Below are 57,671 nucleotides of genomic sequence, written 5' to 3' on the forward strand. Positions count from 1 at the left end.
TGTCGTGATGTGTTTTTGGGTGTTTTATATCCATTTTCCAGCAACCCTCTGGGAATGTTTAATTTTGAGCCATCTATAGCAAACAGTCGATGTCCTTTCCATGTTTCGGGATGGGTATTATCTTCCCATACAGAAACGATATTTTTGTTTATGGTTTTTATTGCATCATCAGGTAATTTCATTCTGGCTTCGCACATTGATGAAGCCGAGACGGGCTTATGCTGAGGTAACGGTATTTTTTCACGAATGCACTCAGCCCATATTTCATTAATAATATAATAGTATCCGTGGTTATTTTTCCCTGATATGATTTTTATGAGAAATAGAACAATCAATTCATTGACTACTGATCCGACACAGGTAGATACATTGTTCGATGCTGGCGGCCATCAGAAAAAACTACTACCGGGACAAGATCTGAGCTGGAACGCACGGGGGGAACTGCAACAGGTAACACCGGTAAGCCGTGAAAATGCCAGTGACCGGGAATGGTATCGCTACGGCAATGACGGAATGCGACAGTTAAAGGTCAATGAACAGCAGACCGGTAACAGCACACAGCAACAACGAGTGACTTATCTTCCCGGATTAGAACTGCGTACAACACAAAATGGCAAAACTACATCAGAAGATTTGCATGTTATTACAGTAGGTGCAGCCGGTCACGCACAGGTACGGGTGCTGCATTGGGAAACTACACCACCAGCCGGTATCAGTAATAATCAACTCCGTTACAGCTATGATAATTTGATTGGTTCCAGTCAGCTCGAACTAGATAGCGAAGGGCAAGTTATCAGTCAGGAAGAATATTATCCATTTGGCGGTACAGCGCTGTGGGTGGCGAGAAACCAAACAGAAGCCAGCTATAAAACCCTTCGTTACTCAGGCAAAGAGCGGGATGCTACCGGGCTCTACTACTACGGCTATCGCTATTACCAGCCATGGGTAGGCAGGTGGTTAAGCGCCGATCCGGCGGGAACCGTGGATGGTTTGAATCTGTACCGGATGGTAAGAAATAATCCAATTACTTTATATGATAATGATGGTTTGGCGCCTCCACGAGTGAGATCCCGTCATCCTGATTCAGAGGGGGAATCAGAAAGCGAAGATAGTAGCATTGGTTATCGTGCATTAAGATCTGATGAGCAACCCTCTATACATGGCCTTCGTTCTCCAACAGGAGCAAATCCAAAGATTTCTGCTTATGCTCATGTCAGAGCAGGGACAAAAGCAAAAGTCAAATCCAGTTGGATTTCCTATAGCCGCTCTTTAAAAGTTGCAGCAAGCTGGGCAGCCGTAAGTGGTAGCGGTAGAGTTGTTAAGTTCCGAATAAAGAAAAGTAACCGATCTTTTGATCTAACAAATAAAAGCTTTTGAGTCTGAACATAATCCCGTTCAATTATTCTCATCTCACTAATGGTGACCGTCCAAACGGTCACCAAACTCGATAACAAATAGATGCACCTTAGCCACAAAAACATCGCCTGGATCACACTTTAACCACAAATCACCATTTCCCAACGAAAAGTACCAGCGAACCTTCCAAAAATCTATTCAAGAAAAACCGTTCTGAAGCTTCAATTAAGAAACACAAAACAAACATTAAATTAACATTTCCGTGCCAATATTGATTATATTTATATCAAGACCGGCGCTTTTTATTCAGACTGTGAGGTAGACATGAAACCAGAAGATTTCCGCGCCGATAAAAAACGCCCGTTTACCGGTGAAGAGTACCTGAAAAGCCTTCAGGATGGCCGCGAAATTTATATTTATGGTGATCGCGTAAAAGATGTCACCACACATCCCGCGTTCCGCAATTCTGCTGCCTCAGTCGGTCAATTGTACGATGCCCTGCACGCGCCTGAAACCCATGATGCTTTATGCTGGAATACCGATACCGGCAATGGCGGGTATACTCACAAATTCTTCCGCTTTGCCACTTGCGCTGACGATCTGCGCCAACAGCGTGACGCTATTGCCGAGTGGTCACGTCAGACCTATGGCTGGATGGGCCGTTCACCTGACTATAAAGCGGCATTCGGCAGTGTGTTAGGCGCATTCCCTGAATATTATGGTCAATTCGCTGATAACGCCCGTCATTGGTATAAAAAGATTCAGGAAACGGGGGTTTATTTTAACCATGCAATCGTTAATCCCCCCATCGATCGCCATAAACCCGCCGATCAAACCCGTGATGTTTTTATCCAACTGGAAAAAGAGACAGATGCAGGTATTATCGTCAGCGGTGCAAAAGTGGTTGCGACCAACTCGGCTCTGACTCACTATAACTTTATCGGTTTTGGTTCCGCGCAAGTCATGGGAGATAACCCTGATTTCGCCCTGATGTTTGTCGCCCCAATGGATGCCGATGGGGTAAAACTGATTTCCCGCGCGTCTTATGAACTGGTAGCCGGTGCGACGGGTTCCCCGTTCGATTATCCTTTATCCAGCCGCTTTGATGAAAACGATGCGATTCTGGTGATGGATAAGGTCCTTATCCCTTGGGAAAATGTGCTGATTTACCGTGATTTTGACCGCGCACGTCACTGGGCGGTTAAGGGCGGTTTCGCCAGTCTGTTCCCATTACAGGCTTGTGTGCGTCTGGCAGTGAAACTGGATTTTATTACCGCCCTGCTGCAAAAGAGCCTGGAGTGTACCGGCGTGATAGAATTCCGCGGTGTTCAGGCGGATCTGGGTGAAGTGGTTGCCTGGCGTAACCTGTTCTGGTCGCTGAGTGATGCTATGTGGGCAGAAGCCAAGCCGTGGCAAGGCGGTGCTTATATGCCGGATACTCAGGCAATACAAACTTACCGCGTGATGGCCCCAACCGCTTATACGAAAATTAAAAATATTATTGAAAAAAACGTCACCAGTGGCCTGATTTATCTGCCATCCAGTGTCCGTGATATGCATAACCCAGAAATTAATAAATATCTGGAGCGATATGTTCGTGGTTCCAACGGTATAGATCACGTTGAACGAATCAAAGTGTTAAAACTGATGTGGGATGCCATTGGCAGTGAATTCGGTGGTCGCCATGAGTTGTACGAAATCAACTACGCCGGCAGCCAGGATGAAATTCGTCTGCAATGTCTGCGCCATGCCCACGGTTCCGGCAATATGAAGAAAATGATGGATATGGTTGATCGCTGTCTTTCTGATTATGATCAGAACGGTTGGCTCAGACCACACTTATACAATAATAACGATATTAACCAGTTAGATACGCTGCTGAAATAATCGGTAGCAGGAGGCCAATTATGTCTGTAGAAAATGAACATCGCCTGCGTTTCAGAGATGCGATGGCAAGCCTGTCAGCAGCGGTGAATATCGTCACCACCGATGGTCCTGCCGGATGCTGTGGTATTACTGCCACTGCGGTATGCTCGATCACCGATACGCCACCCACTCTGATGGTGTGTCTTAACCGCAATAGTGCTATGAACGTGGTTTTTCAGGAAAATGGCCGCCTGTGTGTCAACATCTTAAACCATGAGCAAGAATTGATGGCACGCCACTTTGCTGGTATGACCGGAGTCAGTATGGAAGAACGCTTTCGCTGGAATATCTGGCAAAAAGGTCCGCTGGGCCAACCTGTGTTGACCGGCACCCTCGCCAGCCTTGAAGGTGAAATTGAGCAGGTTCAGGAAGTCGGTTCTCATAATGTGTATCTGGTTCACATTAGGCATATTACAGTGAGCGAACAAGGCCACGGTCTGATCTATTTCAAGCGTAATTTCCGTCCGGTTATGCTGGAAACTGTTGCTGCCGCGGTTTAACAACCTACTGATTAGGTTCTAAGCTGCTCCTCCACTATTCAGGCCGAAACGGCCTGAATAGTCTTCTTTGCTTGCTTTATTCAGTTGACAATTCAACTAGATCCTCTTCCTAACCATTTTTGATATTCACTTGATGAATATGCTGTTAAATTCTATACGTAATCTTTATGTTCGTGTGATCAAACATTGAGAACCAATTTTAACCATATAATAACCTACCTCGTTCAATGCTCACCTAAATAAAGTGCATAAAAACATAATCTTAGCGATACATCATTTCATAGAGATGTTAACTAACCTGCATTTCTTGGTGTATTCCAAGATAAATAATGACTAATCAGAGGTAATCAACTATGAATAAACCCGCTTCGCTCGGTTTATTACAGCAACCCAAGCCGTTTTTCATGATCTTCTTCGTCGAGCTTTGGGAACGATTCGGCTACTACGGCGTACAGGGCATTCTTGCAGTTTATTTTGTACAAAAATTGGGATTTTCTCAGGAACAGGCGTTTACCACTTTCGGGGCATTCGCAGCGTTGGTTTATGGCCTGATCTCTATTGGCGGCTATGTCGGTGACCACTTACTCGGAACTAAACGAACCATTGTGTTAGGTGCTATCGTCCTGGCAGTGGGTTATTTTATGACTGGCCTATCCATCCTGAAACCTGATTTAATTTTCTACGCATTAGGAACGATTGCCGTTGGTAACGGCCTGTTCAAAGCAAATCCAGCCAGCCTGCTGTCTAAATGCTACCCACCGAAAGATCCTCGTCTGGACGGGGCTTTTACTTTGTTCTACATGTCAATCAACATCGGCTCGCTGTTCTCACTCGCTATCGCGCCGGTTATTGCTGAAAAATTCGGCTATGCCGTTACCTATAATATTTGTGGCATCGGTCTGATTATTGCTTTATTGGTCTATATCTGCTGTCGCAATACGGTTCGTAATATTGGCTCTGAACCAGACCATCAACGAATCAACTACAAAAAGCTGGTATTGGTTTTGGCGGGAACTGTTGCGACGGTTTTCGCCTGTGCATGGCTGATGCACAATGTGAAAATTACTAATATTGTTCTGATTAGCTTGTCTGTGATCGTAGTGTTTATCTTCTTCCGTGAAGCATTCAAGCAGGATAAAGTTAGCCGTAATAAAATGTTTGTCGCTTTCATTTTGATGCTTCAGGCCATTGTGTTCTTCATCCTGTATGCTCAGATGCCAACTTCTCTAAACTTCTTCGCAATCCATAACGTTCATCATCAGCTACTTGGTTTTAATATCAATCCGGTCAGTTTCCAGGCACTTAACCCATTCTGGATCGTGGTTGCCAGCCCAATACTAGCGGCTCTGTACACTCGCTGGGGTGCTAAAGGTAAAGACCTGACCATGCCGGCTAAGTTTACCGTCGGTATGTTCCTGTGCTCTTTAGGTTTCCTGACTGCCGCTGCTGCCGGTTTGTGGTTTGCCGATGAGCAAGGTTTGACTTCACCCTGGTTTATCGTTCTGGTTTATCTGTTCCAAAGCCTGGGTGAATTGATGATCAGTGCATTGGGTCTGGCAATGGTTGCTGCACTGGTTCCTCAGTATCTGATGGGCTTCATTCTGGGGATGTGGTACTTAACTCAAGCAACCTCATTCTTACTCGGCGGCTATGTGGCAGCCTTTACTGCGGCACCGAAAGGCATTACTGATCCACTGCAAACATTACCTGTCTATACCAGCGTATTCGGCAAAATTGGTATTGCTACCTTTATCGTTGCGATTATCATGGCAATCACGGTGCCGTTGCTGAACCGTATGATGAATGAGAAACAAAAAGTATGATTTGTTTTAAATAAAACCTCACCAACGAAGGTTACACCGCTCGTTTAAACATTTTTATTCGGGCGGGGTATTTTCTTTTTTAATACATCTCTCCATTTACAACAGAATATCTAATCACTTTATTCCTTATAATAAACTTTTATTAAATAATTTCTAATCATTTTATTTCATTATTATTACAATTTTTATTATTAGAAATACAGTTACAAATTTTATTATTGCATTATCTCTGCCATTTAAAAAAATAATAGTGCTGTAATCTTCTGAAACAATTTGGTGAGATATTATTATTTTTCAGTTAGTTATGAGTATCAACCAGCAATCGGAAGTTATATTTGTTACCTCTTTTTTAAGGATGTTTCATTTACCGCTCATTTAAAAGGAACAAGCATGAATTCACCAATGACCGAACTCCCAGAAGTGTTGAGAAGTCAGTGTGGTTTTAACTGCCTGACAGATATTTGCCACTACTCTTTTAACGAATTCCGTCAGGAAGTCAGTGATCATCTCTCTTGGTCAGAGACTCACAACTTATATCGTGATGCACAACAGGCACAAAAGGATAACCGCCTGTATGAAGCGCGTATTCTCAAACGCGCGAATCCTCAGTTACAAAATGCGATGTATCTTGCCATCACAACCCCTCACGATGAGTTGCGAAGCTATAATGATGAATTTGGTGGCCGCGCCAGCCAATATGTAACCCCTGGCTCGGTTTCCTCCATGTTTTCCCCCGCCGCTTATCTGACTGAGCTTTATCGTGAAGCGCGCAATTTACATGCGGAAAGCTCCGTTTATCATCTGAATAAACGCCGCCTGGACCTCAAATCAATGATACTCAGTCAACAAAGTATGGATACAGAACTTTCCACGCTTTCTCTATCCAATGAGCTGTTACTAGAAGGAATTAAAACTGAGTCTAAGTTTGACAGCTATACTAAAGTGATGGAAATGTTATCCGCTTTCCGTTCTTCAGGCGCTACGCCTTATCACGACGCTTATGAAAACGTGCGTAAAGTTATCCAGCTACAAGATCCCGGGCTTGAACAACTCAACGCATCACCAGCAATCGCCGGACTAATGCATCAAGCCTCTTTATTAGGGATTAATGCCTCTATCTCGCCTGAATTGTTTAATATTCTGACAGAGGAGATTACCGAAGATAAGGCACAGGATCTCTATAAGAAGAATTTTGGCGATATCGAACCGGCTTTATTAGCAATGCCGGAATATCTTAAAAGTTATTACAATTTAAGTAATGAAGAACTTAACCAATTTATCGGTAAAGCAAGCAATTTTGGTCAACAAGAATATAGTAACAATCAGCTTATTGCTCCGATAATCAACAGTGATGGCTCAGTTAAAGTTTATCGAATTACCCGACAATACACTATTAATACTGATCAAATAAATAAGGTTGGTTTATTTCCTCTTGGCGGTGAGAATTATCAGTTAAGTTATAATTTCAAAAACTTTTATAATGCTACCTATTTATCTATCAAGTTAAACAATGACAAAGAACTTGCACGAGTCAATGAAGCCTCCCAAGTAAATACTGAATATACAGCGAATATTACTCTAAGTCAGTCTGATATTAGCCAACCTTTTCAGATTTATTTAAAGCGCGTACTTGCTAATGGCAATTTCGCCCATACTGCGGCAAAATTTACTGTTGAAGAGTATAACCAATACTCTTTCCTGCTAAAACTGAATAAAGCAATTCGTTTATCCCGGGCTACGGAATTGTCACCAACAATCCTGGAAAGCATTGTCCTTAGTGTTAATCAACAACTGGACATCAACGCCGCAGTATTAGGTAAAGTCTTTCTGGTTAAATACTATATGCAACGTTATGGTATTAATGCTGAAACTGCTTTGATACTGTGCAATTCCTCCATTTCACAACGTTCATATGATAACCAATCCAGCCAATTTGATCGTCTGTTTAATACTCCGCCACTAAATGGTCAGTATTTTTCCGCCGAAGATGAAGAACTTGATTTAAATCCAGGAAGTGCTGATGATTGGCGCAAAGCGGTACTTAAACGCGCATTTAATGCTGATGATATCTCACTCTACCGCCTCCTCCAGATCACCGACCATAATGATAAAGATGGGAAGATTAAAAATAACCTGGAGAATCTTTCCGACTTATATATAGGGAAATTACTGGCAGAAATCCATCAATTAACCATTGATGAATTGGATTTATTGCTGGCCGCTATGGGAGAAAAAGTCACTAATTTATATAAAATCAATGATCACAAGCTGGCGATTTTAATCAACAAACTCTATACCATTACTGGCTGGTTACGCACACGGAAGTGGAGTGTATATCAGCTGTTCGTCATGACCACGACAAGCTATGACAAAACCCTGATACCGGAAATCCAGACTCTTCTGGATACCGTCTACCATGGTTTGCAAAGCTTTGACAAGGAGCAAACAGATCTGCTGGATGCTATGTCGCCTTATATCGCCGCTACCTTGCAATTACCTTCTGAGCACGTCGCGCATTCAGTACTCCTTTGGGCAGATAAGCTAAAACCTGGCGACGGTTCCATAACAACTGAACAATTTTGGAGCTGGTTACAGGTACAACATAAATCAGATCAATCAGAGCACCAAATCACACAGGAACACGTTGTTCAATATTGCCATGCACTGGCGCAATTGGGCCTGATTTACCATTCTACCGGCCTCAACGAAAACGCCTTCCGTCTGTTTGTAACGAAACCAGAAATCTTTAGCATCCCAACCGGGGCTGCACCGGCTCATGATTCTTTATCATTGATCATGCTGACAAGTTTCGCTGACTGGGTTAATGCATTGGGTGAAAAAGCTTCCTCCGTGCTAACTGCCTTTGAAAACAAAGTATTGACGGCAGAGCAATTAGCCAACGCGATGAGTCTTGACGCTAATTTATTATCACAAGCCAGTATTCAGGCACAAAACCATCAACAAGTTACTCAAGAAAATGCCTTTTCTTATTGGACATCTATCGACATTATCCTGCAATGGGTTGGTGTTTCGCATAAATTGAATGTCTCCCCCCAAGGTGTTTCAGCTCTGGTCGCGTTGGATTACATTCAATCGGCTCAAAAAACACCGACCTATGCCCAGTGGGAAAACGCCGCAGGGGTATTAACCGCCGGATTGAACTCACAACAGGCCAATACTTTGCACGCCTTTCTGGATGAGTTTCGCAGTGCTGCGTTAAGCACCTACTATATCCGTAAGGTTGCCAGTAAAGATGCCGTGATTAAAAGCCGTGATGACCTGTATCAGTATTTATTGATTGATAATCAGGTTTCCGCTGCCATTAAGACCACCCGGATCGCCGAAGCCATTGCCAGTATTCAACTGTACGTCAACCGGGCACTGGAAAATGTGGAAGAAAATGCCGATTCAAGTGTTATCAGTCGCCAGTTCTTTATCGATTGGGACAAATACAACAAGCGTTACAGCACCTGGGCCGGCGTCTCTCAGTTAGTTTACTATCCGGAAAATTACATCGATCCGACCATGCGTATCGGACAAACAAAGATGATGGGTGCACTGCTGCAATCCGTCAGCCAGAGTCAATTGAAGAGTGATACCGTCGAAGACGCTTTTATGTCCTACCTGACTTCGTTTGAACAGGTGGCAAATTTGGAAGTTATCAGCGCGTATCATGACAACATCAATAATGACCAAGGGCTGACCTATTTTATCGGACGCAGTGAAACTGATGCCGGTGAATATTATTGGCGCAGTGTCGATCACAGTAAATTCAGTGATGGTAAGTTCGCGGCTAACGCCTGGAGCGAATGGAGTAAAATTGATTGTCCAATTAACCCTTATAAAAATACTATCCGTCCAGTGATATATAAATCCCGTCTATACCTAATCTGGTTGGAACAGAAGGAAATCACTAAACAGACAGGAAACAGCAAAGATGGTTATCAAACAGAGACAGATTATCGTTATGAACTGAAATTGGCGCATATCCGTTATGATGGCACCTGGAATACGCCAATCACCTTTGATGTAAATGAAAAAATATCTGCTTTAAAACTAGAAAATAAAGCACCTGGACTCTATTGTGCCGGTTATCAGGGTGAAGACACTTTACTAGTCATATTTTATAATAAACAGGATACGCTGGATAGTTATAAAAAAGCCTCAATGCAAGGATTATATATCTTCTCCGATATGGCATCCAAAAATATGACCCCAGAACAGAGTAATGTTTATCGGGATAACAGTTATAAACAGTTTGATACCAACAGCATCAGAAGAGTTAATAACCGCTACGCGGAAGATTATGAGATCCCCTCATCAGTAAATAGCCGCAAGGATTATTACTGGGGAGATTATTACCTTAGCATGGTATATAACGGCAATATTCCGGTTATCAGTTATAAAGCCGCATCAAGTGATTTAAAAATCCAAATCTCACCGAAATTAAGAATCATTCATAATGGACTTGAAGGCCGACAACGTAATCAGTGCAACCTGATGAAAAAATATGGCAATTTGGGTGATAAATTTATTATCTATACAAATCTGAAAGTTAATACGCATTGGACGCAAGACGAAAGAATTATCTACCCTGTTTATCAATATAGTGGAAACGTCACCAATAATAGTAAAGGTAGGTTACTGTTTTATCGGGATAATACAATTAACCAAGTTAGTGTCTTTCTTCCTACTTGGGGGAAAAGCCTATATTCAGAGACTAACAATAGTAGCGATGGCTATATTATCGATACATCTAATGACAAATCTTTATTTAAGAAATATCTCTATATGGAGAATCGATATAATAATAACTGTATTGCTACTGATGTCGATGGGCCAATAGATATCAACACGGCAATTTCCCCGGCAAAAGTTCAGGTAACCGTGAAAGCGGGTAGCAAGGAGAAAACTTTTACAGCAGATAAAGATGTCTCCACTCAACCGTCACCCAGTTTCGAAGAGATGTATTATCAATTTAATGCCCTCGAAATAGATGGTTCAGGACTGAATTTTATTAATAATTCAGCCAGTATTGATATCACCTTTACCGCATTTGCAGAAGATGGCCGCAAATTGGGCTGGGAAAGTTTCAGTATCCCGGTCACCCGTAAGGTGAGTACCGATAATGCCCTGACTCTTCACCATAACGAAAATGGCGCGCAATATATGCAATGGGGAGTCTATCGTACTCGCCTGAATACCCTGTTTGCCCGTCAATTAGTTAACCGTGCTACCACTGGAATCGATACTATTTTGAGTATGGAAACTCAAAATATTCAGGAGCCACAATTAGGAGAAGGGTTCTTTGCTAATTTCGCGCTTCCTAAATACGATCAAGACACACACGGCAATGAACGCTGGTTTAAAATTCATATAGGTAATGTTGATGGTAGCAATTCAATACAGCTATATTACCAAGGAACATTGACTGATACCGAAACCAATATCACTCTTTTTATTCCCTATGCTAAAGGATCTTATACCAACGAAGGCGTCAGATTGGGAGTTGAATATAAGAAAGTATTTTATCAAGGCTCCTGGGAACCCGCTTTCTTCTACTTCAATGAAACTCAGCAGAGGTTTGTACTGATCAATGATGCTGATCATGACTCAGCGATGACGCAAGCAGGAGAGAAAAAAGACGTCAAAAAATATAAAGGCTTTTTTGATGTTTTTATTCTGGCTGATCATATGGAACCTATGGATTTCAGCGGTTCTAACAGTCTCTACTTCTGGGAACTGTTCTACTATACCCCGATGCTGGTTGCTCAACGTTTGCTGCATGAACAAAACTTTGATGAAGCTAACCGCTGGCTGAAATATGTCTGGAGCCCATCAGGTTATATTATTCACGGTCAAATTCAGAATTATCGCTGGAATGTACGTCCGCTGCTGGAAGATTCCGGTTGGAACAACGATCCTCTCGATTCTGTCGATCCTGACGCGGTGGCACAGCATGATCCAATGCACTACAAAGTCTCAACCTTTATGCGTACTCTTGATCTGCTAATGGCTCGTGGGGATTATGCCTATCGCCAGCTGGAACGGGATACGCTCAACGAAGCCAAAATGTGGTATATGCAGGTACTACACTTGTTAGGTGATAAACCCTATCTGCCACTCAACCCAACGTGGGGCGATCCACGTTTGGATAAAGCCGCTGACATTACCACGCAAAAAGCCTACTCCCGCTCAATGGTGACCCTGCGACAAGGCACACCGACACCATTATCATTGCGCACAGCTAACAGTCTGACTGATCTTTTCCTGCCACAGGTCAATGAAGTGATGATGAACTACTGGCAAACACTGGCGCAACGACTGTACAACCTGCGTCATAATCTCTCCATTGACGGTCAACCATTGAATCTGCCTATCTATGCGACACCGGCAGATCCGAAAGCGTTACTCAGTGCGGCAGTTGCCAATTCTCAGGGTAGCGGCAACCTTCCACAAATATCTACATCACTATGGCGTTTCCCTCACATGTTGGAAAACGCCCGCAGCATGGTCAGTCAGCTCACTCAGTTTGGCTCCACGCTACAAAATATTATCGAACGCCAAGATGCTGAGGCATTAAACGCCCTGCTGCAAAATCAAGCCGCAGAGCTGATATTGACCAACCTGAGTATTCAGGACAAAACCATCGAAGAGCTGGACGCCGAAAAAGTTGTACTGGACAAGACCCGCGCCGGGGCACAGTCACGTTTTGACAACTACAGCAAGTTGTACGATGAAAACATCAATGCCGGTGAAGATCGTGCTATGTCGCTACGTGCCAGCGCAGCCGGGCTCACCACGGCGGTTCAGGCGTCACGTCTGGCAGGGGCAGCAGCTGATTTGGTGCCAAACATCTTCGGCTTCGCTGGTGGTGGCAGCCGCTGGGGGGCAATTGCTGAGGCTACAGGCTATGTGATGGAGTTCTCCGCTAATGTCATGAACACCGAAGCGGATAAAATCACCCAATCTGAAACTTATCGCCGCCGCCGTCAGGAGTGGGAAATTCAGCGTAATAATGCCGAAGCAGAGATAAAACAAATTGATGCTCAGCTTAAATCGCTGGCAGTGCGCCGTGAAGCTGCTGTATTGCAGAAAACCAGTCTGAGAACCCAACAAGAGCAGACTCAGGCGCAATTGGCCTTCCTGCAACGTAAATTTAGCAATCAGGCGCTGTATAACTGGCTGCGCGGTCGATTGGCTGCCATTTACTTCCAGTTCTACGATCTGGCGGTCGCCCGTTGTTTAATGGCTGAACTGGCCTATCGTTGGGAAACTAATGATACCGCTGCACGCTTCATTAAGCCTGGAGCCTGGCAGGGAACTTATGCCGGCTTGCTCGCCGGTGAAACTTTGATGCTGAGCCTGGCACAAATGGAAGATACCCACCTGAAACAGGAGCAACGCGCACTGGAAGTGGAACGTACCGTTTCTCTGGCTGAAGTTTATGCTGGATTATCCAGCGATAAATTCAATCTTTCGGAGAAAATCTCAGAATTAGTGGGTAAAGGCTCAGGCAGTGCCGGTAACAGCAGTAATAAACTTGCATTTGGTACCGGTACGGATACTAAAACCTCACTGCAAACGTCCATTTCATTGGCTGACCTGAACATTCGCAACGATTATCCAGCCTCTATTGGTAAAACCCGTCGAATCAAACAGATTAGTGTCTCCCTGCCGGCGCTGCTTGGACCATATCAGGATGTACAAGCGGTTCTGTCTTATGGTGGAGACACCACCGGATTAGCCAAAGGCTGTAAGGCACTGGCGGTTTCTCATGGAGTGAATGATAGTGGTCAGTTCCAGCTTGATTTCAATGATGGTAAGTTCTTACCGTTTGAAGGGATTGCTGTTGATGATAAGGGCACACTGACATTAAGTTTCCCAAATGCCACCAGCAAGCAAAAAGCCATGTTGCAGACGCTAAACGATATCATTCTGCATATTCGTTACACTATTCTTGAATAATCACTCAACATCACACTAAAACAGGCCCCAAAAACGGGGCCTGCAAACAATCAAAATAATGCCTTTTCTGATTGTTCTCTTTGCTCTCAATAAGAATTTAAGCGGGATAATTCCGCAGTTTTGTTAAATTACCTTCGAAACTAGTCATGTGGAATCCCTCACCGGCATTTTTGTAACAAGCAAGGCATTCCATCAGTCAGATATGGAGCATCTAAAATTTAGTAGCTTTGAACATAACGAAAGGTGGGTAATATCGTAGACCTTCAGTATCCTTTGGAACATCAGCGTCACTATGTTCAAAAAGTTCAACAGTTTTGAACCCGGCCTCGTTCAAGATTTTGTAATATGTATCTTTATGCCAATGCGTATCTGAAATCTTAAAAACACTTCCATTTGGCAGATCTAAATACACTGGCTTGATTTCTCCATCACTGTATTTTTTATTTAGATCACCGCTCATAAAAGAACTGAACTTAATCCCAACGGAATCCGGATTGGTATCCAATACGTAAAAAATGCCACCAGGTTTTAATGTCCTGTGAATTTCCTTAGCGATTTTCAAAAGATTAGACTTTTCACTGTTAGTAATGAACACGTAACAGCATATAGCTGCGTCGAAAGTATTATCATTGAAGTTAAGGACATCAGTTGTGATTTGATGATAAGAACTATTGCCACGATTGATGTTGCTGGAAGCTTTGTCTACCATGGTTTGTGAGATATCTACTCCCGTTACCGTCTTTATGCCTCCAGCAATTAGCCGACGTGACGCTTTCCCACCACCACAACCGTAATCAAGAACTGATATGTTTGGCCCCAAGCTTTCCTTAAGGTTCTCAATCAACGGTGTGTACCCAAGTCTATCTTCCAAATAATCATCATATTGATCGAATAAGTTTGCAGCCTCTTCATTCATCCAGTCAGTATTCATTTGTTATCTCATATTCATTTATGTGTAGTAATAACTCAAAAAGGAGTAGATTTGCCTATTTCAGCCCGTTCAATAAAAAAGATCTGTGATTCAGAGCGACGAATTTTCTTCTCGTACTCCAGAACCTGGGATACCACTGAAAAATCCGATTCAGGTATTACAGGCGGTAAACATATTGGCTCAAATGTTTCAAATGGACGATCCCGTATGGATTGGACTTTCTCTTAAATTGAGAGGGTATTTTCGTGGCACATCATAATATCCTTAAAGTTCCAATTTCGGAAAATAAGCACTCTTTCGAATTTAGTTTTTAAGAGTTTTTAAGAAAAAACATAACCTAGTTAAATAAACAGGTTTAACAGAACCTAAAATAATAGCTTGGCTTTTGTCAACACCTACATCATATTTAGCAATGTTGTTTTTTCTTTAAATTGAACACATTTCTCCAGAACCCCATTGTGAAAAAATTCAATATCAAAATGACACAAATACAACCATATGTATATAGCTATTATCTATATATTGAGTTCAGTCACAATATTCATTTTTTTACAGGAGGTTTCTTGTATATATACCTAATTAATTTGAATCCTGCATCTTCAAATTAATTAGGTATATTACCATTCTAAAAATAGTTTTAAAAAAATAATCACTATATTCATTGAAAATCATTACTTACCACAGAATGATATATGGTCGAGATAATAACTATGTTCTCTTCGCTCATCACAAAATATTAATCATTTTACTTTTCATAAAACACCATTCAAAACAATGGCAATTATTTCATAAGTTTATCATTAATAAATGTAATTATTATTAATGTTATTATAAATTTTGTTATTGCATTACCACAGTCATTTAGAGAAACAATAGATAATAACGCTATGAAATAGTTAATGTCCAAAGATACCGTTTTATCTACCCGTTATTTCAACCTATTTCAGCCCGTTATCAGACGTCATATTTGCTGCCTTATTTTAATGAATATCAATAACTTCTTTATTGTATCCATGATACGCAGGGCGGCATAAGTGTTTTATTTTTAACATCTAAAAGGAATAAACATGAACACTCTCACTTCCGAACGCTCTGAAATGATATCGCAGGCACAAAAAGCTAACCGACTGCATGAAGCGAGTATTCTCAAACGCGCCAATCCTCAATTACAAAATGCGGTACATTTTGCCATTACAGCGCCTCATGCTGATCAGCAAGGCTATAACAGTAAATTTGGTGGCCGTGCCAGCCAGTATGTAGCCCCCGGTGCAGTTGCTTCCATGTTCTCTCCCGCTGCTTATCTGACTGAGCTTTATCGCCAGGCACGTGATTTACATGCAGATAGTTCCGATTATCATCTGGATAAACGCCGCCCGGATTTACAATCCTTGGCTCTCAGCCAAAAAAATATGGATTCAGAGATTTCCACGCTTTCTCTGTCCAATAAGGTGTTGCTGGAGGGTATTAAGAATAAACTGCTGGAGCATATTAAAACTCTGTCCAAGGACAAGCTGCTGAAAGATATTGCACCTCTGTTCAAGGACAAGCTGCCGGAGAATATTGAAACTCTGTTCAATCTGGACAGCCACACTAAAGTAATGGAAGCGTTACCCAATTTCCGCGTTTCTGGCATGATGCCATATCACGATGCTTATGAAAGAGTACGTAAGATTATTCAATTACAGGCTCCGGTGTTTGAACAAGTCAGTACATCATCGGAAACAACTATCGCCAATCTGATGTATCAAGCTTCCCTATTGGGAATTAATGCTTCTGTCTCGCCTGAATTATTTAATACTCTAACGGAAGAGATCACCGAAGCTAATGCAAATGAGAAGTTTAAGAAAAACTTTGGGGATATAAAGCTAGCAGAACTTCTCACTCTGGATGCCTTGAAATACTATTACAATTTAACCAATGAAGAATTAGAACAATTTTTAAAATATGTATTAATAGAAAGTAATTCTACTTATACAAATAATCAGCTTATTAATATAAGCATTGATACGTCAGGTAAAATACAATTGAGTCGTATAACACGAACACCTGGCTCAAATTATAACAACCTCAATTACATGAATTTATACCCTATTCAAAATAAGCATTTTTATGTTGATATTAGCTATAAGAAAAAAGCTGGGCAAGTTAGTATTAGACTCAACTATCCTCAGTCTAAATATCTTACAGGTATATATAACAACACGACCCTAGAAAACATGAATTATTCTTCCCCAAGGTTTCAATTAGCCAAAGAAGACATTCAAAAAGAATTTATTCTTTTAAGTTATCGTTATAAAGAAAATAGCCATTCAGATATATCTGACTCATCTTATGCCAAGTTCCAAATTCAGAATTATTCACCTGCAATTTTTCTGTTAAAACTTAATAAAACCATTCTCTTGTCCCATGCAACAAAACTTCTTCCAGCAGTACTGGAAAAAATTGTCTTCGGTATCAATCAGGAACTAGATATCAACGCAGAAGTATTAAAGAAAGTCTTTCGCGTTAAATATTATATGCAACGTTACGGTATTGATGCCGAGACTGCACTAATACTGTGCAAAGCACCAATTTCAAAAAATACCCATGACGACCACTCCAGCCAGTTTGATCGTTTGTTTAATACTCCAAAACTAAATGGTCAGGTTTTTTCCGACAAGAGTGAGGAGATGATTGATTTAAATCCAAGTGGTACCAGCGACTGGAAAAACACTGTGCTTAAACGTGCTTTTAATGTCGATGATACCTCATTCTATCGCCTGTTAAAGATTGCCAACCGTGACAATTCTGATGGGAGGATAATCAACAATATAGAGAATCTTTCTCATCTTTATCTGGCGAAATTACTGGCGGACATCCATCAGTTAACTATCGATGAATTGAGTTTACTGCTGAAAACCATAGGTGAAGAAAAAACTAATTTATCTACAATCAGTCATACTGCTCTGGAGACTCTGATTGATAAACTCTATGCCGTCATCAGTTGGCTGCGTACACAAAAGTGGAGTGTGTATCAGTTGTTTATGATGACTACCACTAAATATGACATAACCCTGACTCCGGAAATCCAGAACCTGCTAGATACTGTCTACAATGGCTTGCAGGGCTTTAACAGTGAAAATGAGGCAAATCTGCTGTTGAAAATGTCTCCTTATATCGCCGCCGCTCTGCAATTGCCGTCTGAAAATGTTGCTCACTATGTACTCACCTGGGCAGATCAGCTAAAACCTAGCGCAGGAAAAGTAACAGCAGGAAAATTCTTAGGATGGTTGCAGGCTCTACGCGATCCAAAACAACCAAAATCCGCTGTAACACAAGAGCAGGCTGTTCAATACTGCCAATGCCTGGCACAACTGACGTTGATTTACCGTTCCACCGACCTTAGCGAAAGCACTTTACGTCTGTTTGTCACAAAACCGCAGCTCTTTGGCATTAAAGCGGGAACAGCACCAACGCATACCACCTTGATAACGCTGACACGTTTTGCTGACTGGGTTAATTCTCTGGGTGAAAATGCCTCTTCTGTACTAACCGAATTTGAAAAGGAAACATTAACAGCAGAGCAACTGGCTAAGGCAATGAATCTTGATGAAAATCTGCTATTGCAAGCCAGTACCCAAGCACAGAAGGATTTCTCCCTCTGGACATCTCTCGATACCATCCTGCAATGGGTTAATATTGCGCGTCAATTGAATATTTCCCCATCAGGCGTTTCAGCGCTGATGAAATTACAGGCTGAAAAATCCACTTATGATCAGTGGGAAAATGTAGCTACGATATTAACCGCCGGATTGAACACCCAACAGGCCAACACCTTGCACGCTTTTGTGGATGAGTCTCGCAGCGCCGCATTGAGTGAGTACTATATCGGTAAAGTCTCCAGTCAAAACCCAGCGATTAAAAATCGTGATGACCTGTACCAGTACTTATTGATCGATAACCAAGTTTCTGCTGCCATCAAAACCACGCCGATTGCTGAAGCTATCGCCAGCATCCAGCTATATATAAACCGGGCATTGAAAAATATGGAGGGAAATGCAGTTTCACAGGTTGTCAACCGACCATTCTTTACTGATTGGGATAAATACAACAAACGCTACAGCACCTGGGCCAGCATTGCTAAGCTCGTTTATTACCCAGAAAATTACATTGATCCGACCATGCGCATCGGACAGACAAAAATGATGGATGCGCTGCTGCAATCCATCAGCCAGAGTCAACTGAATACCGATACGGTAGAAAACGCCTTTATGTCTTATCTGACAGTGTTCGAACAGGTAGCTAATCTGGAAGTCGTCAGCGCCTATCATGACAGTACCAATAGTGATCGAGGACTAACCTATTTTATCGGACACAGTAAAACAGAAGTTAACCAATATTACTGGCGTAGCGTGGATCACAATAAATTCAACGACGGTAAATTCCCTGCTAACGCCTGGAGTGAGTGGTACAAAATTGACTGTCCAATAAATCCCTATCAGAGCACTATTCGCCCGGTAATCTTCCAATCCCGCCTGTATTTAATTTGGCTGGAGCAGAAAAAGATTTCTAAGCAAACAGAAAGTAATCACCAAACCATTGAGGACTACCATTATGAACTGAAACTGGCACATATCCGTTATGACGGTACCTGGAGCACACCAATAACCGTTGGTGAAAAAGTATCTGTTATTTTGAAAACACTAAAATTATCAGAACAATCAGCAGAGCAACAACTGGGACTCTATTGTTCAAATAGCCAAGATGAAGATAAATTGCTGGTAATATTTTATCTCAAACAAGATGAACTAAATGCGTATGAGAGAAAAGTAATAGAGGTAGAAGCAGCAGAAACAAAGGTAAAAGCAGAAGAAGAAAGGGAAGAATCAGATGTAATTTCAGTAGAAGAACATCAAGCAAAACGTAAAGAAGAAGAAGAAGCAAAAACAAAATCAGAAGCATTAATGCAAGGGCTGTATATTTCCTCTGATATGTCATTTAAAAATGTGGAGCCTGGACGACTCAAAAATAACATTTATAAAAGCACTTATAGCCAATTTGATACCAATAAAATTATAAGAGTAAATAATCTATATGAAGAAAAATATAAACTGCCCTCATCGATAGACTACAATAGTTCCTATTCTTGGGAATCAAGCTATTTTAGTCTAGTGTATGGTGGAAACATTCAAGCTATCAGTCACAAAGTCACATCATCTGGTTTAAAAATCCAGATATCACCAAAGCTAAAGATTATTCATAATTGGAATGATAATCAACTGAGTAATCAATATGTGGATGAACTTGATGATATAGATAAAACCCGACTGCGTAATCAATACAAACTGATAAAGAAATATGGTAAACTAGGTGATAAGTTCATTATTTATAAAAAATTAGGTTCCAACCCAGATCACTCGTCAAGTCAGCTGATGTTTTACCCTGTCTATCAGTATAGTGGAAATACCAGCAACCTTGAGCAAGGAAGATTGCTGTTTTATCGAGATACAGATTACTCATCTAAAGTAGAAGCATGGATACCAACTATCTTTCGCACATTTACCAAAGACAATGCTGTCATTGGTGATGATTACATTACAGATTCCCTGAATCGGCCAGATAATTTTAAGGGATACATCTATATGACTGACAACAAGGGAATTGCTACTGATGTATCAGAATCAATAGATATCAACACAGCAATTTCTCCTGAAAAAGTTAAGGTAACAGTGACTACGGGTAATAAAACACAAACTTTTACAGCAGATAAATATGTTTCAACTCAACCATCACCCAGTTTAGAAGAAATGTATTATCAGTTTAACACCCTCGAAATAGATATTCCTGAACAGGCATTCAACGATAATATAGCGGATATTAATGTTACTTTTACCGTATTCGCTGCGGTATTTGAAGACGGAGTTGAAACTAAACTAGGTGAGGAACATTTCAGTATCCCGATTACCCGCAAGATTAAAGACGATACTGTTCTGACCCTTCACCATGAGACAAACGGGGCACAATATATGCAGTGGGGAGCCTATCGTACTCGCCTTAATACACTGTTTGCCAATCAATTAGTTAGCCGCGCTACGGCTGGAATCAATACTATTTTGAATATGGAGACCCAGAATATTCAAGAACCTATGATGGGAATTGGAGCTTATGTGGAGTTAGTTATGGACAAATATAATCCAGAAATCCACGGAATTAATAAATCCTTTACATTGATAAGTTCTGATATTTTTAGACATGGCGATCAGTTCACTATTTACCAAGGGACATTAAGCGACAGTACCCAAACGATAGTAAGATTATTCTTACCTCGTTTTGATAATGCTTATGGAAACAAAAACCGCCTTTATATCCGCGCTGTTTATCAAAAACAGAAAACAAACGATATTTTTTTCATTAAAGAGAATAATAATGAATACGCTACATTTGATACCACTCATAATCAAGGCACTTTCCCAGGTCTTGCATCAACCAGAGTAGTACCAACTTTCACAGAACCCATGGATTTCAGTGGCTCCAACAGCCTCTATTTCTGGGAACTGTTCTACTATGTCCCAATGTTGATTGCCCAGCGTTTACTGCACGAACAAAACTTCGATGAAGCTAACCGTTGGCTGAAATATGTCTGGAACCCGTCCGGTTATATTGAGAACGGTCAGATTCAGCATTACAACTGGAACGTTCGCCCATTGCTGGAAGATACCCGTTGGAACGATGATCCATTAAATTCGGTCGATCCTGATGCTGTAGCACAATATGATCCAATGCATTACAAAGTCGCTACTTTTATGCGCACTCTTGATCTATTGCTGGACCGTGGAGATTACGCCTATCGTCAGTTAGAACGAGATACGCTCAATGAAGCCAAAATGTGGTATATGCAGGCACTGCATCTGCTAGGCGATAAACCCCATCTACCGCTCAACTCAACATGGAATAATGAAAAAAGCCTGAGTGATGCCGCTAATCCTGAGAGGCAAAAGGCACATTCTCATGCAATAGCAGCCTTACGACAGGGTGAGTCTACACAGGTGAGTAGCCAGACAGATCTTTTCCTGCCCCAGGTCAATGAAGTCATGCTGAGCTATTGGCAGAAACTGGAACAACGGCTGTACAACCTGCGCCATAACCTCTCCATTGACGGTCAGCTTCTACATCTGCCTATTTACGCTACACCGGCAGATCCGAAAGCATTGCTCAGCGCCGCTGTCGCCAACTCCCAGGGCGGGGCAGCTCTCTCACAACCATTTATGTCACTGTGGCGTTTCCCACACATGCTGGAAAACGCACGCGGTATGGTGAGTCAGCTCACTCAATTTGGCTCCACGTTACAAAATATTATCGAACGTCAGGATGCTGAAGCCTTAAATGTCCTGCTACAAAATCAGGCAAAAGAGCTGATATTGACCAATATAAGCATACAGAACAAAACCATCGAAGAGCTGGATGCTGAAAAAACCGTGCTGGAAAAATCCAAAACCGGGGCACAATCACGCTTTAACAGCTACGGCAAGCTATACGATGAAAATATTAATGCGGGTGAACATCAAGCACTGGATATGAAAGTAGCTTCCCACAGCATTACAAGCGGATTGAAAAGTCTGCATATGGCTGCCGCCGCACTGGATATGGTACCGAATATCTACGGCCTGGCTGTCGGGGGATCACACTATGGCGCTATCGCCAATGCGATTGCTATTGGTGGTGGCATTGCCGCAGACGGTTTATTGATTGAGGCCGATAAAGTCTTGCAATCTGAAATATGGCGCCGCCGCCGTCAAGAATGGGAAATCCAGCGTAATAATGCACAAACCGAGCTGAACCAAATCGACGCTCAACTTGGTTCACTGGCAGTGCGCCGTGAAGCCGCAGTATTGCAGAAAACCAGCCTGAAAACCCAGCAGGAACAAACCCATGCACACCTGACCTTCCTGCAACGTAAGTTCAATAATCAAGCCCTGTTCAACTGGTTACGTGGCCGACTAGCCGCCATTTACTTCCAGTTCTACGATTTGGCGGTATCGCGTTGTCTGATGGCCGAAATGGCCTATCGTTGGGAGACGAATGAAACCACGACAAGCTTCATTAAGCCTGGTTCCTGGCAGGGAACCCATGCTGGCCTGCTCGCAGGTGAAACCTTGATGCTGAATCTGGCACAAATGGAAGATGCCCATTTGAGGTGGGATAAACGCGCTCTGGAAGTGGAACGTACTGTTTCATTAGCAGACGTTTATACGGAGCCTGGTCAGGATAGAATTGATTTAGCAACCGAAATCACAGATTTACTCGAAAAAAGGAAAGATAACTTGGGCAATGACAATAATGGCATCCGTCTCAATGACAATAAATTGATAGCCACAGTCAATCTTGCCAATTTGAACATTCGGGAAGATTACCCGGCATCTGTTGGCAAAACCCGACGCATCAAGCAGATCAGTGTCACCTTGCCAGCCCTATTAGGGCCATACCAGGATGTACAAGCCATTCTGTCCTACGGAAGAAGTGAAACCAGATTGGCCGAAAGCTGCAAATCACTGGCAGTTTCCCATGGAATGAGTGACAGCGGACAGTTCCAGCTCGATTTCAACAATGGTAAATTCCTGCCGTTTGAAGGGATTGCCGTTGATGATAAGGGAACATTGATATTGAGCTTCCCAAACGCAACTGACAAACAGCAAGCCATGTTACAGACTTTAAGTGATATTATTCTTCATATTCGCTATACCATTCGCTAATTAACTATCTCAACCAGAGACTAAAACAGGCCTCTAAACGGGGCCTGAATCTTTCCTAATAGGTCCCTTTGTTCACCACAAAATATTAATCATCTTATTTTTCATAATACACCATACGCAACAAATGCAATTATTTCATTTTGTTATTGTCACTAAAATATATTACTTTGGATGCAATTATAAATTTTGTTATTGCATTACCACTGCCATTCAAAGAAATAATAGATAATAACGTTATGAAATAGTTAATTTCCGAATGATACCGTTTTATCTACCCGTTATTTTCAACTTATTTCAGCCCGTTATCAGACGCCATATTTGCTACCTTATTTTAATGAATATCAATAACTTCTTTATTGATACGCAGGGCAGCATAAGTGTTTTATTTTTAACAGCTAAAAGGAATAAACATGAGCACACTCACGCCCGAACTCCTGGAAATCACACCGCAGGAACAAAAAGCTAACCGACTGCATGAAGCGAGTATTCTCAAACGCGCCAATCCTCAATTACAAAATGCGGTACATCTTGCCATTACAGAGCCTCATGCCGATCAGCAAGGTTATAACAGTAAATTTGGTGGCCGTGCCAGCCAATATGTAGCCCCCGGCGCAATTGCTTCCATGTTCTCTCCCGCCGCTTACCTGACTGAGCTTTATCGTCAGGCACGTGATTTACATGCGGAAAGTTCCATTTATCATCTGGATAAACGCCGCCCTGATTTAAAATCACTGACACTCAACCAGCAAAATATGGATGATGAAGTTTCTACACTTTCTCTATCTAATAAAGTATTGCTAGAAGGAATTAAGACGCTGACCGGGTTGGAAGGCCATACTAACGTGATGAAAACGCTATCAACCTTCCGCCCTTCTGGCATGATGCCGTATCACGATGCTTATGAAAATGTGCGTAAAATTATCCAATTGCAAGCTCCAGTATTTGAACAATTCAGTGAATCACCGGAAATCACCAAACTAATGTATCAAACCTCCCTATTGGGAATTAATGCTTCTGTCTCGCCTAAGTTGTTTAATATTTTGGTGGAGAAGATTACCGATGACGCAGATGAAATTAAGAGACTCTATAGGGAGAATTTTGGTGATATTGAACCTTCTCTGATGGCAACGCCGGAAAAGCTGAAAAGTTATTATAATCTGACGGATGAAGAACTTAATCAGTTTATTGACCAGCAAAAAATTAGACGAATACATGAGGAAATGAATTCCGAATACCCCAGCCAACAACCAGCTCAATATTATCTGCTGATGCTCAATAAGATTATTCGTCTGTCCCAGACAACAGGGCTGACACCAACAATCCTTAAAAGTATTATCGCTAGTAGCACCTATCAGGAGGTATCTAAATATCCAGAGGTAACCCTTGAAGCTGTAATCACCGTATATAATGAACTTAGTGATGGACCGGATATTGACGCAAAGATATTAAAGAAAATCTTTCGCGTTAAATACTATATGCAACGTTACGGTATTGATGCTGAAACCGCACTGATACTGTGCAATGTCCCCATTTCAGGAAACATCTATAGCGGTTCCCCCAGTCAATTGTTTAATCGCTTGTTTAATACCCCACCATTGGATGGTCAGAATTTTTCCGCGTCAGATGAGGAAGAGATTAATTTAAATCTGGATAGCGCCAATGACCGGCGTAAAGCGGTGCTTAAACGAGCTTTTAATGTTGATGATGACTCATTAAAGCGACTGCTCAAGATTACCAATCGCAGAAACACTAATAAGATAATCCATAGCGTAGCGAATCTTTCTTATCTCTATCTGGCTAAGTTGTTGGCAGACATCCATCAATTGACGGTTGATGAGCTGGATTTACTATTGGTTGCCATAGATGAAGGAACAACCCATTTATCTGGGATCAATGATGAAAATCTGGCTGCTCTGATTGACAAACTCTATGCCGTTACCAGTTGGCTACGTACACGGAAGTGGAGTATGTCTCAGTTGCTTGTAATAACTACTACCAACTATGACAAAACCCTTCTTCCTGAAATCCAGAACTTACTGGATACCATCTACAATGGTTTGCAGAGCTTCCATAAAGACGAAAATAAATCAGATCTGTTATTGAAAACCCTGTCTCCTTATATCGCCGCTGCTCTGCAATTGCCATCTGAAAATGCCGCTTACTACGTACTTATTTGGGCAGATCAGCTAAAACCTGGCGACGGTATAATGACGGCAAAAAAATTCTGGGGATGGTTGCGGGCTAAACACGACTCAAAACAACCAAAATCTTCTGTAACACCAGAACAGATTGCCCAATATTGCCAATGCCTAGCACAACTGGCACTAATTTACCGTTCCACCAGCCTTAGCGAAAACACTTTACGTCTGTTTGTCACAAAACCACAGCGCTTTGGCCTTACCGAAGTAACAGCATCAACACACAATGCATTATCACTGATAAGGCTGACACGTTTTACTGACTGGGTTAACTCTCTGGGTGAAAACGCCTCTACTGTCCTGACCGAATTTGAAAAGGAAACGTTAAAGGCAAAACAATTGGCTAACGCAATGAATCTTGATGAAAATCTGCTATTGCAAGCCGGTACCCAAGTGCCGAATGATTTCTCCCACTGGACATCTATCGACACTATCCTGCAATGGGTTAATATCGCGCGTCAATTAAACGTTTCTCCGCAGAACGTTTCAGAACTGGTGGAATTATTAACCGCAACCCTCCCTCTTTCCTATGACAAGTGGGAAAATATAGCTACAGTATTAACCGCCGGATTAGACACCCAAAAAGCGAATACCTTGCACGCTTTTCTGGATGAGTCTCGCAGCGCCGCATTGAGTGAGTACTATATCGGTAAAGTTGCCAGTCAAAACCCAGCGATTAAAAACCGTGATGACCTGTACCAGTACTTATTGATCGATAACCAAGTTTCTGCTGCCATCAAAACCACGCCGATTGCTGAAGCTATCGCCAGCATTCAACTGTATGTTAACCGGGCATTGAAAAAGATGGAGGGTGATACAGTCACAAATGCCATCTGCCACCCATTCTTTACCAACTGGGATAAATACAACAAACACTACAGCACTTGGGCTGGCGTCTCTAAGCTCGTTTACTACCCAGAAAATTACATCGATCCGACCATGCGCATCGGACAGACAAAAATGATGGATGCGCTGCTGCAATCCATCAGCCAAAGTCAACTGAATACCGATACCGTAGAAGACGCCTTTATGTCTTATCTGACATCGTTCGAACAGGTAGCTAATCTGGAAGTTGTCAGCGCTTATCATGACAATGCCAATAGTGATCAAGGACTAACCTATTTTATCGGGCACAGTAAAACAGAAGTTAACCAATATTACTGGCGTAGCGTGGATCACAATAAATTCAACGACGGTAAATTCCCTGCTAACGCCTGGAGTGAGTGGTACAAAATTGATTGCCCGATGAATCCCTATAAAAGCATTATCCGTCCGGTAATCTTCCAATCCCGCCTGCATTTAATTTGGCTGGAGCAGAAGAAGGTTGTTAAGCAGGCAGAAAATAATAATCAAACCGTCGAAGAATACTATCATTATGAACTAAAACTGGCTCATATCCGTTATGATGGTACTTGGAACACACCAATCAGCTTTGATGTGAATGACAAAATACCTTATGTTTTGAAAATGTCTAAGTCGGAGTTATTAGAGATATCGAAACTATTAGAGCAATTGAAAAAATACCAGGAACAATTAGAGAAAAAACTGAAAGAAGAGCAAGAGAATCAGGAATGGCTGGAGTTACAGGGGATGACGCCACTGAATCCACTACTGACTCCACCGGAGCCACAGGAACCACTAGAAAAATCGGAATTGGAGGAATTACGAAGACAATGGCAGGAGGAATTAGTACTATGGAGTCAGGAATTGGAACAACTACCAACTCAGATAGATATATACAATCACCTGAAGGAACTGAATCAACAAGAGATACAAAAACAACAAAATTTACTGGAACAGCAACTAGGGTTCTATTGTACAAATCATCAAGACAATAAATTGCTAGTAATGTTTTATCAAAAACAGGATACCTGGGATAAATATACAACAGAAGCACCAATAAAAGGGCTACATATTTTCTCAAATATGTTATTTGAAGCTATAAATCCTGAAGATTATATAACTCACATTTGTAAACAATTTGATATTAATACTGAAGCCAATTACATCATAAAGGTTAATAATCAATATGAAATCTCTTCATTAGCAGAAACGGATGACGATAATATCCTGACTATTAACCATGATGCAAATGGGGCACAATATATGCAATGGGAAATCCATCGCATTCGCCTTAATACGCTGTTTGCCCATAAATTAGTCAGTCGCGCCACCGTTGGAATTGATACTATTCTGAATATAGAGACCCAGAATATTCAAGAGCCTACTTTATGGAATAATAGTTTTACTGCAAAATTACCAATATATAGATCAGATCTTCACGGTGACAGCAGAAATATCACAATAATGTTAGGGAATGATATAGAAATACCTGACGAAAAAAATATCATTTATCAAGGTGAATTAAATGATGACATTCAATTAATTGATCTCTCTGAAACTTATATATCCGTAATAAATGGTAGTAATAGTACTAAGCCAAGAAATGAGCAGAAGGGTGGCTATTATTGGATTTATTTATTTGTAAAATATTCTGACCAACCAATAAACATTGGAGGGTTTTGGTTTATTAATGAAACTGATTTTAAATGTTATTATCCGATATATGATATGGAAAATATTTATCCTATTTTTACAGAAAATAAATTGGAAACCGAACCCATGGATTTCAGCGGTGCCAATAGTCTCTATTTCTGGGAACTGTTCTACTATGTCCCAATGTTGATTGCCCAGCGTTTACTGCACGAACAAAACTTCGATGAAGCTAACCGTTGGCTGAAATATGTCTGGAACCCGTCCGGTTATATTGAGAACGGTCAGATTCAGCATTACAACTGGAACGTTCGCCCATTGCTGGAAGATACCCGTTGGAACGATGATCCATTAAATTCGGTCGATCCTGATGCTGTAGCACAATATGATCCAATGCATTACAAAGTCGCTACTTTTATGCGCACTCTTGATCTATTGCTGGACCGTGGAGATTACGCCTATCGTCAGTTAGAACGAGACACGCTCAATGAAGCCAAAATGTGGTATATGCAGGCACTACACCTGCTAGGCGATAAACCTCATCTACCGCTCAACTCAACATGGAATGATGAAAAAAGCCTGAGTGATGCCGCTAATCCTGAGAGGCAAAAGGCACATTCCCATGCAATAGCAGCCTTACGACAGGGTGAATCTACACAGGTGAGTAACCAGACAGATCTTTTCCTGCCCCAGGTCAATGAAGTCATGCTGAGCTATTGGCAGAAACTGGAACAACGGCTGTACAACCTGCGCCATAACCTCTCCATTGACGGTCAGCTTCTACATCTGCCTATTTACGCTACACCGGCGGACCCGAAAGCATTGCTCAGCGCCGCTGTCGCCAACTCCCAGGGCGGGGCAGCTCTCTCACAACCATTTATGTCACTGTGGCGTTTCCCACACATGCTGGAAAACGCACGCGGTATGGTGAGTCAGCTCACTCAATTCGGCTCTACATTACAAAATATTATCGAACGTCAGGATGCTGAAGCCTTAAATGTCCTGCTACAAAATCAGGCAAAAGAGCTGATATTGACCAATATAAGCATACAGAACAAAACCATCGAAGAGCTGGATGCTGAAAAAACCGTGCTGGAAAAAACACGCCAGGGAGCACAATCACGCTTTAACAGCTACAGCAAGCTATACGATGAAAATATTAATGCGGGTGAACATCAAGCACTGGATATGAAAGTGGCTTCTCACAGTATTACAAGCGGATTGAAAAGTCTGCATATGGCTGCTGCTGCACTGGATATGGTACCGAATATCTACGGCCTGGCTGTTGGGGGATCACACTATGGTGCTATCGCCAATGCGATTGCTATTGGTGGTGGCATTGCCGCAGACGGTTTATTGATTGAGGCCGATAAAGTCTCGCAATCTGAAATATGGCGCCGCCGCCGTCAAGAATGGGAAATCCAGCGTAATAATGCACAAACCGAGCTGAACCAAATCGACGCTCAACTTGGTTCACTGGCAGTGCGCCGTGAAGCCGCAGTATTGCAGAAAACCAGCCTGAAAACCCAGCAGGAACAGACTCAGGCACAATTGACCTTCCTGCAACGTAAGTTCAGTAATCAAGCCCTGTTCAACTGGTTACGTGGCCGACTAGCCGCCATTTACTTCCAGTTCTACGATTTGGCGGTATCGCGTTGTCTGATGGCCGAAATGGCCTATCGTTGGGAGACGAATGAAACCACGACAAGCTTCATTAAGCCTGGTGCCTGGCAGGGAACCCATGCTGGCCTGCTCGCAGGTGAAACCTTGATGCTGAATCTGGCACAAATGGAAGATGCCCATTTGAGGTGGGATAAACGCGCTCTGGAAGTGGAACGTACTGTTTCATTAGCAGACGTTTATACGGAGCCTGGTCAGGATAGAATTGATTTAGCAACCGAAATCACAGATTTACTCGAAAAAAGGAAAGATAACTTGGGCAATGACAATAATGGCATCCGTCTCAATGACAATAAATTGATAGCCACAGTCAATCTTGCCAATTTGAACATTCGGGAAGATTACCCGGCATCTGTTGGCAAAACCCGACGCATCAAGCAGATCAGTGTCACCTTGCCAGCCCTATTAGGACCATACCAGGATGTACAAGCCATTCTGTCCTACGGAAGAAGTGAAACCAGATTGGCCGAAAGCTGCAAATCACTGGCAGTTTCCCATGGAATGAGTGACAGCGGACAGTTCCAACTGGATTTCAATAATGGCAAATTCCTGCCATTTGAAGGAATTACCGTTGATGATAGGGGAACATTGATATTGAGCTTCCCAAACGCGACTGACAAACAGCAAGCCATGTTACAGACTTTGAGTGATATTATTCTTCATATTCGCTATACCATTCGCTAATTAACTATCTCAACCAGATACTAAAACAGGCCTCTAAACGGGGCCTGAATCTTTCCTAATTAGTTCCTTCACTCACCACAAAATAAATAACTTTTCAAAATAATAGATCACTTGGAGGGAACTCAGTCCGATTTTTGCGATCTGATCAATTGCGAAAAATCCCAAACCCCAACACGGACTGAGTGATGCCTATCATAGCACCTATACCTCAAGATGAATGCCAGAAAATGAGAAAACTTATCCATAAAACCCGTGATAAGAACTATTCCCGTCGATTAACGGCGTTATTGATGCTCAATGAAGGATTGACAGTGACTTATGTCGCCAAGACCCTTCATGCCGCACGCTCTTCCGTCAATCGTTGGGTTCAGTGGTTTACATTATATGGGCTGGAAGGACTCGAAAGTTTACCCGTTGGCCGACCTGTTGTCTGGGATCTCTCCCCACTCTATAACCTCTTACTTTTCTTATTACAGCAATCCCCCCAAAAGTTAGGCTATCTCCGCTCTCGCTGGAGCCTTGAACTCATGACTCATACCCTCAATGAATTACTCAACCTCTCTCTGACGCAAAATGTCCTTTATCGTTACTTTGCTCAGGTGGGGATTGTCTGGCGTAGAGCGGCACCCACAGTGAAACAACCTGATCCCGAATACGATGAGAAAATGGCAAAGATCGCGGAAGCCAAAGCGAACATTTCAGAAAAACATCCCGTTTTTTATGAAGATGAGGTGGATATTGATTTAAACCCGAAAATCGGCGCGGACTGGTGCTTCAAAGGACAACAAAAACGGGTTATCACCCCGGGAAAAAACGAAAAACATTACCTTGCGGGCTGCCTTAATGCCCAAACAGAGCAAATCACCTATGTTAAAGGAATAAAAAAGAATTCTGATTTATTTATCAAAATGTTAGATGAACTGAATCATCAATATCCCCATGCGGAAACCCTCACATTAATCTTAGATAACTACTGTATTCATAAAAGTCAGAAGGTAAAGGACTGGCTGGCACGACATCCAAAATTTACCCTGTTGTTTTTACCGGTCTATTCACCGTGGCTAAATAAAATAGAACGGTTATGGCAATCGCTCCATGAGACAATAACGCGAAATCATTGTTGTCAATTTATGTGGCAGTTACTGAATTATGTTGATGCCTTTTTGGCATCGTTTTCATCACAGCAAAAGCCAGGAAGACAAAAAATGGGTGTAGCACAATTATGAAATCTTATTTATAGCAGAGGATGAATAAGATGGCAAAGCAGAAACTTATTCAGCTTATTCACATTGCACATAGTAATCTAAAACTAGTACTACAGCCGTACTTACTTTTTTCAACAGAAAAGACACTCATAGAAAAGCTTAATTCATGCGGTTTCTCAGAGTGGTGACCATCAAGGAAAATGCAACTTTCTGGTATCTACGGCTGTAGTACTAGTACTACAGCCGTACTTATCCTGAGGGTGGGCTCCCCCCTCTGCGACGGTAGTGACACTGCTGAGCACGGTACTGGTGCCTCCGCCTCCAGAGAGACCAATGCAGAATGTGTTCAACGACATCTTGGGTTTTCCACATCAGTCGTGATAGTAGCCTGCGCAACTCCGGGACGCTCAACGCAATCAGCCCCGGCACCGTTTTTTTTCTCCTGCACCCGCAAGGCTACCAGCACCGCGTGGGCTAACAAGGACAGCGTGATGTGGCGATACCAGCCCTGCCAGCGCCGCACTTCGTATTGCGCCAGACCGCACTCCCCCTTGGTGGCTTCGAAACCCGTCTCTATCTCCCAACGCCGGCCCGCCACCTGCGCCAGCGTCTTGAGCTTCGCCTTCTTTCGTGGGGCATACACCACGTAGTAGGCTAATTCCTGTTTCTCATCACGACTGCGACGCACGAGCAGGTAGTGACCGAAACGCCGTTCTTCCCGCGTTAATTGCAGGCGCCACAGCGGGGTAAACGCCCAGTCGTATCGACGTTCGCCTTTGGCGCCGGTTCCCGCAGACCGGCACTTCCAGGCTCGGGGCGTCAGCGATTTGGCGATGGCCTGCGCACTCATGAACACCGGTCCCTTCCACCACAGCGGCTCATTCCGGGCGACGCCCAGTACAAAGGGCTGTTGGCGCGACTCCAGCCAGACCCGCAGGCGGCGGTCACCGCCATAGACACTGTCGCCCGCGACCCAGCCACAGGGGACGCCGGCATCCAGTGCCCGCTCAAGCATCCGGCGGGCCAGCTGGGGTTTCGTGGCAAACTTCACTTCCGTGGGGATACCCGCCGCCTCACGCCGTGGCGGGTCATCAACCCACTGACGGGGCAGATATAACTCCCGGTCAATGAAGGCACTGCCCCCACCGCCGGCATAGCACAGGAAGACGCCAATCTGGCTGTTCTCCACCCGTCCGGCGGTGCCGCTGTACTGGCGCTGTACGCCGGCGGAGTACTGCCCTTTCTTGATGAATCCGGTCTCATCGACAATCAGCACGCTGTTGTCATCCCTCAGGTGGCCGACAACGTAGTCACACAAGATATCGCGGGCCGCGTCGGCATCCCACAAGGCACGTTCAAGCAGATGCTGTACCCCGTCAGGCGTGGCTTCGCCCATCCACTCAGCCAGTTGCCAGCCGTTCTTGCGTTCGACGTTGCTGAGGAGTCCCTTAAGGTAGGCCAGACTGCGCTGTCGGGGTTCGGAGCGTTTGAACAGGGGAGCTAAACGGGCGTGTAATGTATCCAGCTCCTGTGTCCACAGGGTCAACGGTGTTTGCATCGAATCTTTCGCTATGTTGGCATGAGAACTTGGCGCATTATGACACAATATCTATCTACGGCTGTAGTACTAGATGAGGATACGTATCGTCAGATGCTACTGTCAGAAACCATAAGAGCCTCTACGCGGGAGATGGATATCCCGCAATTAACTTGCGTTTTGGAAGTTATGAAAAAGCGCGGTTTTAAGATTAAATCCCCTAATAAATCCAAAACATCACGTCCATTAGATTGCCATCCCCAATCAAAGAAGATACGTGCATTGTGGGTGGAAATGGCATCTATAGGTATTGTTCATAATAATTCTGAACAAGCCTTAGCTCACTGGGTTAAGCGTGAAACGGATATTGATGGTTTACAGTGGTTGGATTCAGACCAAGCCAGCAGCATTATTGAAAAACTTAATAAGTGGCAGAACCGCGTCACGAGGAAAAAGTATGAATGATATGAATAACTTTCGTAGCAAAGGTCCTGAGTTGCTGGTTGAACTGGCACAGCATACAGCCTGCACGGTCAGTGAAATAATCCATGTTGAGCCTGCGTTAGCCGAGCAAATTGGTGAAGCTGTTGCGAACCATATGATGCAGGTTTGGGGCGGTCAGAATGTCTATTTTCCTATGGGCATGGTTTGGAAAGTCAGCCTCCGTGATCGTGAGATTTTCAACGAATTTAACGGTAAAAATCATCATGATCTGGCTCGTAAGTTTGGTGTTTCTATTCAATGGATTTACAGCGTAGTGAAACGTATTCGAAAGGAGGAACTGGATCGCCTGCAAGGTAAGTTATTCGATAACGAGTCTGAATAGGCAGGTCAAACTAATTGAGCTTAGTAAAATCAGATGGCAGACTAAGCATGATTCTCGTTCGGTCTGCCTTTCAAATACTGAAAAGGATTTACAATTGAATCTCCATAACTTCCCACTTAGTCCAAGTTTTTCCCATAATTATCTTTCGGTTTCTTTTCAAATATCTTACTTATGATCACTAAATCGATGCTTTTCATTGATTCATGCAGCCTTTCATTCCTCAATCCAGTAATACGGGGGTGATCAAAATAACCAACGTGCTGCGCTGATTCTCTCCGGACTGTCCTCCCCCAAGCAGGAAATTACCTGGTGTAAAGGTTCCCGTCTTAGTCACCCGAGTATCAGCCTGTTCAAATCCGGTGAGTACCAGCGCCTGCCCGGCACGCAGATTCACTTTCTGACTCAGTGAACGTAACCGGGTATACGGCATCTCGATATAAGAATTACCTTCTTTAGATGTGAATGAACGGATAGTCGGCGGATCAGACAGGTTAAAAGCCACTTGTAACTGAACATCCCCATTACGCTGTATCAACGGCAACAAAGTCATATTAAACCCGGTAGTAATCATCCCGGGCGTCAGAGCTGTGGTGGCTCCCACATCCGTAGCCGTCGTTGTACTGCTTTGAGCCACATACACCGTCTGATCAGCCATCTGTATCGGAATGGGGGTCAAATTAGTGGTCGCACTTCCTTGAGAGGTCACCACACTGACATTACCTTGCTCGCTCAACGCCTTTATCAGCAGGCTGGAACCGGAGAGTTTTGCCGCTTTCCCTGTGGCACTTTCCAAAATACTGACACCCGCAGACGTTGCCCCACTGCCCATACCGCTAAAACTGCCAGACAGCGTAGCCCCCAAATTATGCAATGAGTTATAAACTAATCCCCAGTCCAACCCCATTTGCTCTTTACGAGTAGTGCTGACACTCAGCACTTGAACATTCAACAAAACCTGACGGTTGAGAACAGTATTTTGTTCTTCCACATAACGGGATACCGAATCCAGTACCGCTGGCGTGTCTGTTACCATCAGCGTTCCACTGGAGCTTGACAACCAGAACCGACCCCGTTCGGGCGTCAACATATTCTCAACTGTCTTACGGATGTCTTCGTATAAATCACTGTTCAGATCAACCGTGGTTTTCTGTGAAGAGCTGGCCTCCCCAGAGACAGAATTGTTGACATTACCACTGCCCCCTGATGTCCCCATACTACTGGTTGAACCTGAGGCAACACTGGCATTACTACTGGTACGGGTGTTGAGAACATTCAACTGAAATGTCCGGGTTTCGAACCGATAAAACACGACGGCCCTATTATCCATCCTCCATGCAATCCCTAACCGGCTGGCAATATTGTCTAAAAGCCCCGTTAGCTCCCCTTGCCAATTGAGACCCGTGAGGACTTCTGGCTCTCGACGCTCATCCGCATTAATTGAGTGTATATCTCGATCATCCAGCCAATCCAGTGGCATACGCCCCTTATCATCAGCTGTCGGTAATGCCCTATTCGTCTGGCGCGTCAACCCACCCGCCGTGGTTGACACTCGTGATAAAACATCGGGCGCTACCGTGACCCGAATACCACAAAGTTGGGTAATGCGTTGTCCCAGTTCCGGTAATGTCAGCCCGACTTTACTGTTAATCGTTATCTGGCAGGACGGTAACCTTACCGACGCGACAGGCTGAACTACCGGTTTCAGATTCACCCAGGGTTTATCTACCCAGGTTACCACCGGGTGTTTCAGGCTATGCTGTTGGTGCAAATGTTGTTGTGCTACCCGACTTTGCACACTGGCTTCACGCGCCATATTATCCACTGCCGGCAAGGTACAACCGGACATCAGCGCCATGCCTGTTACCGCCGCCAGTGGAGCAAGGCAAGTACAAAGCCTGAGTGAACACCATTTATTTTTCATCACATCCGGTCCGTTTTTTCAGTTGAAATACACCACATCACCATCGCTAATCCCGTCAGGAAGAGTGAATCCTATTGCCTGGCCAGATAAGCCATACAACCGTCCCTGCCGGACTTCACCCATCAACATGGACCCCTTAGTGCGTTCGCGCAGAGCGGTGACAAGACCGGGTATTTCCGGCATCCACACCCAGAGCCGGCCTTGACTGATAACATGCCGGATATGGGCATCAGGCTGAAAAGGCAGAATGAGCTTACGGAGATCCACCGTGCCATTTTTAGATGCATAGCCGCCACGCCAGTGATTAATGGCACTGGCTAACAGCAACATTTGATCTGCCAGTATTCGAGCCCTTGCGTTGTCACGATCGATATGCAGTTGTTCTGCCTGTCGCAGCTGTATACCCCCTGCAATCAGCAGAAAAACCAACGCAAACGCACTGATGACGTACCCCATCACGGCTTACCGGGTTACCGGTTTATCACTGACTGAAATCAGGCACTGAAGGCGACTGACTTCGGCAAACAACGGCTTCTCGGCCTGTCGGTAAAGATCAAACACTTGTACCAACAAGGACTCAAAGTTGCCTTTGAACGTCAGCGGTGCATCAATGCGGTAATCCGTCGGTGACGACCACACCACTACCCAATGTCCTCCTACCGGGCAATCCGTTGTATTAGCCCACCGCTCCAACGTTCCACGCAAAGTGGTTTCTGTTTCCGCACGCCAGATGTTGCCTATCGGTACCGTTGCCACTGGTGTACTGCCGCTCAGCAGGGATTTAACGGGCTGAATAGGTGATACTAAGGAAATGGTTGTGGGTTTCCCTCCTGTCACAGGAGATTGAAGGGTATCTGTTTTCGGTCTTTCAGCTATCAGGGACTTCACCGGTAACGGAGTGGCTAATATGTTATTGGACAATGTAGATGCCGGTAACGCCGGTGAAGAAGCTATCTGCAACGGTACCCGCATTTTGGGTGGTGTTATCCGACCAACCGTTGTCTCAGAAAATTGACGATATTCATCACGTAAAACAAAACACACTTCACGATTCACCTCATCTACCCGGATACGCCATGCAGACCCGGCAACAATCTGTAACGCTTCACTGAGCCGTATCGGCCCAATTTTGCGTTGAACAGCAGGTAATGGCCTGCCTATCAATTTAACGAAATGGGTTGCGGTGGTATCGCACAGCGAATAACCGGTTCCAAATAGCAGATAGCGCAATCCATCACCAATGCGTTGTACCAACGGTACTGGCATGGTGATATTGATGATCTGATTGAGTGGTTCACGCTGCGCAGCCTGGCTGCCTACACTCACCAAAGTATAGCGATCATAGCGCGTAACTTCTGGTGTCAGAGGATAGATATCGGATACGGCGGGACGTGCCTGATGAGAATGGTGAAAACTTACACCGGGTGCGGTAGTCTCCTGAGCTTGTCCGGTACACCCAGCCAGTACCATGACGGACAACCAACTGAGTGAGAAAAAAACAGGGTTTTTCATGAGCATTCCCGTGCAGGTGATCTTAAATGCGATTTACTGTGCGAGGATCCGGGACTGAACTCAACGCAGAACTCTTTTTGCAAAATCAAAAAAAACGCACCAATCGAAGTCAGTGCATCAGATGAGTCAATTTGTCAGAGTTAAAAATTTTTGACACTTTTGTCAGATTCACATAGGGGGTTATCCTCGGTGAATACAGATAAGCGATGTGATCATAAGAGCTTGTCGTAGAGGACCACACTTTCATATTTTGTGGACTTAATGAAGAGTTGGGGGTGCAGAAGCGTCGCAGATGGGGCACGCTATTGGTGTGGGAGGAAAATAAAGTTTCATCCCAATGTATAGATATGATAGCTACAGTTGACACATTGAAGCATGCTAACTATAGTTATCACATGATAGAACTCATCAAAACAGACTTTTTTGACCGCTGGCTTCGTAATCTTCGTGATGCACGGGCCAAAGCGAGGATCGAAACACGAATCAGGCGCTTGAGCCTCGGAAATCCAGGTGATGTGAAACCTGTAGGTGAAGGTATTTCAGAAATGAGAATAGACTATGGCCCAGGATACAGAGTCTACTTCATAGCTAAAGGCCCCATTGTCATTGTGCTGCTGTGTGGTGGAGACAAAGGCAGCCAATCCCACGATATTAAATTGGCAAAAACCATTGCCACGCAATGGAAGGAGTAACCGATGAAAAGCCAAAAAGTAAAGTTCAGCCGCTACGATACTGCAGACTATCTCCAAACAGAAGAAGATATTGCGGCATATCTGGAGGCCGTAATGGAAGATGGTGATCCTTCCCTTATTGCGGCTGCTTTGGGTGACATAGCACGAGCCCGTAACATCAGCCAACTAGCAAGAGATGTTGGAATGAGCCGAGAAGGGCTTTACAAGGCCCTTTCTGGCGAGGGAAACCCTACATTTACGACAATCACAAAAGTTGCTAACGCCTTAGGACTACGTTTTACTATGCAACCCATTAGTACACCGACAACGCACACTCAATAGGATGAAACTTTATTTTCCTCCAACAATTGAACTAATTCGTGATGGAAGTGGATGGGTTAGAAAGGCAGGACATAAAGCCTGTCTCTTCTACACAAATTCCCTGTTGCAAAATAGGGAATTTTTTTGAACTTATCGCAATAACGACGATCAATCCCTTTAAGCTATTAATTAGCTGCTATGTTACCAGAATAATATTAAGATGATGCCTTATAATAATCCCCCTTAAACACTCTATCTTTTAAGACAGGCAATAATGAATCGACATTGCCATTATCTATATAATGCTTGCAATAAGGTTTTGCCTGAATAACAGTCCTAAGTTCGTCTGGCGAGATCAGCGTGCTGGAGTATAAAATTTTTATCCCCATATACGATTCAACCTCCGCGCCTATATGGGTTGCTGTCAGGGCACGAGCATACTTTGACTGCTATTCATCCAAAGAAAACTCTTGCCCGATAATCATCGCACCAACCCGCTTTTTTAAGCTTGTTCCTTTGGCTCGGTGCCCCGCAATCGCATTGTTTGACCAGATTCAGGACGATACGACGGAATAAGGCCAGATTCTCAACTGCACCCTCCAGAACAATTCGTGAATCATCTTCTTTAAAGACCACATCAAGAATATAGTGCTGGGTATTTTCAATCCGCCAATGCTGGCGAATATAATATCCCAGTGATTTATGCTTGGGCGAAAGGGAACTCACATAATAAGACGTGTCCACCGTTCCTTTGCCATTTTGTGTCCGGTGACGTTCTACGGCGATAATGCTACGAATGGTCGGCCATTTCTCGATTAATTCTGCCGTAAATTGGGGCTTTAACTGAAACACATAACGCTCTTCACGCCGGCCATGGGCTTCTTGCTTAACTTCCGTGATAATTTTTTCTTTACCGGCATCAAACACCGCCTGAAATTGCGATTGGACGGCTTCCCACAGATGGGGTTGATTTTTTTTCACCTGAACCACGACATGGGCTTTCTTTTCGCTGATTTTTTCCAGCGTTTGGCGCTGACAATGCAAAGCATCCAGCGTGACGATGCTGCCTTTCAGGTCAAGGATATCCAACATCTGCCGCACGATACTGATTTCCCCGTTTTTCGTGGCAGTGGCTTTCTGGCTCAGGACTAATCCTTGTTCCGTATCATATGCCGTGACCAGTTGGACGGCGTTTTGCTTTTCATTACGGTAGGCGCGTCGCAGAACTTTTCCATCGAAGGCAATGACCGGTTTCCCTGCCTGTTCACGTTGTTCATTGATCCAGTTGAGCAAAGCCTCCAACAGCGAATCAAGTTCAATAGCGCGCACAATTCTGGCAACCGTGTGTCGGCATGGTATTCCACTGAGAAAGGGGCGATATTTTTTCAGCCACGTAATTTTGGCCCGACCATAAGTTTCAATATCTTGCCAACCTTCAGCGCCAGCGAGAATGGCGCTGATGACAAGAAAAATAACATCAATCAGCTCGTATTGACGATTGATGTCAGAACGAGTTTCTTTCACAACGGTTAAATGTTCAATCAGGGTCTGGTTCGGATTCATGGGCCAGTATTAAAAAGAAAAATAAGGAGAATGAGATCATATAATTACGGTTCATTCAAGGGGGGGGGGTAAAAAAGTATGCTCGCGCCCTGCCCCAGTCACAGAGTTATCTATGCTCCTGGGGATGCGTTCACTTGCCGCCGCGCTGCAAATTGAAATCTATTGGGTATAACTTATTGTATGGTTTGTTAATAGAGGTAATATGTGATGAATGATAACCGACTTATTAAAATGCAGAAAATGGCTGAATGTTTTCATAAATCTGGTGCATTATCGAACATAACCATGCGAGAAATTAACTCACTGGTAAAGGACCAGCTACAAGGCAATGAATCATTTTATTACTGAATTTGGTGACCGCTTGCACGGTCACCTGTAGCGGGAAAGGGTATGTTTAATATCCTTTCCCTGGATGAAGTTATTACGCAACAGAGTTTCTGCGTGTCATTCTTCTGTAATTTTCTACTCTTCCTGTCATGACATTTTCCATGCCGGATAATATTCCAGAACAGTTATGACACGCTGGGAAGTCTTGATTTTTGTCACCGACAAGCCGTTGTGTGAATATATAGGTACTATTCAAATGACTTGATATATTCTCTCCTTTTTTATTAGCTTGAGTTACCATATAATTTAAGGCTTGTACTTCAGCATGAAGGCCGGCAATTCCAGCCATTTTGGGTAAAATGTTATTGTTTTCCTTAATATGTGCTTTGATCCTCTGTTCAACCAGTGGATGTAATGCAGTCCCTGATTCTTGATACGCTTTTTTTATACCCGATATAAATTGTTCTTCATTAGCAACACGATAGCTGCCAAGATCCATATTTGGCCTCCAACGTTTTGAGGTTTTAAGGGTACTGGGATGATACTGTTCGAAACCAGGCTTCGCTTTTTCGCTAGTAAGTTGCACACCAGGGAAGGTATTTTTTGCACCTAAGCTACCACTCAGATTCAAAAATTTATCTTTATAGCTAGTATCATGCATAATACCTGCATGGGCAGCATATCCTTTTAATTTTGCATTTGTGAACATCATTTTTCTGGATGTTTTTTCTCTGTCTTTCTGTTTAATACCTTTTAGTTTTCCCTCATTTCTTTCTGCTTCTTGTAATATCTCACCGGTACTTTTGGTGAAATATTGGTATTTCTTCGCCACTTTTGGATTCTGCTTATATAAAAGTGGCGGAATATCAGGTTTGTTTTGGGGAATAGCAAGATCAAGCCAGTCCAAACTTGACAGTCCCATATTATCAGCAAGCGTCACCGGGTTATTCATCACCATACAATAGAGGTTTAATCCATCTATCGTTCCCGCCGGATCTGCGCTTAGCCATCTGCCTGCCCACGGCTGATAATACCGGTAGCCGTAATAATACAGCCCTGTTGCATCACGTTCTTTGCCGGAATACCGGATGGTTTTGTAACTGGCTTCTGTCTGGCTTCTTGCTGCCCATAGCGCTGTTCCACCAAACGGATAGTATTCTTCCTGACTGATGATTTGTCCGTCGCTATCCAGCTCAAGTTGGCTGGAACCAATAAGATTATCGTAACTGTAACGCAACTGGTTGTTGTTGATACCTTTTGGTGGTGTTGTCTCCCAATGTAATGTTCGTACTTGTGCGCGACCAGCTTCACCTACGATGATAACCTGCAAGTTTTCCGTTGTGGTGGTGCTATTTTGGGTTGTGCGTAGTTCCAATCCTGGCAGGTAAACTACCCGCTGTTGTTGGGTGGAATTCTGCGTTTGCTGTTCACTCACTTTTAACATCCGTATCCCGTCACTGCCGTAGCGATACCATTCCTGATCACTGACATTTTTACGGTTCATTGGCGTCACCTGTTGCAGTTCACCCCGTGCATTCCAATTCAGGTTTTGCCCCGGTAATAAGGTTTTCTGATGGCCGCTTGCTTCAAAGAAAGCATCCACTAGTGCCGGATCTGTCGTCAATGTACTCAACACCGCCCGGTTGCTACGGTTCGAGACAGTGATGTCCGTGGTGTAGCTGTTTTGGGTTACGGGTGAGCTATGCCGGATTTGGGTCAGGTTGCCGCCAGGGTCATAGGTATAAGTACGTGTGTAGTTGGTGTAAGTGTTGTTATCAGAAGGTAGAGCAGGGGAGGGGAGTTGGTCACTTTGCTGACTTATATTAGCCATTTCACGTCCGGTAGTGCTGATAAGCTGATACAGGGAATCGTAGGTATAGCTATTCTCTGGTACCACTTTTTGATTACGCCAGAAGCGGGTGGCTTCGGTATCGTTACGGATGTTGATCACGTTGCCAACCGGATCATATTCATAGCGTAAGTCCTGCAATACTTTGGTGTCTGATAGACGGCTGGTCTTGATACCGATAAGCCGCTGGGTTTCCGGTTCATAAGCGTATTCTGTGATGATACCGTTACCATGTTCTTCGCGTAATTTTTGTCCGGCAGCGGAATAGGTCAGGGATCTGATGATCACCTGTTCATTCTGGCCTTTCACTGTCAGCCAACTGCCTTTTAATTGGCCGGCCACATCGTAAGCCAGACGCTGGATGTTCCCTTCCGCATCGGTTTGGGTCAACAAGGCGCCGGTAGCATCGGTTTTATGTTGGGTGGTATAGACATCACTGCTTAATTTCTGTACCCAGAGAGTCTTATCATCACCGGGCCAGTCAGCGTCCTGACCATCAATCAGTAATTGACGGGATTGCGATAAAACGTTACCGGTTAGGGAAAGGCTGTTCAGTTGGGTTCGCCCCGCCGTATCGTAGTGGTGAACACACTGACCGGCAAGATTCTGGTCTTTTTCTTCCTGCGTGTTTCCAGCCCAGATAAGGTGTTCGGTGATACGGGATTCCCCTTCCTTTGGCTCTTGTTCGGTCATGAATAACAAACGACCGGGCAGGGAGTTGTCTTCATATTGCCGGGTCTGCTTAACACCCGTTGCAGTTACAGTCAGGACAGGACGGCTTTCAATATCATGGAGAGTGACGGTGCAGCCAGCATCAACACTTTCTGTACGCAGGATATTGCCGGTCAGATCATACTGCCAGAGAAAATTGGGTTTCACCGTGTTATCTTCCTGCCAGGCGTCATACAGGCGTGGATCAATGCTTTGGCTCAGGTGTCCGTGGACATCATACTGGTGGCGGGTTATACGGGTATCGGCATTTTCTTCTGTGGTAGTACGGTGATAACTGATTTCACGAACAGTCAGCCCACGATTATCGTGGACGATGACGGTGGGTGTATGTTGGTAAAGTTTAGGGTCAACACTTTTCATGACTTACCTCTTTAGTTGTATTGAATAATTTCTGCAATCGTTGTTTTGTCTGCGTTACAGCAGATTGGCGCTTAGTTTAAGTTCTCCGCATAATGAGGATAATCACCCCATTGGGATACCTGAAAGACCTGTGGTAACAGGGTTTCAGCAGGTAAACGGGAATGACCTTACTCAGACGGTTGCTTGAGGGCTTGTTGCTGCAACTGGATAACAGTAGCAGGCATTGGTTAATTGATGCAAGTATCAGCAACTCTTTTGGCTCTCTCTATTAACCCACGAAAGTTGTTATTATCGCTAATGTTACAGGGTAGATTTTGTTGAAGGGGATCGGATTAAGATGCTGGTTTATTGTTATCCAGTCTGGCGTCAATGTTGACGCCAGACTGATTGGATGTTTCAGATTATTGTGTCAGGCAGACATTCCAACGAGAATCACCATGCTTCAGGCCATACTCGCAATTAAAAGCCGGCGTAACACCGCTCCCGCACAGGCCAGTCACCTGCCAAATGGATGGCTTGCAGCTTCTGCACGGCTTCCGTGATAGTGGGTTCCTTGCAGACCGTCAGTGTACTTTCCCGTTGATATATATCATCAATCAGGTCGGTGACCTGCGCGGTAAAAACGTCTTCACGTAATGCAGCGCAAGTTTCATTCGGTATCGGTAAAAAAATCGGGTTCATGATGTGTTTTCCTTGAATTAACGTCAGATAAAGAAAGCACCCGCCCAATATCGGGAAGGTGTCTTCGGCTCCCCGTTCAGAGGCCTGACGAGTTTCAGGATGAACGCCTCATTATCTTGACGTAGTGTGATTTCTCCTTTTTTCAATGAATACGCCTGTTGTCAGGCGAGTGTGTTGAGAGATAAACCCGATAATCGCTGCGCTGTTACGCAAGTGACGCCAAGCAGCAAGGACGTTTATCGTGATGGATTCAAAACGTGGGTAAGCCGGTATCACAAAAGAGACTGGAAAACTTTCATCGCCAGACGGCGGGTTATTTGTCCGACGATATCTGCTTCCAAAAGTGCGTAGATGTACCGCATTGCGATGCCTCCCTTTCAGGCTACGGAAGTTTTGTTTTCGCCACCCGAAGATAATTCTTGCAGGTTGTGGATCATTGATAATCACAATCAAAGATGTTAGCGATTGTGTCAGGTGAGATCAATTATTTGCTTAATATTTGTTACCCATGTAGGCTGAATAAATTATGAATACAAAATATCAACAACTCCTCATGGCTATCTTTTCAAGGCACTGAAAAATACCTTCGGATAATCTCCCGCCCAATTTCCATTGATGCTGATGCTGTTGCTGTTGCTGTTGGTGACGGTGCGTTGCAAATATGCAATGAACGACGACCGACCAAAAAGTGAAAATCATCTACCAGGATCTTTTGCAAGGAAAGTACATCCAAATGCATCTGTATATGGCTCTTTTACAATTTCAATATCTGAATTGCCTTGCCACTCTTGAAATAGTTGATCAACATCATCGCCTGTTGGCAGCATGATACCAATTTCATTAAAACGTTGGGTTTGCGGATCAGGTGTTTCACCACCAGACCAAATAGCAAAGAGAGCATCACCAGAAGAAGAGGCACGAAAAGCAACATAACGTGGGCTAGTAAAGATAGGGTCTGTTTTGAATAGAGATTTGTAGAAAGCGGTTGAACGTTCAACATTGGAAACATAAACCAGTTGCAAGTTGGCAGCCACTGGAACAGTAGTCTCACTATACATAAAAACCATTTAACATTAACAAAGTATCAACGTTAGTATTATTGATATAATTGGCAATAAAAATATTAACACAACTAAAAACTTATAAAACAACTCGTTATCAAGTAGTCTGTCACAAACTATAACTATATCATTACAATGATGCTAACCATGTTACAATACAAATGCAAGAGATTTTTCGTTATTATGTATTAATTAAAATAATGTATTAAAAATAAAAAATAGCAAGAATCAGTTAAGGGGTGCACTTGAAAAACGGAGGTAATCCTACGTTAAGGCTATTTTTTGCATACCTCCGATTTTACTGGCCAAAAGCCCTGTAGCGTCCGTTTCCAGGTTTCAGATTATGTGAATCTACCTATTTCTATTTAATTATATAAGGTAATTTTTATATTTTATTATAGTGTTTTTTATAAATGCCAGAATTAGTAAGCAATAGAATAATCACATAGGTGAAAGTGAACTAATGTTCATGCGATAAATGATGAAATAGATCTTAATTAATTTACTATTATTATTTTTTCGGCGTTAATAATATTGGGTTGTAATTCTGGGTTAAATTATGAAATAAAGTGGTAAATGGTAACAGCATTTAAAATGTAAGCAGTATATTGTGTATCTTTGCGATTTTACCATAGTAAAAACTTTTAGTTTTTTATTGAAATATAGTTATACATGGTATAACTTATTAGCAATTCTTATTTGTTTGTTATTGAGAAACTTTATTTCTTGCTAGAGGCGATAATGGTTTATAAAGAAATGTTAACGTGAATATTTAATAAAGAAGGTAAACTAATTATATAAGAGCAGATTTCTATCGTGTGTATAGAAATGTGTTTTTTATTTCCGATTTTTTAATGGATTTTTTATGTTTTTAAAAAAACTTGATTGGTATTAGTAATATCATAAATTGATTATTTTCTAGGAGATACAAATGTCAGTAATATAAATACAGATTTTTCAATCTGTGTTTCTTATACTGCCGTAAGTAATCCAGCGTATTTCTCATTACTGGATAGCAATAGACTATATGATACTTTTCTTGAAATGACTTGATTGTAAACGTAAAAATCCCATTTATTTTATTTTGATAGTTGTCTTTCTGGTAAAGATATTTTCCCTATTGGTGATATTTGCTGGAAAAGTAACGTTGTTGATTATTGTATTAACGATTAATTATGTGTAAATATCGTGTGGTGTATAAGCAATTATGATTAGATTTGATGATAAGATTATTAAATATAAGCTCGTTATTACATTGGCCTTAGTTAAATCATAGTTGTTATCTTTGTTCTTATTTTTTTACAAGGAATTAACAAGTCTAAATATTATTTTTCACAAAACGGTGACTCATTTTTATTTGGTTAAGTAGTTGTATTCAATATATGGTCATTTTTTTTCGGCGGGATATTAGTTATTTTACTTGCCGGATGATGAAACAACTTACTTATTATTTTAAGGGAGTAAATACCCTTCTTTCTTTATTTCTGGAGATGACTTTTGACTTCTCTTGCTTATGTTGACGCCCTTTGCGCGCTTGATCATCCTTACCGTGCCGATAGTGCTTGCGACCAACTGTTTGACGCGGCTATGCGCGAGCTGACGCGGTACCATTGTGAACACACTCCCGGTTATCACCAGTGGCTGAGGGCGAATGGTCTGGACGATCAAACACTGGAAAAAATGAACGATTGGTCGCGCTTGCCGCCCATTTTCGCTAATTATTTTAAACATCAGTTGCTGCTCAGTACCACCGGTCAGGATGCGCTGGAATTGACCTCATCAGGGACAACAGGTCAGAAAAGCCGTATGCGTTACGATACACGCAGTATACAGGCGGCCCAGAATATGGTTGAGCGGATTTTTGAATATTACGGCTGGAATACGCCGCAACAGCCCTGTAACTATTTATTGTTGAGCTATGAACCCGCCGGAGCGATTACTCTGGGAACCGCCTATACCGATCAGTATCTGTGTAAATATGCGCCAGTGAATCAAGCCTGTTATGCACTGCGCCACAATGGAAAAGGCAATGAGTTTGATCCGTTTGGTGTGATCCGAGCCTTGCAGGAGTTTGCTGTGCAAGGGTTGCCGGTGCGTATGCTGGGCTTTCCGGCATTCCTGTGGTTTGCACTGGAACGGATGCAGGAAATGGGCTTGCCGCCGATACAGTTACATCCTGAGTCACTGGTATTTTTAGGGGGTGGCTGGAAAACACACGCCGATAAAGCAATTCCAAGATCGTTGTTGTACCAGCGTTTGGGTGAACAACTGGGGATTCCTGACGAGCGTTGCCGGGATGGTTACGGTTCGGTTGAACATCCGGTGCCTTATGTTGAGTGTCGGCATCACCATTTTCATGTGCCAACTTATGCCCGTGCCTATATTCGTGATACGGCTAATATGGCGGTTCAACCCTATGGTAAGCCCGGTTTTCTGCATCTGACATCGCCTTATATCACCTCCAGCCCGGCACACAGTATCGTGGTGAGCGATTTGGCAGTGCTGCATTCCGCCGTTGAATGCGGTTGTGGGTTGGCTACTGATTGGTTTGAGTTATTGGGTCGTGCCGGTACCAGTAAAAGCCGCAGCTGCGCGATTGCGGCCTCTGAGTTGATAAAGGAGTCCTGAAATGTATTTAGTTAATGGCAAGATAATATCTGACTTGGAACCCGACGCGGTATTGGCCGAACTGAAAAGCAGCCTTGCGGATACGCTGGCTTATCCCCCAAGTGTACAACAAGTATTGGATTGTGCCGGGCGCTTTGCCGACAGTCTCGAGACTATCGCTTCTGAGCTTGCGCTGGATACAGCGACAATTGCAGCTTTACGCGGTTTTTGTCGCCGTGATTTGCTGGAGGCGAAGTTACGGCACGAGTTAGGCGAACAACCGTTTTCCCTGCGTCGTTTTGACTATACACAGCCCCGTTTTGAAGCCTGGCAACCTCTGGGGCTGGTAGTGCATATCACACCGGCTAATGCGCCGTTGCTGCCATTTATGGCTGTGCTGGAGAGTTTGCTGGTAGGTAATGTTAACTGGCTACGCCCCAGTAGCAGTGATCACGGCCTCAATGCACAGTTATTGGTGGAATTCCTGCGCCATGACTTGAGTGGCAAGTTGGCTCCTTATGTATCCGTATTGCCTTTACCGTCTGATCAACTGTCAACGTTGCTGGAGTGTGCTGATGCTGTGTCAGCCTGGGGGAGTAATACCGCATTGACAGCTATCCGTAGCCAATTGCGGCCTGGTTGCCGCTGGATCGACTGGGGACATCGTATCAGCTTTACCTATCTGGATCCGGAGTCTGCCGGCAATACTGATTACGACGCGTTGGCTGATGATGTTTGTCGGTTTGATCAACAAGCTTGCTCCAGCCCACAGTGTTTGTTGGTCGACAGCACTGATGAGAATGTTTTGCGGGAGGTGGCGAGTGCCGTGGCTTCTGCGTTGGCACGACGGGCACCGGTATGGCCGGCCTTACAGCCTGACATACAGGAAGCGGCTGAAATCAGCAGCCAGATGGCATTTTTGCAGTTAGATCATACTTTTGCTGGTCTGACTGGTTCATTTGAAGAAGGGGATGGATGGCGGGTAGCTTGGGTGCAACGTCAGGAGCTTGCGCCATCGCCATTGTATCGTACCCTGCAAATTCGCCCGGCGCCACGTGCGCGACTGGTGGAAATTTTGTTGCCGTGGCGCCCTTATTTGCAAAGTTGTGCTTTGATCGCCGAAACAAATGAACTGCCGATGTTGAGCCGCCAGTTGCTGGCCGCAGGTGTCAGCCGGGTATGTCAGGCCGGAGCGATGCACGATGGTTATGAAGGTGAGCCACATGATGGTGTTTATGCATTGACCCGGCTTGCACGACGTGTCTCAGTCAGCTTGAAAGCTGAACAATTGCCGGGCCATGTCACACTGGATAAATTGGCGGTCAATCCTCCAGAACTGGCCGGGGTTCCAGTGATGGATAAAGAAAAGTTTCAGCAAAATGGGGTGACGTCGAAAGCACAGGTGTTTTTCCGCAGCGGTGGCAGTAGCGGTACGCCGAAACTGGCGGGTTTCAGTCACAGAGATTATCACAGTCAGATGCAGGCTGCGGCGGATGGGCTGTTTTCCGCCGGTTTAGATCCGGCCCAGGACCGGGTAATGAATCTGCTGTATGGCAGCAACTTGTATGGGGGGTTGCTGAGTTTCTTCACTATTCTGGATAAATTATCCGTGCCGCATTACCCGATGGGAGGCCCGATAAACGATGATTTTAGCCAAATCAGGCATTTTATTGTCACTCAGAGGGTTAATACGCTGATAGGGATGCCAAGCACGATATATCAGCTGTTTGAACGTGAAGGAGCCGCATTACGTGCCTACGGTGGTGTGCGTAAAATTTTTGCTGGTGGTGAGCATATTAGTGAAGAGCGTCGTCAGTTTCTATCCAGTTTTGGTATCCAGGTGATCCGCTCAGCAATTTATGGCTCCGTTGATGCCGGTCCATTGGGCCATGCTTGCACCTGTTGCCACGATGGGGAATTCCATCTGTTATCTGATATTCAGTGGCTGGAAATATTGGCTCTGGATAGTGATCAACCGATCCAGCCCGGCGAGACTGGTCGGTTAGTGTTCACGCCTTTGGCGCGGGAAGGGCAGGTAATTCAACGCTACGATTTGGGCGATTTGGGCCACTGGCTGCCCGGTCTTTGTGCCTGCGGGTTGCCGGCACCGCGTTTTAGATTGGTAGGTCGTCATGGGACATTGATACGGGTAGGTTCTATTTTTGTGAATCCAACTGAATTGTCAGCCGGTTTGGCGTTTCCGGTGCAGTGGCTGATAGGGAATCACGCTGGTGGTGGCGAATACATCCATGTGTTAGCTGAGGGTGATGTTAACCAGGTACGCGGGCATCTTATGCAACATAAAATGCTGAATCAGGTTGTCAGTGGTGGAATGCTTCAACTGGAAATTATCCCTACGCCAGCCGGACAGTTTCGCCGTCACCCGCAAAGTGGCAAAACGCCGCTGGTGCTGGATAGCCGAACCTGAGACCCATAATATTACTTTTTGAGTAAATCATGAGATTATCATTACACGATTTGGTTGAATATGCCCGCAATCACGCTCCTTTCTTTAGGGATCTGTATTGTGATCTGCCCCGCTCTGGCTGGACGTTGACTGATCTACCATTAATCGATCCTGCTGACTATTGGCAGCAGTCGCAACCACTGGAAAACTGGCCGGTATTGACTGGTCCTATCAACGGAGGTCATGTTTTCAAAACCGGTGGCTCGACCAGTGAGGGTAGGTTGTCGGTGTTCAGTTGCAATGAATGGCGTGCTTTTGTGCGCGCATTTGGTCAAGGGTTGGCACAGCAACTACAGCCTGATGACCGCGTTGCCAATCTGTTTTTTGCCGGTGATCTGTATACCAGTCTGTTATTTATTCACGGTGCTTTGTCCTGTTCACCTGTGCCGGTGGTGGAGTTTCCGTTTACCTGTTCAGTTGATGATCGGGCGTTGGCTGACGCGATTGTCAGCCTGAGGATTAACGTTCTCGCCGGGGTGCCGGCACAATTGTTACGTTTTGCCAGTACCTTGCAGCAGATCGGCCAGACCATGCCGGGTATTGAGCGCCTGTTGTACGGTGGCGAAAGCCTGTTTCCAGAGCAGTTGACACTATTGGGTCATGTATTCCCCAATGCACGCATTGGCTCAATTGGTTGTGCCAGTGTTGATGCCGGTCTCATTGGTGCTGCTTCTCCCGATTGTGGTCACGGTGAACATCGCGTTTTTGATACGGATACAATTGTTGAAATCATTGATGAATCCAGTGGTCAGCCGATTACCGCGTCTGGACAAAACGGCATGTTGGTTGTTACCAACCTGCAACGGCGTCTGATGCCGGTTATCCGTTACCCTACTGGCGACCTGGTCTGTTGGTGTGAAGAACCTGGGCGGCCACGTCGCAAGTTCGCTTTCCAGGGGCGGGCGGGCAGTGCTCACCGGGTACGGGTTGGTACGTTATCTCTTTTTCCTGACCATATTGCTCATTTACTGCGACAGCAAGAGGGAATACTGGCTTGGCAGCTATTACTGAGCCGTCAGGATGGTATAGATAAAATAAAACTCTTGTTAGCCAGTAGCTCGTCACCGATGCCGCTTGCGACAGCAGTACATCAGGTGTTGCTGGCGGCGCAACCCGCGATGGCAAAATTATGTTGTCAGGGATTACTGCATGTGGAAGTCACTTACTGCGCCCTGGAAAATATGGTCACGCATCCACGCTCCGGTAAGCTGATGCGGGTGGTTGATAATCGTGGTTATAGTGCTGAAGAGAAGGCAGCATGAGCATAAATCCAGTAACACCATTGATTCGATTATTCCGGGAAGAGGATTCTACCGGTGTCAGTGCTTTGTTTCGGGTTGTTTACGGTGAAGATTATGTTTACCCGGAAGTCTATTTGCCAACCATGCTTGGCTGCTATAACGCGGCAAGACACTGGTATTCTGCTGTTGCGGTACAGGATGGGCAGATGTTGGGACATGCGGCGCTATGGCAGGATAAGCGCTGTTCGTTAAGCGCTGAACTGGCGCTTATCGCGGTGCACCCACAGGCGCGTGGTCAGGGGATTGCTACCGCACTGGGGAGATACTTGTGTGATCAGGCCAGGGAAATGGGGTTAAGCATACTCACTATTAAGCAGGTATCGTCACATAATCACAGCCAGCGTCTGGCTCAAAACCTGGGTTTTCACACCACAGGGTTGTTGCCGGATTATGTCACCTCACCATTTGATCAGACACATCCGGAAAGCATCGTACTGGGTTGCTTGCCTCTGCAAAGCTGGCCCTTTCCTGAGTTACATTGGCCTTCAGATTGGCAAAATTGGCTGAACTCGGTGACTCAAGTGTTTGGTCAAGAGCCTTTACAACCGGAAGAGTCGGTTGATGCCGATATCAGCATGACCAATCATGGACGCCGGTTGGAAGTATGGGTGGAAAAGCAGACAACTGAGCGGGTAAAGGAGGTGGCGGAGTTACCCGCTCATAAACTGGTATATGTGAAACTCCCTGTGGGGGAAGGCACACTCCAGGCTATGGAAATTTTGCAGCAAGCGGGATTTGCCTGTACGGGATTTGTGCCCGGTCATCATCATCGTTGGGAAGCTTTACTGGTTCGGGGGCATAGCAAAAAAGAGCTGACCTTAAGCTGCCAGTTTGCCCACAATCTGCACCAGCAAAGCATGTTTGCCTGTGCAGGAGGGTAACTCTCCTGCAATGATTAGCAAAACTCGTCAGAGCTTGAACAACTTTGCAGATTAATGACAAAGTGTTGGTCTTTTGGTCAGCACTTTGAATGGATATTTATGTAAGTAGCAAAAAACGATCTGACTATTATTCGAGAAAACCTGCTTTACCATCCTGTCAACCCGACATCGTTTCCTAAAAATTATTTGGTATATAAAACTGATGTTGCCATTGGTTTCAAATGTATTCGTGATACTTATGTTTGTTAAAAAATTAAATAAAAATTGTTGCAAATAATGATGAATTACCCGCATCAATCAACCTCATTTCTATAATTTTCGGAATATTCCTATATCTTTTTAAGTTAAATGCATTGCACTATTGATTATCTATTAACCTATAAGTGGTAAGAAGATGATAACCAATTTAGTTAGACCCACTCTTCGTACTGTAAACCAATGGGGAAATCAATTGAATGGCAAAAGGCTATTATCTGCTCGTTGGTGATAAAACGACCTGTGGTGGCGTTATCATCACCGGTGACCAGACCATCACATTTAACGGGCGGGCAACTGCGCGTGAAGGGGATCACGTCACCTGTGGTAAACATTCCGGTACTTACATGATTGCCGGAGGCGTACCCAGCATGTTTAGCATGGGGCGGCGATTAGCGGGCACATTAGATAGTGTCAGCACCTGCCCCTGTCGGGCTGAGGGATCCCCACAAATCGGTGCTAATAAACCAGCACCATATTTCGGTAGACTCTTGTTAAGTGGTTAAGAGCATCATTCAGTGATATTTGTTTTAAAATCAGTGGGGAGTGTCGTAAGACGTTCTCCGCTAACGTCAGATATGAGATGACCCGCCGTGATTTGATACTGTTGGCCTGATATCTCAGATGTAATCCCTTATTCTCCACGTGATAACCAATCAGCCACAGGACGATTGTGCTCAGGGTTGCCAGTAAGCTCAGTACCCGCATTCTACCCGCAGAGCGACTGTGGCTGGCACGAAGACCAAATCCGAAACGCTCACTTTTTTCATCGCGGAAGTTTTGCTCTATCTGCATGCGACGACTGTATAACTTGATGATCTCCCGTGGCTTTAAATCATCTATACTACTGAAAATAAGCCAGGCTTCTTTTGCTGACTGCCGATACTCGTTGTCTGTTTTAGTATACATTGGCCTGCCTTTTGAACGTTTACTTTTCCGCCCTTTAGGTAATTTCTTGTATGTATAAAAATGACCATTAATACGGTTTTTCTTTTCTTTGACCAGCGTTCCCGCCCCCATGTATTTCGGCGTTATTGTTCCGGGACAGTCAGAGATTTTCAGCCATATTTCAGGACTATCTGCTAGGTGAAATTGAACGTTATTCCTGATCCGCCCAATAAAATCCCAGCCTAATGAGGTAATATGTCGAAACCATGGACTCTTAAATCCTGCGTCTGTGACGATGATGACTCTGGCATCGGAAGAGACGGCTTTAGCGAGGGAATCAAGAAACTGATTTTGTATTAAGGTGTTATTTTGTTTTTCCGAGGATACAACCCAACTCAATAACGGAATTGCCCGACCGTCGCAAAGAAGGCTGGCACGAAGCACATGATACTCCTGCGATGGATAACCGCTCCAGTCCACAGCAATAACGCAAAGAGGCAACTGACGAGTTATCATGGCAGTAATATTATTAAAAATCGCAGGAATATCGTTGTGAAGAGCGGTGTTTCCTAACAGGCGATCAACCCTTTTTATCTTGTTTTTGACCTGAGCCTGTCCGGGCAAAAAACGTCCAATACTGGTTAGCGTAAGAGAAGCGCCATTAATCAAAGCCATAGTGGCATCGATTAATGCATTCTGGCGATATTTATGAAACGGTGCTAAGGCATCTTTGAAGAAGTTGTGACATACTTTACGTGCAGGCATAGCAGTGACCTTATTGACTTGGTGGAACAATCAGTAGATCACACAACGCTATGCTTGTCTATTTTCTGGGGATTCCTCAGCCCTGTCGGGCCCGGCTGATCAATTCCGTGATGGACAGCTATGAGAAGCAGGAGGAGGTTGCTGATCGGGCTGTTGCTCCCACTAATATGGCGGCGCAGAATGTTTCTTCGCCTGTGAAGGCGGCGGGAAGCGTTCAGTCTGGTCCACCGCCAGTGACGCAGGCTCCCCCACCGCCGATAGCGGTGTTTACGAAATCCTGCCAGCAGGGCAAAGGCTGTACCGATGCCGGAACTGAGCCTGAACCCGCGAATAACTTTGGCAGAATGGGGATATATCAGGTGCCGTCATCTCCCGCTCCGGTAGCGGCGCAAAAGCCTGAACCGCCTCCCCAGGGCAAGAAACACCTGCCAAAGCCGGATAAACCGCAGGATAAAAAATTACCGTGGTATAAGCGGTGGTTTCGTGGTGGAAAAGAGCAGGCTGAAGCGGCTGCTACGGCAATGGCGGCCACCACCCGCAGCGTGGCAGCGGATGGGGAAGCGCTGGTGATGCGTTACATTGGCGGTGGCGCTGCCAGCTCCGGGCGCTGGCTGGCGGCCCCGAATCCGTTGACGGTCGGGTTAATGGGATTGTTTTATTCACCGAAGCTGAATGAAGGTGAAGAAGATTATTTAAACCGCTATCGCCTGAGTGAGATTGCCGAACAGCTTGGCAAAGCCCCGACGCGTGTGCGTTTCCGCTGGATAAGAGATGAAAAAAGCGGCAGGATGACGGTTCAGGGGTATCACGTCGGCCCGGAAAGTGGTCTGGATAAAGTGCCGGTTCGTATGATGACACTGAATCGGACCACGGGTAACTATGAATTCTGGGAGCCGGGAGAAAATCGGCCAACGATATTATGGACGCCGAACGAACAGGAGTTTCAGGTTCCAGCCCATACCGGGAATGAAGAACGGCCGTTTATTCCGTCGCAAATCACCGTATTGCCAATCCCGGAAAAAGTGGGCAGCGATATTGAATCGTTGCCGATGCCGGAAGAGAAGGATTTCCGCGATTATATTCTGATCTTCCCGATCCCGAATATGCCGCCGGTGTATGTGTATTTGAGTAAACCGCCGGTGAAGTTGTTTGAAGTGGATTTGTATAGAAACTTTGCCGGGCGGTTGAGGAATGGAACACATGCGGATCATATGCCTTCGGCTGCGGCTGTGAAAAAACGGTTGAAGAGATTAAATTCTAAATTAACAGATGCTCAATTGAATCAGCTATCTAAAGATGTTGCCGCAATTATCATTCCGGCTGAGATTCATCAGAAGCTCAGTGCTACCTATGGAGGCCGAAATTCTCCGATTCAAATAGGACAGGATGAAAAGGACTTGAAGGCAGCTGTAAATCGTGATTTTAATGCAATAAAGCCAGCGCTGAAAAACTATGGTGCAACAGAAGAACAGCTTGAAAAAGCTCAAGAGAAGATGCATGAGATTAATCAGAAACAAAGGTTATATGAATAATGGCGATCAACATTGAAGCGTTAATTAATAGTTTAGGTAAAACGTATCAAGAAATTTTTGATGGGGGACTAATTCCCTATAAAACGAAACCAAAAGGTTTTCCTGGTGATGAAGTGATATGTTTGGATATGGTAAGGGAAGGGTTTTTTTTGTCTTTTTATAGGAAAGATAGAAAATTAAAGGAGATTACATTAACTTTAGTTAATGATAAACCTGCTTATTTATTCCCTAGTGAATTGCCATCACCATTAATCCCTAAAATGTCACGTGAATGGATTCATGAACAGTTTGGTGAGCCTGAGAAATCTCATCCTCCCGAGATGGTAATGAGGCGCCAGTTTGGTTGGACAGAATTATATACATTACTTGATTTTCGTATTCCCACAAGTATGCAGATTTCCTATGATCTCACTGAACAGGTTGAATCTCTGACTTTCTTACCCACTTCAGGGGTGCGTTGGTAATTAACAATAGATGAGTAGTTATTTTTGAACGCCAATTCATTTGCGAACAACTTTGGAAGTTAAATCTCAAATGAATTGGCTGAATCAAGAATAGAGGTTATATAAATAATGACTATCAACGTTGAAGCGTTAATTAATAGTTTGGGGAGAACCTATCAGGAGATTTTTGATAAAGGACTAATCCCTTATAAAACCAAACCAACAGGATATCCTGGAGCTTCATTCATTGCTCTGAATATAGCTAAAGAGGGTATGCATTTAGCTTTTAAAAGAGATGGTAAGATTTTATTTGCTGTAGAGCTTTTTCTGCTTGGTCAGAAGAGACCTTTATATCAATTCCCTAATGAATTACCTTCTCCCTTGAAGCCTTTAATGACTAGGGAATGGGTTCATGAGCAGTTTGGTAAGCCTGAAAAGGCTCTTCCTCCGCGAAAATTTCTCAAGAAAGATGTTGGTTGGACGGAACTGTATACGCTACTGGATTTTCGGATACCAACCAGTATGTAGGTTGATTACGATCTGTTGGAGCAAGTGAAGTCAATTGCATTCTTACCAGGGCTAACGCATGATCATTTTTTATCCATAAGATGACGAATTAACCGTACAAAATAAGCCACGCTTTATTCTTGTTGCAATCTTATCTGTTTACCGTTATTTATCCACAACTTCCCGTAATAATGGCCTTATTTATGACTCAGAAAGCCCTGTTTGACTACCTCGAAGCCTTACCTGACCCACGTCAACAAGCAAAATGTTCTCATGTGCTATCTGAGGTCATTTTTATGGCACTTTGTGCCATGATGTGTGGTTTTGATACCTGGTCCGAAATTGCGCTCTTTGCTCAGGAACGCGAAAAATGGTTTAAGCGTTGGTTAACCCTGGCAAATGGGGTTCCCTCACATGACACTTTTAACCGGATTTTTGCCATTATGCCAGCCAGTACCCTGCAATCATTGTTTCAGGAATGGGTGGATCATATTTTGAAAAAGGAAGGTCTTTCAGGGCAACTGGCGGTTGACGGTAAGGCGTTAAGGGCAACAGCAAAAGGTCGGGGAGCTAATCGTATCCATACCGTCAATGTCTGGTCAACTGAACTGGGACTCTGCCTTGGGCAACAAAAAGTGGAGAAAAAATCCAATGAAATAAAAGCCATTCCTGAACTTCTCCAATTATTGGCGCTGGAAGGATGTCTTGTGAGCATTGATGCTGCGGGAACGCAAACAAAAATCGCCGAGATTATTCTGGAAAAATCCGCGGATTATTTGCTGGCAGTCAAAGATAATCAGCCGACACTGGCCGCTGAAGTCAGCGCGCAATTTCACGCTTTTTGGGCGAATACGCCAAAAGATCTTGCCGGCCCCTCTTTCTACGAACAATTTGATAATCAGCATGGTCGCCAGGAACATCGCCGATGCTGGCAATTCCCTGTTGGTGAGCAGATGCCCATTTGTCAGAAATGGAAAGCAAAGACGATAATAGCAGTCCAATCTGAACGGACAGAAAAAGGACGTGGGCATGATTTTGTCCGATTTTATATCAGTAGCCAGCCAATGAATGCGGAGAAAGCCTTGCAAGCAACACGCTCTCACTGGTCGGTGGAGAATCATTTACACTGGTCACTTGATGTTGCGTTTCGAGAGGATAAACTCCAGGCCCG

Annotated in this window: 31 protein-coding genes and 2 pseudogenes (2 of these 33 cut by a window edge); 21 read left to right on the forward strand and 12 right to left on the reverse strand. The window is 44.0% G+C overall.

Features of this window, described 5'->3' with window-relative positions; all coding sequences use genetic code 11:
* Positions 1-182: the start of an IS4 family transposase gene (locus VY86_RS13800; RefSeq protein WP_238591473.1), read on the reverse strand. The gene continues 850 nt to the left of window position 1, outside the view; only the first 182 of its 1,032 coding nucleotides appear in the window; it begins with the start codon at positions 180-182; its stop codon lies off the left edge, out of view.
* A gap of 148 nt (positions 183-330) precedes the next feature.
* Between VY86_RS13800 and VY86_RS13805 the strand changes: the two are divergent.
* The 5 genes and pseudogenes from VY86_RS13805 to VY86_RS13825 form a co-directional block, all read left to right on the forward strand.
* A pseudogene (locus tag VY86_RS13805) lies at positions 331-1,377 on the forward strand (RHS repeat-associated core domain-containing protein); the annotation flags it as partial.
* A gap of 303 nt (positions 1,378-1,680) precedes the next feature.
* The gene (gene hpaB, locus VY86_RS13810; protein ID WP_046975370.1) at positions 1,681-3,243 is read left to right on the forward strand and encodes a 4-hydroxyphenylacetate 3-monooxygenase, oxygenase component; all 1,563 of its coding nucleotides are present in this window, start codon (positions 1,681-1,683) and stop codon (positions 3,241-3,243) included.
* A gap of 20 nt (positions 3,244-3,263) precedes the next feature.
* Complete coding sequence (hpaC, locus tag VY86_RS13815) at positions 3,264-3,782, forward strand: 4-hydroxyphenylacetate 3-monooxygenase, reductase component (protein ID WP_046975371.1); 519 nt, start codon at positions 3,264-3,266, stop codon at positions 3,780-3,782.
* Positions 3,783-4,135: 353 nt separating this feature from the next.
* Complete coding sequence (dtpB, locus tag VY86_RS13820) at positions 4,136-5,605, forward strand: dipeptide/tripeptide permease DtpB (protein ID WP_046975372.1); 1,470 nt, start codon at positions 4,136-4,138, stop codon at positions 5,603-5,605.
* 390 nt (positions 5,606-5,995) lie between these two features.
* Positions 5,996-13,573 carry a Tc toxin subunit A-related protein gene (locus VY86_RS13825; RefSeq protein ID WP_052760840.1) on the forward strand — a complete coding sequence of 2,526 codons (7,578 nt, stop codon included), beginning with the start codon at positions 5,996-5,998 and terminating at the stop codon, positions 13,571-13,573.
* Between the two features lie 211 nt (positions 13,574-13,784).
* Here the strand turns inward: VY86_RS13825 and VY86_RS13830 are convergent, their stop codons facing one another.
* On the reverse strand, positions 13,785-14,504 hold the full coding sequence (locus VY86_RS13830; RefSeq protein WP_046975373.1) for a class I SAM-dependent methyltransferase: 720 nt from the start codon (positions 14,502-14,504) through the stop codon (positions 13,785-13,787).
* Positions 14,505-15,571: 1,067 nt separating this feature from the next.
* Here VY86_RS13830 and VY86_RS25930 point away from each other — a divergent pair.
* The 3 genes from VY86_RS25930 to VY86_RS13850 all read left to right on the forward strand — a co-directional run bounded on the left by VY86_RS25930 (position 15,572) and on the right by VY86_RS13850 (position 31,514).
* Positions 15,572-23,233, forward strand: coding sequence for a Tc toxin subunit A-related protein (locus tag VY86_RS25930; RefSeq protein ID WP_052760841.1), 7,662 nt, complete (start codon positions 15,572-15,574; stop codon positions 23,231-23,233).
* A gap of 410 nt (positions 23,234-23,643) precedes the next feature.
* Complete coding sequence (locus VY86_RS13845; protein ID WP_046975374.1) at positions 23,644-30,288, forward strand: Tc toxin subunit A-related protein; 6,645 nt, start codon at positions 23,644-23,646, stop codon at positions 30,286-30,288.
* A gap of 185 nt (positions 30,289-30,473) precedes the next feature.
* Positions 30,474-31,514, forward strand: coding sequence for an IS630-like element ISPlu16 family transposase (locus tag VY86_RS13850; RefSeq protein WP_011146697.1), 1,041 nt, complete (start codon positions 30,474-30,476; stop codon positions 31,512-31,514).
* Between the two features lie 170 nt (positions 31,515-31,684).
* On the opposite strand, the gene VY86_RS25400 is transcribed toward VY86_RS13850, so the two are convergent.
* A complete protein-coding gene (locus VY86_RS25400) occupies positions 31,685-31,849 on the reverse strand; it encodes a hypothetical protein (protein ID WP_202967583.1) in 165 nt (54 codons plus the stop codon).
* Entirely contained in the window at positions 31,840-33,051 is a 1,212-nt protein-coding gene (locus tag VY86_RS13855) for an IS701 family transposase (protein ID WP_238591457.1), read from the reverse strand. Before VY86_RS13855 ends, VY86_RS25400 begins: the two co-directional genes overlap by 10 nt.
* Before the next feature lie 21 nt (positions 33,052-33,072).
* On the opposite strand from VY86_RS13855, the gene VY86_RS13860 reads away from it, so the two are divergent.
* Positions 33,073-33,495 (forward strand): regulatory protein GemA, encoded by a 423-nt coding sequence (locus VY86_RS13860; RefSeq protein ID WP_046975375.1) that lies wholly within the window; start codon positions 33,073-33,075, stop codon positions 33,493-33,495.
* A complete protein-coding gene (locus tag VY86_RS13865) occupies positions 33,488-33,856 on the forward strand; it encodes a Mor transcription activator family protein (protein WP_046975376.1) in 369 nt (122 codons plus the stop codon). The genes VY86_RS13860 and VY86_RS13865 overlap by 8 nt, the downstream gene beginning before the upstream one ends.
* A 220-nt stretch (positions 33,857-34,076) precedes the next feature.
* Here VY86_RS13865 and pilN read toward each other — a convergent pair whose 3' ends face one another.
* From pilN to pilL2, 3 genes are all read right to left on the reverse strand, one after another.
* On the reverse strand, positions 34,077-35,711 hold the full coding sequence (pilN, locus tag VY86_RS13870) for a PilN family type IVB pilus formation outer membrane protein (RefSeq protein WP_167630902.1): 1,635 nt from the start codon (positions 35,709-35,711) through the stop codon (positions 34,077-34,079).
* Between the two features lie 84 nt (positions 35,712-35,795).
* A complete protein-coding gene (gene pilM / locus VY86_RS13875; protein ID WP_046975378.1) occupies positions 35,796-36,233 on the reverse strand; it encodes a type IV pilus biogenesis protein PilM in 438 nt (145 codons plus the stop codon).
* A gap of 6 nt (positions 36,234-36,239) precedes the next feature.
* The gene (gene pilL2 / locus VY86_RS13880; RefSeq protein WP_046975379.1) at positions 36,240-37,289 is read right to left on the reverse strand and encodes a PFGI-1 class ICE element type IV pilus protein PilL2; all 1,050 of its coding nucleotides are present in this window, start codon (positions 37,287-37,289) and stop codon (positions 36,240-36,242) included.
* Between the two features lie 275 nt (positions 37,290-37,564).
* Between pilL2 and VY86_RS13885 the strand changes: the two genes are divergently transcribed.
* Positions 37,565-37,981, forward strand: coding sequence for a type II toxin-antitoxin system RelE/ParE family toxin (locus tag VY86_RS13885; RefSeq protein ID WP_338012128.1), 417 nt, complete (start codon positions 37,565-37,567; stop codon positions 37,979-37,981).
* Positions 37,982-37,984: 3 nt separating this feature from the next.
* Complete coding sequence (locus VY86_RS13890) at positions 37,985-38,302, forward strand: addiction module antidote protein (protein WP_046975380.1); 318 nt, start codon at positions 37,985-37,987, stop codon at positions 38,300-38,302.
* 432 nt (positions 38,303-38,734) lie between these two features.
* On the opposite strand, the gene VY86_RS13895 is transcribed toward VY86_RS13890, so the two are convergent.
* From VY86_RS13895 to VY86_RS13915, 4 genes are all read right to left on the reverse strand, one after another.
* Positions 38,735-39,844, reverse strand: coding sequence for an ISAs1 family transposase (locus VY86_RS13895; RefSeq protein ID WP_046973751.1), 1,110 nt, complete (start codon positions 39,842-39,844; stop codon positions 38,735-38,737).
* A 421-nt stretch (positions 39,845-40,265) separates the two neighbouring features.
* Positions 40,266-43,112, reverse strand: a complete 2,847-nt coding sequence (locus tag VY86_RS13905) for an RHS repeat-associated core domain-containing protein (protein ID WP_046975381.1) — start codon at positions 43,110-43,112, stop codon at positions 40,266-40,268.
* 459 nt (positions 43,113-43,571) lie between these two features.
* Positions 43,572-43,793, reverse strand: a complete 222-nt coding sequence (locus VY86_RS13910; protein ID WP_052760842.1) for a hypothetical protein — start codon at positions 43,791-43,793, stop codon at positions 43,572-43,574.
* A 695-nt stretch (positions 43,794-44,488) separates the two neighbouring features.
* On the reverse strand, positions 44,489-44,851 hold the full coding sequence (locus tag VY86_RS13915; protein ID WP_046975382.1) for a VOC family protein: 363 nt from the start codon (positions 44,849-44,851) through the stop codon (positions 44,489-44,491).
* A gap of 1,500 nt (positions 44,852-46,351) precedes the next feature.
* Here VY86_RS13915 and VY86_RS13920 point away from each other — a divergent pair.
* The 5 genes and pseudogenes from VY86_RS13920 to VY86_RS13940 all read left to right on the forward strand — a co-directional run.
* Entirely contained in the window at positions 46,352-47,482 is a 1,131-nt protein-coding gene (locus tag VY86_RS13920; protein ID WP_046975383.1) for a LuxE/PaaK family acyltransferase, read from the forward strand.
* Between the two features lies 1 nt (position 47,483).
* Positions 47,484-49,889: an acyl-CoA reductase gene (locus VY86_RS13925; protein ID WP_046975384.1), complete on the forward strand. Its 2,406-nt coding sequence runs from the start codon at positions 47,484-47,486 to the stop codon at positions 49,887-49,889.
* Positions 49,890-49,918: 29 nt separating this feature from the next.
* Positions 49,919-51,190 (forward strand): phenylacetate--CoA ligase family protein, encoded by a 1,272-nt coding sequence (locus VY86_RS13930; protein ID WP_046975385.1) that lies wholly within the window; start codon positions 49,919-49,921, stop codon positions 51,188-51,190.
* A complete protein-coding gene (locus VY86_RS13935) occupies positions 51,187-52,110 on the forward strand; it encodes a GNAT family N-acetyltransferase (RefSeq protein WP_046975386.1) in 924 nt (307 codons plus the stop codon). The genes VY86_RS13930 and VY86_RS13935 overlap by 4 nt, the downstream gene beginning before the upstream one ends.
* A 455-nt stretch (positions 52,111-52,565) precedes the next feature.
* A pseudogene (locus tag VY86_RS13940) lies at positions 52,566-52,802 on the forward strand (PAAR domain-containing protein); the annotation flags it as partial.
* A gap of 22 nt (positions 52,803-52,824) precedes the next feature.
* Here VY86_RS13940 and VY86_RS13945 read toward each other — a convergent pair.
* Complete coding sequence (locus VY86_RS13945) at positions 52,825-54,018, reverse strand: IS4 family transposase (protein ID WP_046975387.1); 1,194 nt, start codon at positions 54,016-54,018, stop codon at positions 52,825-52,827.
* Positions 54,019-54,068: 50 nt separating this feature from the next.
* Between VY86_RS13945 and VY86_RS13950 the strand changes: the two genes are divergently transcribed.
* The 4 genes from VY86_RS13950 to VY86_RS13965 all read left to right on the forward strand — a co-directional run.
* On the forward strand, positions 54,069-55,550 hold the full coding sequence (locus VY86_RS13950; protein WP_238591475.1) for an S-type pyocin domain-containing protein: 1,482 nt from the start codon (positions 54,069-54,071) through the stop codon (positions 55,548-55,550).
* Positions 55,550-56,014, forward strand: coding sequence for a DUF6392 family protein (locus VY86_RS13955; protein WP_046975388.1), 465 nt, complete (start codon positions 55,550-55,552; stop codon positions 56,012-56,014). The genes VY86_RS13950 and VY86_RS13955 overlap by 1 nt, the downstream gene beginning before the upstream one ends.
* A gap of 108 nt (positions 56,015-56,122) precedes the next feature.
* Entirely contained in the window at positions 56,123-56,521 is a 399-nt protein-coding gene (locus tag VY86_RS13960; RefSeq protein WP_046976887.1) for a DUF6392 family protein, read from the forward strand.
* Positions 56,522-56,703: 182 nt separating this feature from the next.
* Positions 56,704-57,671 carry the 5' portion of an ISAs1 family transposase gene (locus tag VY86_RS13965; RefSeq protein WP_046973730.1) on the forward strand. The gene runs 157 nt beyond the window's last position, so only the first 968 of its 1,125 coding nucleotides appear in the window; its start codon is at positions 56,704-56,706; the stop codon falls past the right edge of the window.

The organism is Photorhabdus thracensis (assembly GCF_001010285.1).
GTDB classification, from domain to species: Bacteria; Pseudomonadota; Gammaproteobacteria; order Enterobacterales; family Enterobacteriaceae; genus Photorhabdus; species Photorhabdus temperata.

Bases quoted from the DNA above. Each gene is read 5' to 3' on its own strand.
- VY86_RS13890 (WP_046975380.1), top strand. From the start codon at position 37,985: ATGAAAAGCCAAAAAGTAAAGTTCAGCCGCTACGATACTGCAGACTAT.
- dtpB (WP_046975372.1), top strand. From the start codon at position 4,136: ATGAATAAACCCGCTTCGCTCGGTTTATTACAGCAACCCAAGCCGTTT.
- VY86_RS13960 (WP_046976887.1), top strand. From the start codon at position 56,123: ATGACTATCAACGTTGAAGCGTTAATTAATAGTTTGGGGAGAACCTAT.
- VY86_RS25930 (WP_052760841.1), top strand. From the start codon at position 15,572: ATGAACACTCTCACTTCCGAACGCTCTGAAATGATATCGCAGGCACAA.
- VY86_RS13865 (WP_046975376.1), top strand. From the start codon at position 33,488: ATGAATGATATGAATAACTTTCGTAGCAAAGGTCCTGAGTTGCTGGTT.
- VY86_RS13945 (WP_046975387.1), bottom strand. From the start codon at position 54,018: ATGCCTGCACGTAAAGTATGTCACAACTTCTTCAAAGATGCCTTAGCA.
- pilL2 (WP_046975379.1), bottom strand. From the start codon at position 37,289: ATGAAAAACCCTGTTTTTTTCTCACTCAGTTGGTTGTCCGTCATGGTA.
- pilM (WP_046975378.1), bottom strand. From the start codon at position 36,233: ATGGGGTACGTCATCAGTGCGTTTGCGTTGGTTTTTCTGCTGATTGCA.
- VY86_RS13850 (WP_011146697.1), top strand. From the start codon at position 30,474: ATGCCTATCATAGCACCTATACCTCAAGATGAATGCCAGAAAATGAGA.
- VY86_RS13830 (WP_046975373.1), bottom strand. From the start codon at position 14,504: ATGAATACTGACTGGATGAATGAAGAGGCTGCAAACTTATTCGATCAA.
- VY86_RS13955 (WP_046975388.1), top strand. From the start codon at position 55,550: ATGGCGATCAACATTGAAGCGTTAATTAATAGTTTAGGTAAAACGTAT.
- VY86_RS13935 (WP_046975386.1), top strand. From the start codon at position 51,187: ATGAGCATAAATCCAGTAACACCATTGATTCGATTATTCCGGGAAGAG.
- VY86_RS13950 (WP_238591475.1), top strand. From the start codon at position 54,069: ATGCTTGTCTATTTTCTGGGGATTCCTCAGCCCTGTCGGGCCCGGCTG.
- VY86_RS25400 (WP_202967583.1), bottom strand. From the start codon at position 31,849: ATGTCGTTGAACACATTCTGCATTGGTCTCTCTGGAGGCGGAGGCACC.
- VY86_RS13910 (WP_052760842.1), bottom strand. From the start codon at position 43,793: ATGAACCCGATTTTTTTACCGATACCGAATGAAACTTGCGCTGCATTA.
- hpaB (WP_046975370.1), top strand. From the start codon at position 1,681: ATGAAACCAGAAGATTTCCGCGCCGATAAAAAACGCCCGTTTACCGGT.
- VY86_RS13925 (WP_046975384.1), top strand. From the start codon at position 47,484: ATGTATTTAGTTAATGGCAAGATAATATCTGACTTGGAACCCGACGCG.
- VY86_RS13825 (WP_052760840.1), top strand. From the start codon at position 5,996: ATGAATTCACCAATGACCGAACTCCCAGAAGTGTTGAGAAGTCAGTGT.
- VY86_RS13860 (WP_046975375.1), top strand. From the start codon at position 33,073: ATGAGAACTTGGCGCATTATGACACAATATCTATCTACGGCTGTAGTA.
- VY86_RS13915 (WP_046975382.1), bottom strand. From the start codon at position 44,851: ATGTATAGTGAGACTACTGTTCCAGTGGCTGCCAACTTGCAACTGGTT.
- hpaC (WP_046975371.1), top strand. From the start codon at position 3,264: ATGTCTGTAGAAAATGAACATCGCCTGCGTTTCAGAGATGCGATGGCA.
- VY86_RS13895 (WP_046973751.1), bottom strand. From the start codon at position 39,844: ATGAATCCGAACCAGACCCTGATTGAACATTTAACCGTTGTGAAAGAA.
- pilN (WP_167630902.1), bottom strand. From the start codon at position 35,711: ATGGCGCTGATGTCCGGTTGTACCTTGCCGGCAGTGGATAATATGGCG.
- VY86_RS13855 (WP_238591457.1), bottom strand. From the start codon at position 33,051: ATGCAAACACCGTTGACCCTGTGGACACAGGAGCTGGATACATTACAC.
- VY86_RS13905 (WP_046975381.1), bottom strand. From the start codon at position 43,112: ATGAAAAGTGTTGACCCTAAACTTTACCAACATACACCCACCGTCATC.
- VY86_RS13930 (WP_046975385.1), top strand. From the start codon at position 49,919: ATGAGATTATCATTACACGATTTGGTTGAATATGCCCGCAATCACGCT.
- VY86_RS13845 (WP_046975374.1), top strand. From the start codon at position 23,644: ATGAGCACACTCACGCCCGAACTCCTGGAAATCACACCGCAGGAACAA.